Raw genomic sequence first — 56,695 nt, 5'->3', positions numbered from 1 at the left:
CAGGTCGGAGCCATTACGAAAAACGTCAAAAACAAAGCCAAACCTACAAGAATCTGATTTGGCGGCATCTGCTGGGTGGCCAGAGCACTTCTCACAAAAGACAACACCACGATTATCCTGGTAAACGAGGTAAGCAGTATTAATATCGCCGGCGCCAGCGACAAGATAGTAAGCAAAGCCAATATCTGCAAAGCTTGAGAAACCCCGTTTTCTCCCTGGGATTCACCGCCGATATTGATGCTGACCTGAGGAATCTGGAACTGTTGGGCTTGAGCCTCACCGGTCAAGCATACGACAGCCATAATTAAGAAGGCCGCAAGCACAAAGCCGACAGCCACTACCCTGGCGACTTTATTCATTGTCGTCACCTCTCCCTGAGGTGTCTTGAGCCCTATCCCGGCCGGACCGGAGTCGTTCCAGATTCCGCAACTCCTCCTGCATCAGAGAATGAAAATACCGTTCCCGTCCTTTGGAGTTCCTGCCCTTACCAATATTCAGAGCCTTTTGTGCCCGTTCCCAAAGAAGACTAGCCGGTACTGACGACTGGGTTACCTTTCTTTCCTCAGCTTTCTTTATCATATCTTCTATCAAGGCTTCATCGGTCACTTCAAAGAGGGTTGCCACCTGGTGATCCGTAACCCCCACGGCAAAAACTTTCCCCCCCACTTCACACAACATAATGCCGCGATTGGGGCCGATCATAACCTCGTCTAGCACCTGTATCCACTCGCCCTGCATTCGGCGTGTCATCTGCTTGCCCATCAAACGGATAACCAGCCAGGCACTACCGACGATGACTGCCAAGCTCAGTATCAAGCGAACCATAGCTCCAGCCATACCGGTACCGGGTTCAGCTTTCGGCTCCTCGTACTTGAGGTCTAGCTTCTGCTTCTCAATATCAGCCCCCAGCGCTCTTCCTGTCTGGGAACAAAAACTCAAGAAAACAACCAGTAACATGAAGGCGAGCATCCAGCGATGTCGCCGAGAAAACCCAAACACCTTACCACTTCCCGCTCAACCTATTGCCTTGCTTATTGCTTCTACTACCCTTTCGGGTTGAAACGGTTTTACCACAAAATCCCTGGCTCCGGCTTGAATTGCGTCGATGACCATGGCTTGTTGCCCCATGGCGCTGCACATTATGATCTTGGCTCCTGGATCTATCTTCCTTATCTCCCTGACCGCCGTAATACCGTCCATTTCCGGCATCGTTATATCCATGGTTACCAGATCGGGGTTAAGTTCCTTGTACTTCTCCAAGGCCACCAAGCCGTTTTCCGCTTCACCTACCACCGCATAACCGTTTTTGGTCAAAATATCCTTTATCATCATCCGCATAAAAGCCGCATCATCTACCACCAATACCGTCTTAGCCATCAGGTCAACCTCCCCAGACTACTGAAGTTTACTGACTCTGTCCATAGGACTGATTATCGCGGTCACCCTAACCCCGTAGTTTTCGTCGATGACTACCACCTCTCCTTTAGCAATGAGCTTTCCATTAACCAGAATATCGACCGGTTCTCCGGCCAATTTTTCGAGCTGAACTATGGACCCTGGTCCCAGGTCCAGTATTTCCTTAATGGTCTTGCGGGTCCGTCCCAGTTCAACTGAAACGTTCAAAGGCACGTCCATTATTAGGCTGATGTTTTGTGGTTCAACATAGCGCACCTCGGGGGTTAAGGGAGCGAACTGCACCGGTTGCACTGCTATCTCGCTCTTCTTTACCCCCGCTCCCCCGGCAACCGTCTGGGCGAATGGCTGTTCATACAACGCCCCGCCGTTAACCGACGGCATAGAAAGAGGAGGAGGGGGCGAAACTATAGGTATTTCCTCTGCTTTATCCCTCGCGGGGGTACCGGTTGGGGAGCCGGTTACGCCTTCGTACAAAGGCTGGCTTGCCGCCACGGCATCGCTCGTTTCGGGAACACCCCCCATCAAGGTCGAAACCATGCTCTTCGCCGCCTCTAAGGGCATAATCTGCATTATCTCGCTGTCAACCAACCCTTCTATTTCCATGCGGAAGAGTATCTGTACAATGTCTTGATATTCCTGGCCTAGCTTGGCGTCAATGTTTTCTTTCCCCAAATCCACTAGGGTAAGCCGGGGCGGGGCTATCTCAATCCGCCGGTCAAACATGGAAGACAAACTCGTGGTGGCCGAGCCCATCATCTGGTTCATAGCCTCACTAACCGCACTCAGTTCAATTTCTCCTAAGTCTTGTCCCCGACCGCTACCGTCTCCTCCCATCATTAAATCTGCGATTACAGCAGCGTCCTCTTTTTTTACCACCAGGATATTGCTTCCCGAAAGCCCGTCCGTGTACTCCACCTCGATGAGCAGGTAAGGCAAAGGATAGTCGGTCTGGAGTTGCTGCCTGGTTGTCAGCTTGACCTGAGGTGTAGTAATACTGACCTTACGGCGCAACAAGGTAGAAAGCGTAGTCGCAGCAGTCCCCATCGAGATGTTGCCGATTTCGCCAAGAACATCTCTTTCAGTGTCTGTCAGCGTGGCATCTGGTCTTTTTTCTTCATGAAAAGCAACCTCTCCACGCAAGAGAGCGTCTATTTCTTCCTGCGAGAGTATCCCATCAGGCATCATCATCCACCTCGCTTACAATTTCCGTAATCTTGAGAGCTAATCGGTTCCCTACTACCCCCGGTTTGCCACGAAACTTGGGTTTCTGCCCAATTACCACTTCAAAGTCCTCGTCTAACCGCCGTTCCAATGGGATTACATCCCCCGGAGCCAGTTCTAACAGTTCTCTCACCGTTATGACCGTGCTCCCGATCAGTATCTTGACCGGAACCATAGCGTTCTCGATGCGGTTCTTTAGCACCAACGCGCTATCTTTAGACCGCTCTTTAACGCTAGATGAGTAATAGTAGTTGACGTTCAGCTTCCCCGTAATGCTTTCCAACACCAAAAAAGGAATACAGATGTTAATGAGGCTGAGTACATCGCCGATCTTGGATTCCAAAGAGATTATAACCACCATTTCACTCGGAGACACGATCTGGGTGAATTGAGGATTAGACTCGATCCGGTCCATCACCGGCTGCAGCTCAATAATCCCGCTCCACGGTTCTTCCAGGTAACTCAACATCCTCTGGGCCAATCTCTCAATCAGTGTTATTTCTATTTCAGTTAAAGGGCGAATACGCTCTGGCGGCAAACCTGGACCTCCAAGAATCCGGTCCAGCATAGCAAAACCTAGATTAGGGTTTATCTCCATTATCGCGCTGCCCTCCAGAGGTGGAAGCGAAAAAACACACATGATAGTCGGGTTGGGCAGTGAGCGCATGAATTCATCGTACGTCAATTGCTCGACCGAAAGCACGTCGATCTGTACAGCAGCCCGCAATTGTGCCGACAAGTAGGTGCTAACCGAGCGCGAATAGTTTTCGAATATCACCTGCAGAGTGTGAAGCTGGTCTTTGGAGAACTTGTTAGGCCGCCTGAAATCGTAGAGCCGGATCTTTTTCTTCGTTTGCTCCTGCCGAAGCGAATCAGCATCAACCTCACCCCGGCTGAGAGCAGCCAGCAAAGCGTCTATCTCCTCCTGAGAAAGAATATCGCTCACCAAATCTCCCTCCGCTTAGTACGAGATACTCCCAGCCCCGGTTCCAACCTCATTGAACAATGAAACTGGTAAAGTAGACTCCTGTGACCTTTTCCCCGCCCAATTTGCGGTTCAAGCGCTCCTTAATCGTCTTGCGCAGGTTATCCCGGTTTCGCACGTCTAGATCTGCCACTGTCTGAGAGGAAAGGATCGAAAGTATTTCGTCTTTTACTACCGGCATCACCGTTTCTAACTCTTTCTCCACCTTCTTATCGGGGACCTGGAGATACACCTCGGCTTTCAAGTAGCGAGTTCCGTTTATGTCGTAAATGTTGGTGGTAAACTCTCCTGCTTGTACCAGCACTACCTCTCCAGACGATGACTTTTTCTCCTCTTCCTGGGGCAACAGCGGAGCCAAAAGACTGCGGATCATAAAGTAAGCCCCGCCCATGCACATCAGGAATACTACCAAACCTACCACGATTATCTGCAGATCAAGTCGTGACTTAGAACTCTTTTCTTTGCTGTCGCCGTTGTTCTTTTCCTCAGCCACCCGCCTCTGACCTCCCCGGTTACAATGATTTTGAATAATGACGTCTGGTAAATGTCGCTCAAAGCTTCAGGTTGGCGAATATTCTCCTTTTATATCGTATCATTTCTTCGCTAATTCTGGATATAGATTCACGCACAACCAACTTTTTACCCGTAGTCAAGGTAATTACCGTATCAGGGGTCTCCTCAAGGTATTCCACCATCTCCGGATTTAAAATGATCTTCTCTCCATTCAAACGGGTTAGCCTCAGCATGACTCTCTCCCCTTCCCCGTTGTAGCCTTGCAGGTAACTCAGAGCCGGCGGGCGCCAGCCCGCCGCCTCCGAGTCATATCCTACCGCTTGAGGTTCACCAGTTCCTGCAGCATTTCATCAGAAGTAGTTATGATTCGGGAATTGGCTTGAAAACCCCTCTGGGTAACTATCATGTCGGTGAACTCTTCTGAGAGGTCGACATTGGACATCTCTAAAGAACCCGGGAGTATGGCCCCCATAGCTTCCTCGCCGGGGGCTCCAACCTTGGGGTCGCCAGAGTTGTTGGATACCTGGAACAAATTGCCGCCCTTAGCCAAGAGGCCCGCCGGGTTCTGAAAAACGGCCAAGGCTACTCTGGCCAGGTTGTCTGTGATGCCGTTGGAGTAAACCCCTAGGATAACCCCGTTCTGGTCGATGGTTATGCTTCTTAAATCACCCTTGGTGTAACCATCCTGATACTCGGCCCAACCGGTAAAAGTCGCGTTGTACTGGGTAAGGTATGATAAATTCAAGGTAATGGGCTGTTGAGTCGGTACTCCATTGTTTACATAATGAATAGTGATACTTTGACTGCTTGGATCATCGGTTGCAGCGAACGTCATAGCCGTAACGTCCGGTTCTTGCCAGTCCGAAGAGCTTGCCCCGGTCGTGCCGTTATCGTGTTTTGCCCGTATCAGCTTTCCTTTCTCGTCGAAAAACAGGTAATAGTCTTCACTCTTGGAGTCACTGGCAGTCGGATTGGGACAGTCTGGATCGGAGCTTGCACGGACCCGCCATATGCTCCCGTTCATCTGCTCCCCGCCGATGTCCACCTGGTCTCTCTCCATGATTTTCTCAAACTTGAAGTACTGGACCCTTTTATTTCCCAGGGTGTCGTAGAATTCCTTAGAAGTAATCTTGGAATCGGCCCCGTCGGGATTGTCGACAAAGCTACTCGAGGTTTCGTCCCAAACGTATTCGGGTTCCAGGGTCGAATCGAAGTTCCCGGCAAAGCGTATCAGGGTCGTAGCCTTCGGCTCAGTACTCTGGAGAGCTGAGATATCGATAGGGACGAGGCCGCTCGTAATGTCTATCTGGCGCTTGCCAGTCAAAGGATCTATTACCCAGTTTCCGCTGTCGTCCTTCGCAGGCATATAGCCCATGACGTGCAATCCGCCTGAAGCCACGTAGTTGCCGAGCACATCGAAATCAAAAGCCCCGGCCCTGGTGTAATAGCGCTCGCCCCCGCTTTCCAGGATAAAATACCCGTTACCGTCGATGGCGAGGTCGGTATTCTTACCCGTGGTTTGGGCACTGCCGGGAGTTGCTATCACGTCGACGCTCGACAGTTGTACCCCCAGGCCAACAGCCTGCGGGTTGGTCCCCCCTCTGGCCCCGGTCGGCGCTGAACCACCACGGATAGCCTGGTAAAAAGCATCTTTGAAAATGGCCCGGCTTTTCTTGTACCCAACCGTATTGACGTTGGCAATGTTATTGCCTATGACATCCATTCGCAGCTGGTGGGTGCGAAGACCCGATACCCCAGCATACATGGAACGCATCATATGCAAACGACCTCCTTTGAAAATTGGTAGCGCCTCAGTCGTTCAGCGCCAGCAGGGCTCCCTCTTTGGAGGTCCAGCCCTAAACAATGACCGCGCTATCGATATTCGTAAAAACGTTCTCCTTCATGTTCTCGCCATCGACGGCGGTTATGACCGTATTGTTTTTGACGCTTACCACTAGGGCTAATTTGTCAAAAAGGATGAGAGACTCCCGTGCCCCTTTCTCCCGGGCTTTCTGTACCGCAGCCTCAAGTTTTTCTATCTCACCTGATGTAAGCTGAATGTTTCGTGACTTCAGTCTCTGCTGGGCATGGTTAGAAAACCGCAGCGGTGGCGACTGCAGCTTGTGATTTAATATCTCGGCAAATGAAGCCTGGTTTTCCTGGGCTGCTGTTGCCTTGCCCGGCGATTTTACCGGAAGACTTGCGGCTTCAGGAAACATTATCCTGGAAGTCACTGGGCCTCGTCCTCCTCTGTCCCGTCTTGGCTACTACCCGTACCAGCTGGTGCTGTTGTCGCTTCGTCTGAATTACTACTCCAGTGCACCGAAGTTACCTGGGCAAGACTTACCTGTTCCCCGTTTACGGTCAAATAGGGAACCCCGTCCTTTAAGACTATAGACTCGACCCTCCCGCAAGCCGTCCCTGCCGCGGTCTCGAATTCGATCTCTTGTCCAAGCAAGGCTAGGGCCTCTTGCCACGACAAGTTGCTACTCAACGTCGAAACGTAGCTGTTCAAGGCTGTAGACAGGCTCTGCAGGTTGGTGTTCATGTTGTACATCTGCTCCAGCGAACTGAAGCTGGCCATCTGGGCTATGAATTCTCTGTCTTTCATGGGTTCGAGGGGATCCTGGTACTTGAGTTCCGTAATCAAGAGCTTGAAGAAATCATCTTTGCCCAGTATTTGAGACTTCGCCGCGCTCGTTATGGCAGTGGAACTTTCACTACTGGTCACTCCAGAAACTGGCATCGCTTCACCCCCTAAACCACGTAATCCAAGACCCCAACGCTTGACCCTTCAACCCCAGGATAATGAGATATTTGTTCTTCTTGTACCTCATCCACTGTCAGACCAGCACCTACCCCCTCGTATCCCCACTTTGCGGTCGGAGCTCTTTGCTGGTGAAATCCCGACTGTCCCTGGAAATCCTGCCCTCCTTGATAATAAAGGCCGACTTCTGCCCGGTCCAGCTTCAGGCCCCCGGCTTCGAGAGCCGCCTTCAACTGCGGGAGGTTAACTTCCAATACCTGCTTGACTTGCTGGTTTTCTGCCATAAAACGCGCTGTCACTTGGTGGTTCTCCAAACTCAGTTTGATGGTGAGCTTGCCCAGAATTTCTGGTTTGAGCACCATCTCGACCTCAGACCGTTCCGGCGTTAGTAAAACGTCAAGTTTTCGCACCACCTGGTCTACCAGCTTTTCGAACGGCACCGGATTCTTTGCTCCAATCTCCTTAGAAAGCCCCTGAATATCCGTAGGCTTACCGGCAAGCATCATGCTGTCAGAAGGTAAGGTCGGGATAGTATTGTCGGTATTCGTCTTCGGTTCTTGCATCAGTTGAGGCTCTTTCAGTCCTTTAGCCCGGCAGGTCTCTGCGAGAATCAGGTCTTTGACGTTTACCGGTTGTTGCGATGCTGACTCTAGAAAACCCCGTATCTGGGGCGTTCCTTTGGTATCCGCTTGAGGGCTGACCGTAACACCATCCGGCACTGGCGGATTCGTGTCGCCAGAAAGCCGCCCTTTCCCGCCCCCCTTGTCCACTGAAACCACCTGGGGCCCTTCGACCAAAAGTATCTGAGGGGTTTCGTCGGCAACAGGAGGCAAAATCCCTGTTCCGTTGCCCGGCGTAACAGGTAAACCGTCTGCGTTGATAACCCCGGCCCCATCGAAAGCAACAACTGTCGGGTACGAACTCGGCCCCCTCACGTCTCCCTCAGGAGCCTGCAGCCCCGAGAGATCTCCTCGCTCGCTGTTCTGTGGCGCTGTGAAAAGGATTAACCCCGCCGAAGCAATCTCAGGCATAACCGCCATGCCACTGGCCAGCAAAACCAAAGCGTTTCCGACTGCTCCTTGGGCCTTGTTAGTGACGTTATCCCCCGAGAACTCAACCACAAACGGGGTCACCCCGCCTTCTGCTCCCAGGCTCGCTGTCACGCCGTCGCTTGCCAGGTCCGCGTTCTGGCCTTTGTCTGTTTCCTGCCCCAAAGCACCACCCTCGGGATCAGAGGCTTCTTTCCCCTGGTGGCTCTGACAGGCTTGTTTTAACAACGAGGCGAATGCGGTTTTGCCCTTTTCTGCAGTGGCCGGAACCGGGTTGTTAGGCCTTACCTCGCCTTCAGCAACGAGCCGGGCCTGCTTGGAGGCCAAGAAGAATGCGGATGCGCTCCCTGTCTCCAATTCCATCACCTCCTTCCTGAGCATTTTCTAGCAGAAGTATCTATCTGACAGCCAGTAGTCGCAAATAGATAAGATTGCGCCGGCTTCAGATGGCACAGAGTATATCAGGGCGTTCCAGGCGTTTCCACTGCCAGCATTTTCTTGGTGATCAGGGCAGCGCGTTCTGGAGGCATAGCAGCCAGTATCTTCCCCACTTGTTCGCTGTCCATGTGCTGCAGTATGCCTATTACCGTTTCGTCATCGAGTTGTTCGAAAACCTTGGCCGAATCCTTGGGCTTGATCGAAGAATAATAACCGGCCAATTCTTTAAAAACCTCGTCCTGCCCTTGGCTCGTGAGGTTAGCGTTTTTCAGTTCTTCTACCTGCTTGTTAACCCTCGCCAGGGTACTCTTAGCCTGCTGCAGTTCGGTTTCTTTCACACGAACCTGTTGTTCAAGCTTGGTCATCTTCCCCTGCAAAGACTTAATTCTTTCCAGCAACTGGCGTTTTTCCTGCTCTACTGGCGATGACTTACTTGTAGTCACATCACTTGTGTCAACCAAGCGATTGACCACAGGAATGTCTTTGAAAAAAGCAGGAGCTGACAGCACTCCTAAGTAAATCAGAGAGCACCACGCTCCCGCCAGTAAGGCAAGGGATATGACCAAAAGTAAAACTTTTCTTGATATGCTCACCCGTTGCTTCACCCCTACCCAACTGAAACCGGGAAACGGGTCGCGCTGTACCCTTCCCCTCATCCAAGCCCCAAACCACCGCTACTTCTCAATTCTTAATTCTTAATTCTCACTTCTTCATTCTTCATTTTTCATTCTTAATTCTTAATTCTGCATTCTTAATTCTTACTTTTTGCTTCCCTCTGTCCGCCCCCGCCAAAACCTGGTCATCGCTACTTCATCCAAAACCAACTGCTCTTGCTTGCGAAACTCCGCCAAATACTCTTTCCATCGTCTATCTTTAAGTTTTTCTAGAGCCTTTCTTTCTTTCATGATCTCGTACAACCGTTCTCGAGCCCGGTTTACTTCCTCCTGCGCCTTTTCTACCTTTGTCCTTTGCCAGCGGATCCTGTCCCTGAGTATCGGCACATACTCTTTGACCGAAATAATCTCATGAACAGTGGTTACGGCACCGTCTTTGCTCCGCAACCGGTCGTACGTCGACTCCAACTCTTGCTCCCAAGCTCGTAATAACCGGACTTGCTTCAGGTACTCCCGCTGGCGCCGGGCCAGTTCCGCCTTGGCCATACTTTCTTCTCTCGAAACCACGTTCAGCTTGGTCTGGAGACGATAACGGAACCGCTTCATTTAACGCACCTGCCTTTGCCCAGTTACAACCTGTTCCAGTTCCAATACGGTGTCGTTAAAACTGGCTTTTTCCCAAACCCCCTGCTGAAGAAACGCGTTGCAACCGTCTATCAATTCCAAGGCCTCGTCGATGCGCGGGTTGGCTCCGCGGCGATAAGCTCCAATATCGACGAGATCCTTAGCCTCTCGGTAAACCGCCAACAGGCTGCGGAAGCGTCCCGCACTTTCGAGGTGAGAACTCGAAACTATTTCGGGCATTACCCTGCTTATGCTGCCGAGAACGTCTATCGCAGGGAAGTGGTTGAGCGATGCCAGCTCTCTGCTCAAAGCAATATGGCCGTCAACTATGCCTCTCACACCGTCGGTTATGGGCTCGTTCATATCGTCACCTTCTACCAAAACCGCATAAAGCCCGGTAATAGTACCTTTGTCTGAAGCCCCCGCCCGTTCTAACAACTTGGGTAATAGCGCGAATACCGAAGGCGTAAAACCACGAGTAGCAGGAGGTTCGCCGATGGCCAAACCTATTTCCCTCTGGGCTAAGGCAAACCTGGTCAGGGAATCCATTAAGAGCAACACGTCCAACCCCTGGTCACGGAAGAATTCGGCGATCGAAGTAGCTACAAAAGCCCCTCTTAACCTGATCAGGGCAGGCTGGTCCGAAGTCGCTACTACTACCACCGACCGCTTCAACCCCTCTTCTCCCAGGTCTCTTTCCAAAAAGTCTCTGACTTCCCGGCCCCGCTCACCTATCAGAGCAATAACGCTAACGTCTGCCTCGGTGTTACGGGCTATCATACCCAACAAGGTGCTTTTCCCTACCCCACTCCCGGCCAGTATACCCATTCTTTGCCCTTTGCCAACAGTAACCAGGGCGTCTATAGCCCTTACCCCTACTGGCAGCACCTCAGTTATCCGACGTCTTTTCAGAGGATCGGGCGGATGATTCATCACGGGGTATGTGGTCTCTGTCTCCACTGGCCCTCCCCCGTCTATAGGCTCTCCCAACCCGTTCAAAACCCTCCCCACCAGGCTGCGCCCAACCCTGACCTTGAAGGTTTGCCCGGTAGCCACAATCTCGCTGCCAGGTCCAATACCATCTAACTCTCCTAGGGGCATCAGCAAGGTCTTATTACCTTTGAATCCCACTACCTCGCACCGTAAGGGCTTGTCACTCCTGCCCGGACTCCGAACAAGACACAATTCTCCCATCCTGGCCCTGGGCCCATCGGATTCGATGGTTAGCCCCACTACTTGAGATATCCTGCCCTTGAAAACCAAGGGGTTTACCTTATCCAGAACCTTTAGGTACTTGTCCAAGTCAAGCGTGGTTACTTTCCCCACTGTTCCCTGCTTCCCCCATCAAGGCTTCAGCTACCTTACTTATACGGGTTTCCAGCTGAGCATCCACTATCCCTACATCGCTTTCAATGATAAAACCACCTGGAGTAATCCGGTTATCAAGCTGAACTTCCAAATGCTCGATAGCCTGGCCAGGGCTGGTGAGGCTAAATCTGTTCTCCGTGACAGTTTCAAAATCATGGGAGTTTACCAGTATCTTTGAGTTTCCCGCGTTTCCAACCATCGCCAGGGTATTGCGTATTAGGTTAATAATTATATCGGAATTTTCTCTTACTTCCTTATCTATGATCTTGCGGGCTATGGCTAAAGCCAAGTTCACTATATCCTCTTCTGCGGAACGGATGATAGATTCCTTGGTCTTCCTTGCTTCTTCTACCATCTGATGACACTCTAACAAGGTTTTGCTTCTCAATTCTTCTATCTCTTGGAAAGCCTTTTCCTGTCCCTCGCGATAACCCTCTTCCCAAGAGTGCTTTTTGATTAATTCTGCCTCCTGCCGTGCTAGGTTCTTTATCCTGTCAGCTTCTTCCTCTGCTGAGGCTATTACCTGCTGGGCTTCGGCCCGGGCATTTTCCAGTATCTCTTTTACCATATCCTCCGCTTCTCTGATGACCTCAGCCACTTCTGTGCGAAGCTCCTCCATTTCAAGTTCCCGCTTATCAGGTTCAGCCAGGGCCTCATTATTTCTTATTTTGGCCAGCCCCCTACCGGACTCCGGTTCGAAATTGCTCAACACCCGGGGCTCCTTAATTACCAAGTACTTTGACTTGATGATCTTAGACAATGATCTCGTCACCCCCACCGCGGGCAATAACAATCTCTCCAGCATCTTCTAGTTTGCGGATGATGTTGACTATACGTTGCTGTGCCTCTTCCACGTCGCGCAAACGCACCGGTCCCATGAACTGTATATCCTCACGCAACATCTCGCCAGCGCGCTTCGACATGTTGTTAAATATCTTGATCGCGACCTCATCACTCGCCCCTTTAAGCGCTAATGCCAGATCGTGAGACTCCACTTCACGCAGCACTCTTTGAACTGAACGGTCATCCATGGTGACGATGTCCTCGAAGACAAACATCAGCCTCTTAACCTCTTCTGCTAATTCCGGATCCTGAACTTCCAAAGCCTCTAGTATGGTCTTCTCTGTAGCCCGGTCCACCCGGTTCAAAATCTCGACCAGAGACTTAACCCCGCCGGCACTGGTAACTTCATGAGGAATCACCGAAGACAACTTGCGTTCCAGCACCCTCTCCACTTCTTTAATCGCATCCGGTGAAGTCGTATCCATCAACGCTATCCTTCTCGCTACATCCGATTGTTTATCAGGCGGTAACGCGGAAAGAATAATCGAAGCTTTCTCGGGTTCCAAATACGCCAACACCAAAGCGATGGTCTGCGGGTGTTCGGCCTGGATAAAGTTCAATAACTGCGCAGGTTCTGTCTTACGGGCAAAGTCAAAAGGTCGTACTTGAAGCGATGCCGATATCCTGGACAGTATTTCTACGGCTTTCTGGGGCCCTAAGGCTTTCTCTAGAAGTTCTTTCGCGTACTCGATGCCCCCCTGGGCGATGTACTGGTTAGCCAAAGCCATTTCGTAGAACTCGCGGAAAACGTCGTCCACGCGATCCCCGGAAATCTTGCGAACGTTGGCTATCTCCAGAGTAAGTTCCTCAATTTCGCTCTCGTTCAGGTGTTTAAAAATCTTGGCTGACTTTTCCGGGCCCAGGAAAATAAGAAAATTAGCAGCCTTCTGCTTGCCGCTCAAACCCTTCCTGACCATTCCCTCACCTCTTCTCTTCCAATAGCCAGGTTCTTATTATCTGAGCCACATCTGCGGGATTTTCATCTATAAGCTTATCGATTTCCTCGCGGATCTTGAGCTTTTCTCTTTCTTCCGGAGTCAGTTCCCGTTCGACCAAAGATTCAATAGGTATTTCCTCGTCTACCAAAGCCTCAAACCCTTCTTGTTCTTGTGCTTTCCTGCGTCTAGCCAGCCAGAACAGTAAAACGGCTATCACCAACGCGGCCCCCAAACCTGCTGGTAACATATACTTTTGCCAAGTACTTGCCGGAGGAGCAGTCTCCTCAGTTGGGGTTTGAAATTTCATAAAGCTAACATACACGCTGTCATTTCTTTTCTCGTCGGCCCCGACAGCATTTTTGACGGCCTCGACTATTTCTTCTCGCTTTGACTCAAACCCTTCGTCGACCAGCACAGCTACCGTCATCCTTTTGATTGCTCCCGGAGCAACCTTGGTTTTGGTCTCCACCTTATCTCCTTCATAATTGACGGTCTGCTCGGTCTTTTCCGAGGTAGAACTAGAAGTCCCTTGCCCTTCTGTCCCTTGATAGGTCGGAACATTGGTATCGACTCCAGGAGATGCAGCAGCCCCCGTGTTACTGCTGGTGCTGGACTCTTCCACCGTATGCTTGCTCACCACGACCCTTTGTTCAGGGTCAAAATCCTGGCTGTACTGTTCGACTTCATCGAAATTAAGCTCTGCGTTAACCCTCACTACTGATTTGCCCGGCCCCAGTGTTGCATCCAGCATGCTCTGAACCGCCTGCTGTTTTTCCCTTTCCAGCTGCCTCTTAACTGCCATCTGCTGGACCGACAACTCGGCCGAGGCCATAGAATCAGCAGAGGGAATATCAGCGGAAAGTAGATTACCGTACTGGTCGACCACCACCACGTTTTCGGGTTTCAGTTTCTCTACACTGTTGGCCACGAGATGGACAATCCCTGATATTTCCCTGTTGGTCAATTCCTCGCCAATCTTCACCTTCAGCACCACCGAAGCGGTGGCCGGCGCCTCTTGATCGACATAAAGCCGCGGCTCGGGCAACACCAGGTGCACCCGAGCGGATTCTATCTTGTCTAAGCTTTCGATGGTCCTGACCAGTTCTCCCTGCAGGGCTGTCAGATACTTAACCCTTTTGTCAGTCTCGGTCTCACCAAAACTGGTACTCTGAAACAGCTCAAAACCGGCTGTTCCCTTTGGTAGCCCTTCCCCTGCCAGCTGTAACCTCACCTGGTACTTCTGCTCAGAAGGAACTAGAATGGTGCTACCTTCGTCGCTCAAGCGGTAACTTATTTTCAGCTCATCGAGCTTTTTGGTTATGGCAGCAGCATCTTCCACCGACAGGCCGGAATACAATGGTTCGTAGTTCTTGGCCGTTTGGCTGGACAAAAGCATTCCTAGCGATACCAAAGTAAGAAGCACAGCCCCACTGATGAGAACCTTCTGGTTAAGAGTCAACAGACTCCACCTGTTCTTGGCCAGCTGTAACCAGTGTTGTACTCGCTCCCAAAAACTGTTCATACCAATTCTCCGTCATCCAGCCTGTTGAGTCTACATCTGCATTCTCATGATTTCTTGGTAGGCTTCGATGAGTTTGTTCCTGACCTCAATGGTCAACTGAAGCGCCAAAGCCGCCTTTTCGTATGCTATCATCGTTTGGTGAACGTCGGCTTCCCCTCCCGTAGCCAGGTTAAGGGCTGACTGGCCGGCCTCTTCCTGCAACTGGTTCACCTCGTTCAGCGCAGCTTTCAGATAACTGCTAAAGCTTTTGCTATTGTCGGCTGCCGAAGCCGAGTCTTGCCCGCTTTTGGCCCAACTCGGCGGCTGAAGCGGTTTAAGGGTATTAAGAGTAACGGTATCTATCTTCATTTACTTTTACCCCTTTATCTACCGATTTCTAAGGCTTTCATCGCCATACTTTTCGTAGCTTCTACTGCGCTTACATTGGCCTCATAAGCCCGGGTAGCTGAAATCATGTCTACCATCTCTGAAACCACGTTGACATTGGGCATGTTTACGTATCCATCCTGATCAGCGTCCGGGTTCCCAGGATCATACACTCTTTTGAAAGGCGAGGTGTCCTCTCGTATGGCTTTTACCCGAACCCCCCCCTCACCTTCCATATAAGCACTCAATAAATCCTTGAAGTTCCCTTTGCTAGGAGTACGAGCTTCGAAAATAACCATCTGTCGGCGGTAGGGGCCCCCTTGCGGGGTCCGAGTAGTATTAACGTTAGCCAGGTTATTGGAGATAACATCCATCCTCAGACGCTGAGCTGTCATCCCGCTGGCACTGATGTCGAAGGCGTTCAAAAACCTCAACCTAACCCCTCCCTTCGGTGATAGCCATCCGCAGCAGCTTAAACTCTTCGCTCATACTGGTAGACACTGCATTGTAATAAACAACATTTTTAGAAAGTCGCGCCATTTCTCGGTCGATATCTACACTATTCCCGTCATTGCGGAAAGTGTACCCTTCGGCAACATTAATCCCCACCTGGAAACTCGAGATGTTCGGTATTTGGAGGTGCCGGGGATGGGTTGTTTTCAAGTTGTACTCGCTCCCCGCTTCTTTCATTGAATTCTTGAGCTGTTCTTCAAAGGTAACTTCCATAGCTTTGTACCCTGGGGTATCGACGTTAGCCAAATTGTTGGCTATGACCTTTTGCCGCAACATCGCACCGTCCAAAGCTTTTTCTAAAACGTTTATCCTTCGGTTACCGATGACCTTATCGAGCATCGCCATCCCTCCCATGTTTGCCCGATCTTCCTACAAAATTCTATAATTACCGTAATTATTCCTTCCGGCATCGGCAGCGCTTGTAAAAATTTCTGAAAAAAAAAAACTAATCCTGCCCGGATTAGTCACATTTCCTTTTGTTAACCGCGAAGCTCGTCCAATATATTGTCTACCAGAAGTCTTATGTAAGTACCTTTCATGCCCAGCGATCGAGACTCTATGATGCCGGCGCTCTCAAACTTGCGAAGAGCGCTGGCCACTACTGACCGGGTCAACCCTACCCGGTCGGCCACGTGACTGGCCACCAAGACCCCTTCCTTACCTTTAAGCTCAGACAAAAGGTGATAAAGTGCCTCTCTTTCTGACTGTGAAATAGCCGCTAATGCCGCTCCGAGCGAAGCCTTTCTCTGGCTAACGGTTTCTTGTCTCTCGGACTTCAGGTACATGATTTCATTGGCTATAACGAGAGCTGCCACTTTTCCCAGAACAAGCTCTTCCTCGGAAAATTCTGGTTCACGGCGGTAAAGGACCAGGGTAGCGAGCCTGCTCCGGCCGCCCTGAACTGGAATTATAGTGAATACCTTTCCTTTGCAGTCACAAGCTGTTCTTCTCATCCGAAAAACACATTTTCTCCCCAACCGCCGGTTGATCAAAGGTTGTGACAGGTTGAGAAAATCCCGGTTAAAGCTCTCGGGGAAGCGTTCGACATAATCCAACAACTTTTCAATTTCAGGGAAATCGCCGTTGTCCTCCTCAACGGACCACCCCAAGATTCGCCCTCTTCGTCCCACTATATAAACGTTACAGTCAATATTTTGCGCAATCAAAGCCGCCATCTGGCCAAAATCCACCGGTGCTTCGTCTTGCTGCTCTGTCACCTCGCTCAAACCGAGACACCTTTTCCAAAGACTAACCCCCGCCAACCTCCTACCTCCTCTCCCAAATTACTCGCTCTTATAGTATATATCGACTCAGGTCCTCGTCCTTTATAATAGGACCGAGCCGGGCCTCTACATAAGCTTTATCAATAACCACCGTTTGACCTGCCATTTCACTTGCCTCAAACAGAAGATCCTCCAGCACTTTCTCTAAGATGGTGTGTAACCTCCTTGCCCCTATGTTCTCGGTACTGGCGTTCACCTCATAAGAAACCTGCGCGATATAGTCTATTGCTTCAGGAGTAAAAGAAATATCTACCCCCTCGGTCGATAACAAGGCTACGTACTGCTTGATAAGGGAATTATCGGGTTCGGTGAGGATCCGTCGGAAGTCTTCAACGGTCAGGCTGGTCAGTTCTACCCTGATGGGAAACCTTCCTTGCAGTTCAGGTATTAAATCTGATGGCTTGGTTATATGAAAAGCACCTGCGGCAATAAAAAGAATGTGATCGGTCTTGACAGGGCCGTACTTGGTCATCACGGTTGAACCCTCGACAATGGGCAATATGTCTCTTTGCACTCCACCTCTAGACACGTCTGGTCCGTGGCCGGTTTCGCGGCCAGCAATTTTGTCGATTTCGTCCAGAAAGATTATACCGGAGTTTTCGGCACGGTAGACAGCTTCCCGTTGCACCTCATCCATGTCAATCAGCTTTTGAGACTCTTCGTTGGTAAGTATCCTCCTCGCTTCCGCTACCGTCACCTTTCTCTTTTTCTTCGACTTGGGCGCCAGGCTGCCCAGCATGTCTTGAAGGTTGATTCCCATCTCCTCGACGCCAGCTCCCGAAAAAACCTCGAAAAACGATACGGGTTTTTCCTCGACCTCGATCTCGATCAGCTCGTCTTCCAGCTCCATGCGGGCAATCTTGGTGGATAGTATTTCTCGCCGTCGCCTTATGTCCTCGTAGCCGGGTCCTATGTCCGAGTCCTGGTTGTCAGTTTCCGAGGATGTCCTGCCTAACAAGAACTCCAGCGGGTTAACCACCTGGGATCCTCTCTTTTTGGGTAAGGGCAGCATGTAATCTACTATTCGTTCTTCAGCCAGCTTGCGAGCCTTGTTTTCCACCTCGGCCATCTTTTCTTTCTTTATCATCTGCACAGATGTTTCTACTAGATCCCTTATCATAGAATCAACGTCTCGTCCTACGTAGCCTACCTCGGTAAACTTAGTAGCTTCCACCTTAATAAAGGGAGCGTTTACCAATTTGGCCAGCCTGCGGGCAATCTCGGTCTTTCCAACGCCAGTTGGCCCGATCATAATAATGTTTTTAGGGTATATCTCTTCTCCTATCTCCGCCGGCAACTTCTTCCTACGGTAGCGGTTCCTCAGGGCAATCGCTACCGCCTTTTTAGCCGCTTCTTGGCCCACGATGTAACGGTCCAATTCTTCCACAATCGCCCGGGGGGTAAGGTTTTCCATACACCCACTCCTCTCACTTCAGTTGTTCGACCGAAATGTTGCTGTTGGTAAAGACACATATCTCCGCCGCGATCCTCAGAGCTTCTTCCGCGATCTCGCGGCTGGAGAGTTGCGTATGCCTAAGTAGGGCTCGGGCTGCAGCCAAGGCATACGGTCCTCCTGACCCTATAGCCACTACCTGATCATCGGGTTCGATGACCTCGCCACTTCCGGAAATCAGAAACATCTTTTCCTTATCGGCCACTATCAAAAGAGCCTCCAACCTCCTTAACACCCGGTCTGTCCTCCACTGCTTCGCTACCTCCACCGCTGCCCGGGTGAGGTTCCCGTTACTCTCGCGTAAACAGTCCTCAAACCTTTCGAAAAGAGTGATGGCATCGGCTACGGATCCGGCAAACCCTGCCAACACCTTACCGTTGTATAATGTCCGTATTTTTTTGGCCTGGGCCTTTAGTACGAAGGTCTGCCCGTATGTAACCTGCCCATCGCCCGCTATGGTAACCTCACCGTCTTTCTTGACTGCTACAATCGTAGTTGCCCGAAACATACCCATCACCTCCGGGGAAATTTGTCGTCGTAAATGTTCTTTAACCGCTCAGCAGTAACATGAGTATAGACCTGAGTTGTGGACAATCTGGCATGGCCTAAGAGCTCCTGCACAGAGCGAAGGTCCGCCCCACCGTTTAACAAATGAGTAGCAAAGGTGTGACGCAGGGTATGCGGGCTGATCTTTAGCCGCAAGGCGATTTCTTCTACATACCGGTTCACGATGTTTCTTACCCCCCTTGCCGACAACCTTGTACCGTGCCGATTCAAAAAAATCGCGTTTTCAGTTCCCTGTTTTCTAGCCGCCAACACCCGGCGGCTGCTGTTCAAGTACCTGTTCATGGCCTCAACCGCCCTTGCTCCCACCGGTACTATCCGCTCCTTGCTCCCTTTGCCCATTACCCTGATAAACCTTTCTTCTGAGTCGAAATCAGGTAAATCCAGGCCCACCAACTCTCCTACCCGGATCCCAGTAGCGTATAGAAGTTCCAGTATGGCCTGGTCTCGCAATCCCAAAACATCACCCCCATCAGGTGCTGCCAGCAAAGCTTCCACTTCTTGCGAGTAGAGAAAACGCGGCAGTCTCTTCTCCCTTCTGGGCGTGGATACGGTGGCAACCGGGTTAACCTCGATGACCTGTGAGCTGCACAGGTACTTACCAAACGACCTTAAAGCCGCCACCTTGCGGGCCATGGTTGACCTTTTTAGCCCGCATTCTTGTAAATGAGCCAGATACTCCCTGACCGTTCGGGGATCAAGAACCTCAAACCCGATTTCTTCCGGCCCGATACCCCTTTTATCCGCGAAGTGAGCCACAAAACGCTCGAGATCCGATCTGTAGCCCGCCAGAGTCAAGGGAGATGCTCCTTTTTCAATCTCAAGGTGTTCGAGGAACCTCTTTACGTGCGACAATAACACTAAGCCCACTCAGTCCCTTTCATATCGAGCTCTGGTTCAGCCTAACTCCGCTTTATCAAGAAATTCTTCAAGACTACGAAGCGATCTTTTGCTATACGCCAAATACCTTTCCCTTCGCCCTTTAACCTTCTCCTCTAAGGGAGGCAGTAGACCGAAATTAGCGTTCATTGGCTGGAACCTGTCACCAGAGGCGGAGGTGATGTGATGGCACAAAGCGCCTATCATGGTAGTCCTCGGTAAAACCAGTAAGGGCTTGCCTGCCGCGAGACGCACCGCGTTCAGCCCTGCCAAAATCCCGGTAGCGGCGGACTCCATATAACCCTCGCACCCTGTAATCTGCCCGGCAAAGAACACGCCGTCTCTAGGTGTGAACGCAAGGGTTGGCTCGAGTAACCGGGGACTGTTGATGTAGGTGTTGCGATGCATAACCCCATAGCGCACGAACTCCGCTTTCTCCAGTCCTGGAATCAACCTGAACACCCTTTCCTGCTCTTTAAACCTCAGCCTGGTTTGAAAGCCAACCAAACTGTAAAGAGTTCCTTCTCGGTTTTCCTGTCGAAGTTGTACAACCGCGTGCACCCGTTTTTTACCATCACCGGGCTCAAGCCCTACCGGTCGCATCGGACCGAAGCATAAAGCCGCTTCCCCCCGGCGAGCAATGACCTCTATCGGCATGCATCCTTCAAAAAAGAGCCCTTTATCCACCGGATGGCCTTCATGGACATCTGCTTCGACCAGGGCACGGTAAAACCTTCGGTACTCTTCTTCCGTTAGGGGACAGTTCAGGTAATCATCCCCACCCTTTCCGTACCGCGACCCTCGGAATATCTTTGAAAAATCCAAGCTATCGGCAGTCACCACCGGTGCTACCGCATCGTAAAAATAAAGGTTGTCCTCTCCGGTAACATCCCTTATCCATGCCGCTAACCGGTCAGAGGTTAACGGTCCGGTTGCAATAATAGTAATACCCTCCTCGGGAATGCAGGTAATCTCTCTTTCTTCTACCCGAATAAGAGGATGGGAACGGATGATCCCGGTTACCTTAGCAGCAAAAAGCTCTCGTTCTACCGCTAAAGCCGACCCCGCAGGAACACGACAGTCCTCAGCACAATCCAGCAGCAAAGACCCCAACAGTCTCATCTCAGCCTTCAGCAAGCCTTGAGCAGTTGCCGGGTCCTCAGACTTTAGGGAATTACTGCAAACCAATTCAGCCAGGTAACCCGTCTGGTGAGCGGGAGTCATCCGAACAGGACGCATCTCACATAACCTGACCCTGATCCCGCTCTCGGCGATCCGATAAGCGGCCTCGCACCCAGCTAGGCCACCACCAACCACCATTACTTCCTCGGTTCTTGTCAATCCTCACATCCTCGCTTCCTTTTCTTCATAACGGCATTCCTTGCTGGTACAAGCCAGGTACTCTTGGCCCCGGCCTCTTTTCCTAACCATCGGCTCACCACACTGAGGACATTTCTTTTCCGTAGGCAAGTTCCAGGATCGAAAATCGCATTGTGGGTATCCTTCACACCCGTAAAAACGTCGACCCTTCTTGGTTCTTAGAGCTATTACTTTTCTCCCGCATTGCGGACAGGTAATCCCTGTTTCTTCGTTTACCGATTCCGTGTAACGACATTTTGGAAACCCGGAACACGCAAGAAACCGGCCATAGCGCCCGTTACGGATAACCATGGGTTTCCCGCAAACCGGACAGTCTTTTCCGGCTTCTTCTGGTTTTAGCTCTACTTTTTCAATCTCGCTACTTGCCTTCCGCAGTTTATCAGAAAACGGAACATAAAACTCTTCTACCGTCTCTTGCCAGTTCAGTTCTCCTTCCTCTATCCGGTCCAGGTTTTCCTCCATGCTGGCGGTAAACTCTACATCCATGATCTCGGGGAAATAATCCTTTAAAAGATCTACTACGATAAACCCTAGCTCTGTGGGCACAAACTGCTTGTTTTTTCGTTCTACATATCCCCGGCGCAGGATAGTATCAACAATCGGTGCGTACGTACTCGGCCGCCCGATATTCTTTTCTTCCAGCATCTTGACCAGACTGGCCTCGGTGTAACGGGGCGGAGGTTGAGTAAAGTGCTGTTCGGGCTTAAAGCCCCGGGCTACAAGCTCCTGCCCTTCTTGAACCTCAGGTATCGTTCTTTTCTCATCCTCTTCCTCGTTCTCGCTCTCTTGATACACGGCCAGATAACCCGGAAACTTGAGATTCGAAGCAGAGGCACGAAAAACGTATCCCCCGCCGGTTATTTCCACAGTCACGGTATCGTAAACAGCTGGGGCCATCTGACTAGCCAAAAACCGTTCCCAGATGAGTTTATACAACCGGTACTGATCCCTGGTCAAGAAGGTCTTGACCCTTTCCGGTTGGCGCCAAACCGAAGTAGGTCTTATGGCTTCGTGAGCGTCCTGGGCCGTTTTCTTTGATTTATACACGTTTGGTTTCTCCGGCCGGTACTCTTTCCCAAAAGTTTGTTCCACGAAGTCTAATGCCTCTCTTTGCGCTTCTTCGGCAACCCGGCTGGAATCGGTTCGAATGTAAGTCACTAAACCAACCGTGCCTCCTTCCCCAAGTGATAGCCCTTCGTACAGCTCCTGCGCCACTCTCATGGTCTTGTTAGCAGTAAAACCGAGCTTCTTGTAGGCTTCCTGCTGCAAACTGCTGGTAATAAAAGGCGGCACCGGGTTCCTTTTCTTGGTTTTCTTTTCTACTTTGCTCACGGTAAATCGGGCAGTTTCTAACTCTCTCAAAATCGCGTCGACAGCCTCGCGGCTGCCGATCTCTAGCTTTTCTCTCCCACGCGCGACCAAGCGAGCAACCAAAGCCTTATTCCCTGCAGCAAACTCTCCCTCTATGGTCCAATATTCTTCAGGAACGAAGGATTCTATCTCGCGTTCCCTTTCGCAGATGAGCCTTAAAGCCACCGATTGAACTCGTCCTGCACTCAAGCCCTTCTTGATCTTATTCCAAAGTAAAGGACTCAAGCTGTAACCGACCAGACGGTCCAGCACTCTTCGGGCCTGCTGGGCATTAACCCTATTCATATCAATCGGCCTCGGTTTCTTAACCGCCCGGGTAACCGCATCTTTGGTGATTTCATTAAACTCTATCCGGCAAGGGTTGTTATCCTTGAGATTCATGGCTTGACTCAAGTGCCAGGCAATAGCCTCTCCTTCCCGGTCAGGGTCAGTAGCCAGCAGCACCCGAGACGATTTCTCTGACTCCTCCCGGATGTGTTTGAGTATTTCTCCTTTTCCCCGAATAGTCACGTACTGAGGAGTGAACCCGTGTTCAACATCCACTCCCAGCTTACTCTTGGGCAAATCCCTAACATGCCCCACGGAAGCCAGCACTTTGTAGTTCCGTCCCAGAAACTTGCTTATGGTCTTGGCTTTGGCAGCTGACTCCACTATTACCAGCACTCTATCTCCCAAGAATAATCACCTCATCCAATAATCTGCCTTTATTTGCACTGGCCGTTGGCACCATCTTCACGATCCTCTCAGCCTTATAAAATAGTTACCGGGTAAAACCTCGATTATTCCACGAATCTGAAGTTCAAGCAGCATACCAGATAACTGCCCCGGGGTAAGCCCGCTAAGCCTGACCAACTGATCCAAGTGTACCGGTTCGGTCCCCAGTAGATCAAGTACCATATCGAACTCCGAACTCCTATCCAGGTCACCAAGTGGTAAAGCGCCTGTTTCAGTATCTTTTAACACCAGCTGGTACTCCTCCAAAATGTCCTCGACAGTTGTGACAAGTTTGGCTCCTTGCTTGATAAGGTTGTTCGTGCCCTGGCTCAACCGGCTGGTTATGGGCCCCGGCACTGCAAACACATCCCGCCCTTGATCTAAGGCCCAATCTGCTGTGATAAGGGCTCCGCTTTTGACTCGAGCCTCCACTACCAGCACGCCTTTCGATAATCCTGAAATTATCCGATTACGAATAGGAAAATTCTTGGGCTCAGGAGGTGTTCCAGGAGGAAACTCGCTGACAACTACTCCGGTCTCCGCAATGCGAGAGTACAAACCCTTGTTTTCTCGCGGGTACACCACGTCAATGCCGCTGCCCAAGACTGCTACCGTGCGTCCTCCGGCCTCAAGCGCTCCCAAATGAGCCTCAGTATCGATTCCGCGAGCCATGCCGCTGACTATCCAAAAGCCGGCTCGGGCCAGATCCGTAGCCATCGAACGTGCAATTTGCCGCCCGTAAGGAGATGGTTTCCTTGCCCCTACCACTGCGATAGCCTGCTGATCGATGGTTTCAACCTTCCCCCAGCCGTACAAAACTGCTGGAGGGTCATACAGACTCCTGAGGGCCTCGGGATAGGTCTTGTCAAAAATTGTCCTAATACTATATCCCTTGCTGTACAAAACTTCACGGTAGGCTAGGGGATCCAGGGTCTTTCGGGCAGCCAGCAGAGCATCCAGCTTTCCGGGCAAAAACCGAAAAGCCTTCAGTTCCCCCGCTTCAGCTTCCCACACCTCGCGAAACCCGCCGAAGTAGTCCTTTAATTCTTGCATCTTTCGCGCTCCCGCGAAAGTAACCGCGTGTATCGCAAGAAAGTATGCCAGCTCCTCTTCTTTCATCCCCGAGTATAACCTGCCTCATCCATGATATGCCCTATAACCGTAAACCTTTTCCGTTCGGGCGTCAATTACTGTTTTCAGATTATCCTTCTCCACCATTTCCCACATTTCCTTCCAGCTCCCTTTAGTTTTCGGCTCGATTCGGACTAAGGCTTGGTCCGACCCGCGGCCTTCAAAACCATGGCTTGGTGTTTGGGATCTACGCGGTTGCCGGCATGGGTCTTGCTGCCTAAAAAGTGAATACAAAAATGCCCGGGAAAATCATTGTCTTTTATGGCACCTGCGCCGTGAGGCATCCCGTTCATGGAAGCCGCCATCCTCCTGCCCCTGACTACAACGATTATAGCCCTCCTTTCCCAGCTCCATTTTCCTTTATAAATTGATTTCATAATATGCGAGTCGCGTGCTGTCAAAGGCTGTACGTCGGCGTGATTGGTTCCTGCCCGCCTTTGCACCCAAAAACTCTTTCTCGTTTCCACATCAGTTATCATCGCTTTGTCGTATATACGGAAAATCTTTTCTGCCTTTGCCCAGGGAACCAGCTCCCCGTATCGTTCACTGATAATGTTTTCCAGGTTAATTATACCGTTGTCGAGCAACCTGCAAAGAGAACCACTAAGGCTAAAAGCCCTTCCTTTCTCGTCCCAACCTATGCGGGCAGTGCGATGGATAAACAAGCGGTGTTTTCTCCCGTCTTGAGAAAAGTGTATCAGTACGTATTCCGGAGACAATTGGAAGGGATTGAGTGGCATACGGAAAGAGCGGTCCAAAGCCTTCGACAAGCGTACTCTTTCCTTCGCTTCCATTAGGTATGATTCGCTGTAATCCTCTTTCACCAGCCTTACCTCTTTTCTCACGTCTATATCCGGCTTATATGTGAAGAATATTGCCAAAACGCAGAATATCAAACAAGCGACGCATACGTTAGACGCGAGTATATAGAACAGACACCGGTTCACATCCCGTCCCCTTTCCCGGTTTACTTGATTCTATGAAGAATAACATCCCTACAGACTCGCAAGTCTTACCATTGATGTGTCATACTGCAATGCGACAACAAGGGTATAATTAGAAGCAGGCGAAAGATTAAGAGGAACTCCATAACCAGGCAGGTTGCCAGTCAAAAACATGCCAGAGATAACAAACAAAAAAGATAGGGGGTTAAACGCTTGAAATCGCACACCGTATATCACTGGTTTAACACGAAAAACAAGAGGGAGTTTATCAACATTACAGGCCTGGTTGCCGATGCTGTGAAGGAATGCGGCATACGGGAAGGGATGGCGTTGATTTCGGCCATGCATATCACGGCCGGTGTTTTCGTGAACGATGAAGAACCGGGAATCAAAATGGACCTGATGGAGTGGGCGGAGGGCCTGGCCCCTTTTCGATCGGACTACCGGCATCACCGCACGGGGGAAACCAACGGAGATGCCCACCTCAAAAGCATTCTTTTTCACCACCAAGTGATTGTCCCTGTTACCGATGGGAAACTTGACCTTGGCCCTTGGCAGGAGATATTTTATGCCGAGTTTGACGGTCAGCGCCGCAAGCGATTGATAATAAAAGTGTTGGGCGAATAATTGGGTTGAGCCAGGAACCTGCTTGCGGTACTATCAACTCAGTATTAACGGTAAAATAGCCCAAACCAGTCGTAGCTAAGGGGGACTGATGCAGTGCAGAGGATAAACACCTTTTATAATTACTACTTTTTTTTACCAGATGATGAAGACAAGCTTCTGTCACTGGTGAAGACTCTATCAGCACGCCCTTTTCCCGAATACTCCGGTAAGGCCTCGGGAACCGATATAGAACCCGATATCGAGACTGCCCGCTACCGATTTCTCTCGGTCGACGACCTACAAATCCTGGTACTCAAAGTAGGCCGGAGTTTTAGCTCTAACGACGAAGCACGTAATTGGCTAAAAAAGCACGAGGAAAATGCGGGGCTCGGCGATGACAACTTGTTGGGAAAAGTCTTGGTCTTACTCACGCCTGCCGGCAAAGAAGCTGACGCCTTGGAAACAAGCGGCACAAAGTGGCGGGAAATCCGGTTTGCGGCCCGTAACGTGGAACTGATTCGTTTTTTTGAGGCTGGTTTCGACTACGACATCGTGTACCGAGCCCAGATAAACCCTAATGCCTCCGAACCGGCTTACCAGCTCTTCGAAAACGACCTACCGACCGTGGAAGCCTACCTGGCCAAAATCCGGCTCCTAACAAGCGTCTACCACGACTCAGCGCGCACGGTACTAGAAGAAGCCAAGAAATCGGGGCGGAAATTGTCGGGTATCCTCCATACCCAGTTCGGCACCCAACACAGCGGTGAACCCGCGATCCAGGAACTCGAAGGAGAAATCCATGAACTTTCTGCCTCTTACGGAAAACTCGTAGCCAGCCAAAGCTTCTTGAGCGAGGGAAAAAGTAATCTTCAAGGAGTTCTGGAAAACTTGAAGCAACACCTGAAAACCAGAATGAACATTACTCCCGAAAGCCCTGTTGTGCAAAACTTAATCGACTTCTACCAAGGGCCTTGGAAACTCCTCGACCGGTCCCTCAGCGAGGTTCAGTCCTCAATTCAGAATCACCAGGCAGCCATCGAAGTGGTCAGAGGCAGGATCGAAATCCTCATGAGCCGAGAAAGCGCCTCGCTTCAAAGCAGGATCAGGGATGTTCTCGAACTCAACACCTCACTGCAAAAACAGAGCCTGACTTTCCAAGTTGCTGCCAGTTTTATCGAGTTTATCGTCCTCGCCTATTATACCCATTCCCTCTGGAAGAACCTGGCCCCAGGAGCTTACGCGGGAGTCGCTAAAGGAGTACAGTTCCTCTTGGTCTCCCTTTTTGCTGGAATAGCGGTATATGGTACTCACCTCATCGCCGAGCGAATACAGGGTGACCACCATGTTGACAAGCCCTTGAAGATAGTACTCGGTGCGCTGGTGTTGATTTTAGCCATAATAATCGGGTTGAGCATTGCCTACAGCGGTCACGCGGCAGTAACTCCCCACTAGGCTCTGTACTTGCCCGATTTTTTAGGATCGCATCAATTTCACAGCTTTCAACCTGTCCACCAGCCGCTTGTAATGCGATTCCTCTTCCCGGGCTATCTGTTCAAACATGAGTCTGGTTTCCGGATCACTGGCTTGGGCCGCCAGCTCCCTGTACCGGGCTGAAGCCTCTTTTTCCTCCTTTATCGCCGTTTCTAGGGCAGCAATTATGTCCATGACATATCCCCCTTTAACAAGTATGATTTGTACCCATTTGCGCCAGCCTCCCCGGTCAAGACCGGTAGTACATCAAATAATCATAACCCGTTCCAATACTTCCGATCCAGGCTGCGGTATTGAACAGCCTCGGCTAAATGCCGAGGAAGAATACTCGATTCCCCTTCTAAGTCGGCTATGGTCCTCGCTACCTTCAGGATACGGTCGTAGGCCCGGGCACTCAAGGCTAACCGTTCAAAAGCAGCTTTTAAAAGCTTCTCGCCTTCTTCAGACAGGCGGCAAAACCTGCGGATATCACGGGGCGGCATCAGCGCGTTGACCTGGTACGGCCTGTCTTCGAACCGGCGCTTCTGAATCTCCCTAGCCCTGACAACCCGTTCCTTTATTGTCGAAGAACTTTCTCCCCTTTCGGTCGGAACCAGGTCCTCGTACTTGACCCTCGGTACTTCCACGTGCAGGTCGGTACGGTCGAGCAGGGGCCCCGAAATTCTGGCTAGGTACTTGCTGATCTGGTGCGGGGTACAGCGGCACTCCCTGAGAGCATCACCGTAGTAGCCACAAGGGCATGGATTCATACTTCCCACTAACAAAAAGTTGGCCGGATAGGTCAGGGTGGCCTGGGCCCGAGCTACAGTCACTACCCTATCTTCCAGCGGTTGCCGCAATGCTTCAAGGACGTCCCGTGAAAACTCGGGCAGTTCATCCATAAATAAAACCCCGTTCTGAGCCAAACTGATCTCTCCGGGGCGTGGCACGCGGCCGCCACCGATGACACTGGCGGAGGAAGCGTTCTTGTGTGGGGATCGAAAAGGCCGCCTGGTTATCAAAGGTAAATCCGTGTCCAGCAGTCCGGCAGCCGAATACACGCGGGTGGTTTCCAAAATCTCAGAACGGTTCATATCGGGCAAAATTCCTGGGAGCCTCCTGGCCAGCATGGTCTTACCGCTGCCCGGGGGTCCGATGAGGATAATGTTATGATAGCCGGCCGCAGCTATCTCCAATGCCCTCTTGGCGATTTCCTGTCCCTTCACATCGGCAAAATCGAGATGCTCATCGGAGATTTCGCTGCCATGAACCTCACCCTGATTTGAAACTAGAGCGAGATTTCCCTTACCGTTGACGAATTCGATGAACTCCGCCAGCGAACCTACGCTGAAACAACGGAGCTCTTGTACTAACGCCGCTTCTTTCAAGTTCTCCTGTGGAACCACCAGGCTCGGCACAGGGGCTTGGGTTATCAGCTCTAAGGCCATGGGTAGCACCCCCGGAACTTTTCTGACGCTCCCTTCTAAAGACAGCTCCCCCACAAGATATAGATTACCTGGGACCCGCCCTTCAAGCTGCCCGCTGGCAGCGAGGATGCCAACCGCAATAGGCAGATCAAAGTGGCTTCCTTCTTTCTTAATATCAGCAGGAGCCAAATTAACGGTGATACGCTCCAACGGGAATTTCAGGCCGGCATTCTTTATGGCGGATCGCACGCGTTCCTTCGCTTCCCGAACCGACTGGCTGGCCAGCCCCACTATGTCGAACGAAGGCAGGCCTGAGTGTATATCGACTTCGACTTCAACAGTTCGAGCTTCTATTCCTTGCAGCACTAGCGAATTGACTACAGCCAGCACCTTATCACCTCTCCCTTGATAGTTTTTCTTCGCGACCTTGCAATATCCTGCTATTCCTATTACTGGACGACACTTTTCTGGAAATTTTGGGTTTTACCCCGGTTACAACCGTTACTATAATAAAATTGTGGGGTAAATTTTTTCGGGAAAGGAGTGGATGATGATGAGGAGACTGCCAAAACCTTTCGGTGAGCATCCCCTGCGTATCTGGAAGGCCGGTATTGACAAGCTTTATGACGACATGGATCGCTGGTTTGAAGAAGCTACGAAATCAGCTTTTTCACTGCTTCCGGCCGATTGGCAAATGAAGACTCCCAGAGCAGAAGTGTGCGATACTGGCGAAAACTTAGTGGTGTCCGTCGAACTGCCCGGAGTAGAGAAGTCAGACCTGGAAGTAAAAGTTTATCCCACCTACGTGTCGGTCAATGCCGAAAAGCGGCAGCAAAACGAAGTGAAAGCAGACAGCTATTACCACAGCGAGTGTTACTATGGTTCTATTTCGCGTAATATTCCTCTTCCCGTAGAAGTAGACTCTGCTCAAGCCAAAGCAGAATTCAAAAACGGCGTGCTCAGGTTGGATTTACCTAAAAAACACCAAGGAGACATTGGCCGCAAGATCGACATCGAATAAGAATAATAAGGGGGACAAATAGTCCCCCCATTTGTTTTCGGTTCAAAAAAGCCGCCCATCTTCAGGCCTGCGAGAATGGGCCGGTTTTTTTTCTCTTATTTACACAGAATCGCCTGTAGATCCTCCTCTGGGCTCGAAATCGGCTTGATATCGAAATTATCAACCAGTACTCCTAATACTCCCGGACTGATAAAAGCAGGTAACGTCGGGCCCAGGCGCATGTTCTTTACCCCCAGGTACAGCAATGTCAACAGTATTGCTACTGCCTTTTGCTCGTACCAAGAAAGCACCAGGGACAAAGGCAGTTCATTAACACCGCAACCAAAAGCGTCCGCTAAGGCTAAGGCCACTTTTATCGCCGAATAGGCATCGTTGCACTGTCCGATATCGAGCAATCTGGGTATCCCCTCTATGGTCCCCAGTTGGCGGTCAAAGAATCTGAACTTCCCGCAAGCCAGGGTCATTACTACCGTGTCGCCCGGTGTTTTCTCTACCAGTTCTGTGTAGTAATTCCGCCCCGTTCGGGCACCGTCGCAGCCCCCCACCAGTATAAAATGCCTAATCTTCCCGTCTTTGACAGCTTGAATTATCTTGTCCGCTGAACTTAGGATGGCGCTGTGGGCAAACCCGCACATAACGCTTCCCCTGTCTTCGTCAGACTCGAACCCCGGCAGGCTCAGGGCTTTTTCAATCAGCTTCCCGTATTCCCCTTCTGCCAGGTGTTGGACTCCCGGCCAACCTACAGGCCCAGTAGTAAGAATCCGGTCCCGGTACGATTCGTGAGGTTCCTGGATACAGTTGGTATTAATCAGTATCGCCCCCGGGAAAGCGGCAAACTCCTTTCTCTGGTTGGGCCATGCTGTCCCGTAGTGACCGAAGAGATGGGGAAACTTCTTCAGTTCCGGATAACCATGAGCAGGAAGCATTTCACCGTGAGTATAAACATCGATGCCCTTGCCCTGGGTTTGTTCCAAAAGGTTTTTCAGGTCCTTCAAGTCATGTCCGGACACTAAGATACACTTGCCCTTTCGATGTCCCAACGGTACTGAAGTCGGCACCGGATTACCGAAGGCTGAGGTATGGGCCTTGTCCAAAAGTTCCATGGTCTTCAGGTTGATTTCCCCACAGCGCAAAACCATGTCCAACCACTGTTCTCCGCCCCACTCCTTGTTTCCTAGAGCGGCAAAAGCTTCATGAATAAACCGGTAAACGGAGTCGTCTTCCTGGCCCAAGGTCTGGGCATGATGCGCGTAGGCCGCCACTCCTTTGACACCGTAAAGCAATATCTCCTGCAGAGACCGGACATCAGGGTCAAGGTCTGAACTGATTAAGAATCCCAATCGGTTACCTTCCTCGATCAGAGTAGAAATATCAAACCGCTCCAATACCAGAGCAGAAGGCAAGCTACCGGCTAAGTCATGCCGGTTCTTCGGTAACTCTTCCCTAACCTTATCCCTCAGCTCCTGAGCCTGTTTTATGAGCCGTTGGAGACGCTCAGGATCGAAGTTTACGTTAGTCAGGGTTGCAAATACTGCCTCACAAGTGAAATGATTAACTTCTTCGTCTACCCAGCCTGCTTCGCGGGCAAGTGAGGCGTGGGTCGCCAAGTCGCGGATGGAGTGCATCAACAGGTCTTGGAGAGCTGCCACCTCTTCCGATTTCCCGCAAACTCCTCTTCTAACGGTGCATGCCACCCCTTTGGATGTTTCCTCACACTGGTTACAAAACATCTTACTTTTTCCTCCTCTCCTCAATACCGTCAACTACGACGAGGGTTACCCACCTTCTAGGTTCACCTGAAACCGGATCACCTCCTATAGAGGATAATAAGTATGATATTTGTCTCTTTTTAGAGAACACCTATTCCCCTGTTATTTTTCTTTACCCTGGGGGCTTCAAACCTCGGCTAGTTCCGCCAGCGAATTGCAGGAAAGCTCGGAAACTAATGCCTTCTGCGCCCTGGCCAGTACCCGGTGTACTTTACAGTCGGGTTTGTTCACACACTCGTACCCCGGCACCAAGCAAACGTTTAAGGCCAAAGGCCCCTCTACCGCTACTAAAATATCGGCTAGAGTCACTTCGGTCGGGTCCTTCGCCAACTGAACTCCACCTCGCGGTCCACGCTGAGTGTGCACCAGTCCTGCCCTGGCCAGGATCTGTATAGTCTTTTTTAAAAACACTTCTGGAATCTGCTGCTTTTCGGATATTTCGCGGGCTGACAGCATTTCACCTTTGGGCAACCTAGCCAGCTCTAACATAACCCGAACCGCGTACTCCGCCTGTCTGGTGATCTGCATTGCATCATCTCCAATAGGGATATAAGTTATCCTCTTAATCTCTAATATACTTATAACCCAAGTGAACCTGGATTGGCAATAGTATGGTTGTGGAATTTGCTGGCCTGGTCTTGACGAACTACCGGCTCTTGGTTATGATGAGATTAGACTTGGAAAGTATAGAAAACTGTATAGCGGCGTCAGGTGTTCCCGTCCAGGAATAAACGGGGAAATCGGTGAGAAGCCGGTGCAGCCTCCGCTACTGTAAGTGGGACGAATCCTCATTAGAAGCCACTGGGCATGGCCTGGGAAGGTGAGGAGGAGGATGAACACGAGCCAGGAGACCCGGCCTGACGTGTATTTTGGTCTTCGGAGAGAAGGGCAAATACTCCGTCGTGTGACGCTACGGACGATGTTGTTGACTGGCTTCGAAGAAGCCTTTTTTGTTTGTTTGAGGCAGGGAGGTAAATTCATGTCTACGCCACGAATAATCATTGCCGGTACCCATAGCGGAGCTGGTAAAACCACCATTTCAATCGGATTGATGGCCGCCCTGGTGCGGCGCGGTTTGCGAGTACAGCCTTACAAAGTCGGGCCTGATTACATAGATACCGCCTACCACACCTTGGTCGCCAAGCGCGTATCCAGAAACCTGGATGACTGGATGCTCACCCCGTCAACTCTGCGTTACCTTTTCCTCAAAAATATGTCGGGAGCAGATATTGCTGTAATCGAAGGAGTCATGGGCTTGTTCGACGGTATAGGTGCGGGGATTGCTGGCAGTACGGCTGCGGTAGCCAAGACCCTTGATTGTCCCGTGATTCTGGTCGTGGACGCCTCCTGCCTGTCAGCGAGCGCCGCTGCTCAAGTCTTGGGTTACCAGCAATACGACCCGCAGGTTCAAGTTCGAGGCGTTATTCTAAACCAAGTCTCTCCAGGTCCGCATTATGACGCGGTGCGAGAAGCAGTCGAGAAACGTACTGGAGTTCCTGTTCTCGGATGTCTTCCCCCACGCGAGGAGCTGCGCTTACCCAGCCGCCATCTGGGACTTGTCCAGGCGATAGAGATGGAAGGAATGCACGCCCGCGTCGAGAAGCTTGCCCGCCTTATCGAAACAACGGTGGACATCGATCGGCTATTGACTATAGCGTCGTCAACCCCGTCTCTTTGGACACCCGCTTACCCTGCCCTCTCTCCTCCCGAAAACGTTTTCCCGGTCAACTTGGCAGTAGCTTGGGATGAGGCGTTCAACTTTTACTATCAAGACAATCTAGACCTGCTAGCCCAGCTGGGAGCGTCAGTTGTGCACTTCAGTCCTTTGCACGACAAAATCATACCGGAAGATGCCGACGGGGTTTACTTGGGGGGAGGGTTCCCGGAAGTATTTGCCGAGGGTCTATCGGAGAATCAATCCATGCTGGAAAGTTTTCGCCAGCGTTTGGCAGAAGGCCTGCCGTGTTTTGCCGAGTGTGGAGGCTTGATGTACCTCACCCAGAGCATACAAGACGGTGAAGGAAAAGAGTGGCCTATGACCGGGGTGCTGGATGGTATCAGCCGAATGACTGATAGGTTGCAACGATTTGGCTACGTCGAAATCCGTTTAACTTCGGATAGCATCTTGGGAGTGGCTGGCAGGTTGGTTAAAGGACATGAGTTCCATCACTCCGTCGTGGAAGGCATTTCGTTGCCTCATGTTTATGAGGTTACTGCAGCTTCAAGCCAGAACAGGTGGCAGTGTGGTTTCGTCTACAAAAACACCCTAGCAGGTTACCCTCACCTCCATTTCTGGAGCAATCCTTTGCTAGCGGAAAGCCTAGTCGCATCTTGCTGGAAATACAAGCACATTAAGAATACCGTTTAGTTCTCCGATACACACAAGGCTAGAACGGATAAATTCGGAGAGAAGGTTTGCGATGTGATGGATTTCCACGGAGGCAACATCTACCGGTATCCGTACCCGGTAATAGATTTCAGCGCTAATATAAACCCTCTAGGAGTTCCGCCCCGAGTCAGAAAAGCAGTAGTAGAAAAACTCGACCTCTTGGTTCACTATCCTGATCCGGAATACATTGCTCCCCGGGAAGCAGCAGCCCGGTATTGTCGGGTTTCGAAAGAAAACGTGATCTTAGGCAACGGCGCCACCGAAATCATATTTCAACTGTTTCGAGCCCTCAAGCCTGACCGGGTGCTTGCTCCCGTTCCCCTTTTTTCTGAATACGAACGAGCAGCCCGCTTAGGCGGAGCGGAGTTCGTTCCTATTGTTCTCGACTGGGAAAATGGTTTCGCTCTGTCACCGCAACTCTTGTTCGAGAACTTGAAACAGGTAGGAGCTCAGATGTTGATCCTGTGCAACCCCAACAACCCTACCGGTAAGTTGCTGGACCGTGGCACCATGAAGGCGGTGATCGGAACAGCTAAAAGCCTTTCGGTAACAGTAGTGGTTGATGAAACATTTATCGAATTCACCGAGGACTACCCTGACTCCTCGGTTCTCAGCTTCGCTTCCGAGTTCGACAACGTGGTGGTATTGCGGGCTTTGACCAAGTTCTTCGCCCTTCCCGGCTTAAGAGCAGGTTATGCCTGGGTGGGAAACGAGGAAACGTTCTCAAGGCTGCTGCTGACCAAAGAACCGTGGTCGGTTAACCTGCTGGCAGCCTGTGCTATGGAAGTCGTTTTCGACGACGCCGATTACATAACCTCCTCTCGCGCCTGGATTGCCGAAGAACGGGCTTACTTTTATAACCGCCTGGCTGAGTTTCGCGATCTCGTCGTATTCCCTCCGGCTGCTAATTTCGTTTTATGCCGGATCAACCGTCCCGACCTCGATGCAGCCCGGTTAAAAGCGCTGCTGTTAAATGATGGCTTCTTAATTAGGGATGCCAGCAATTTTCGAGGCTTGGACAACCAGTTTATTCGGATAGCTATCAAAAATCGCCAAGACAACCAGTCCCTTATAACCTGTCTTAAACGGTACCTCAGCTAGTGACTGGAAATTCAAAGTGAGGATAGGAGGTGAAGTTAAGCAATAACTACCCCGGCCAGTGGTTAACATTTCTCATCGTCAAGGAGGGAAGTCTTATGCACATTATGGAAGGTTATCTTCCGGCCAAACACGCCCTGGCGTGGACCGCCGCCTCTGCCCCGTTCGTAGTCTACGGGACCGCTAGACTAGCCCGCGTGCTTAAAGAAAAACCAGAAACCAAGATGTTATTGGGTGTTTCCGGTGCTTTCACTTTTGTGCTATCTGCCTTGAAGTTGCCTTCGGTGACCGGCAGTTGCTCACACCCCACAGGGACGGGTCTCGGCACCATCCTGTTCGGACCGTGGGTAATGCCAGTCATCGGCTGTATAGTCTTGCTGTTTCAGGCTTTGTTGCTGGCGCACGGAGGCATAACTACCCTTGGAGCCAATACCTTTTCCATGGCTATAGTGGGGCCCTTCGTGGCTTGGTGGATTATGCTAGGAGGGAAAAAGCTAGGCATGCCCCTGCCGGTAAGGGTCTTTCTTGCTGCCTCCTTGGGCGATCTGGCCACGTATGTTACAACTTCGCTGCAGTTGGCAATTGCTTTTCCCGACCCTGTAGGAGGAATTGCCGCTTCTTTTGCCAAGTTTTCAACTATATTTGCTGTCACCCAGGTTCCCCTGGCGGTCATCGAAGGCATTGTCACCGTATTCGTATTTAACCTCATTCTAACCTATAATTACCAGGACCTCTCGGAGTTGCAGGTCATCAGTCTTGTTAGGCCCAAGGAGGTAGACGACAAATGCTAAAAGCCAGCCACAAATGGGTATTAGGTGTTGTTTTGCTGCTGATTCTAATTCTTCCTTTTTTGATGGCACCGCACAAAGGCGACGCCGAACTGTTCACGGGAGCAGACAGTCAAGCCGAAGGCTTGATAGGAGAGATAACCCCTGGCTACAAACCTTGGTTCAGCCCGGTCTTTGAACCACCCAGTGGCGAGATCGAAAGCCTATTGTTCTCTTTGCAAGCAGCTCTAGGTGCGGGAGTTATCGGTTATTACGTCGGATATAATCGGAGAAAATCCGGGGATGAAGCCTGATGTTGCTCGATGATTACGCCTGGAACAACGCTTTGCGCCGCTGGCACCCGTTGGAGAGGTTAAGCATAACAGCAGGCGGTATGCTAGTAACGCTCATTTCTCACCGCCCGGCTGTGGCCTTTTCGGTTTTTCTGGTGTTCTCGGCGCTGATTGTCGGTGCGGCCCGAGTAAAACTGAAAGACTTCCTCTACATGTTATCATGGCCTGTGGCTTTTCTTGCTATTGGAATTATAGCTATAGTCATCTCCTATAACCCTGGTATCCCATGCGTGTTGTCCGTGAAGACATTCGGTTTAACGTGGGGCATCACCTGGGAAGGGGTGCAAACGGCTCACCAGTTGTCAGCAAGAGTCCTATCCATGGTCAGCGCCATGTACTTTCTCTGCTTGACCACACCGATAGTGGAACTGACCTCAGTTTTGAAAACCCTAAGAATGCCAGATATCATCAGTGACATCATGTACATCATGTACCGCGGGATATACCTATTGTCTGAAACAGTCGAACAAACCGTGTGGGCTCAAACGCTCAGGCTTGGTTATTCTGACTGGAAACATTCTTTCTCATCTTTTAGTTATTTGGTTACTTTTGCTTGGGTAGACGCTATACACAGGTCTCGGGAAAACACCACCGCTATGTTGGTCAGGGGTTTGAATTGCACCCTGCCCGACCTGGCTGTTTTCCCAAAGTTGTCACCCGCCCGCTTGTTGCTAGTGTGTTTTGTGTCAGCAACCGCCATAGTCATTGCTGTTATGGTTTGAGTGAGGGATACAGATGACGAAAGAGGTATACGTCTTCGAGGTCCAAGACCTGAGTTACTGTTATCCGGGTCAAGACAACGGGCTGAAGAATGTAAACTGCCGCATACCGGAAGGTAAAAGGACGGTTATCCTGGGGCAGAACGGGGCCGGCAAATCCACCCTGTTGTGGACACTGACGGGCGTGTTACGTCCGCATCAAGGCCGTGTCCTTTTCGAACAAAAACCCCTGGATTATTCCAAACCCGGCCTAACCTATCTGCGTTCCCGGGTAGGGTTAGTGATGCAAAACCCCGACACCCAGGTATTCTGCCCGACTGTATATCAAGATGTGGCGTACGGACCAACTAACTCGGGTCTTCCAAAGCACGAGATAGAAGATAGAGTCAAGTGGGCCCTGCAAGCGGTAGGGGCCAGCCATCTGGTGGAGCGCCCAGTTCCGTTCTTGAGCTTTGGGGAAAAGCAAAAGGTCGCTCTGGCCGGGGTTCTGGCCATGCGGCCATCGGTAATCCTCTTGGACGAACCTGCTTCTGGCCTGGACGCTGCTGGTGTAGAATCATTATTTTCGGAACTTGATAGGTTGCGTAGCCAAAGTGTAACCTTGGTAATGACCACTCATGATATAGATTTAGCCTGGAGCTGGGCTGATCACTTCATAATCATGGATCGAGGGACTACCGTTTGGGAGGGAGACTTTTCAGAACTTTCTCAAGACCCTCACCTCTTATTCGAGTTCGGGCTCAAGCCCCCGGTCGTCAGCGTCGTTTACGAACGCTTGCTCAAGATCGGGTTTATACCGCCCTCGCTACCAAAACCGCGGCATATACAGGCCCTGATAAGCATAATCGAAACCGAATTACCTTCCAAGAAGGTTCGGGAATGGATCGCGAGCCGCCCGTAGTTCGAGCCAAAAAGGAGGCTATTGAGTAATGAACCAAAAAAAAACGATACTGGTAGCAGCCTTCGGAACCACGTATGCTACGGCGAGGCAGAATGCCATTGACAGTGTCGTGACTAAGATCAAACAAGCTTTTCCGGAATTTGAAACCAGGCTGGCTTTTACTGCAGAGATGGTAATAAGAAGGCTATGGGAAAGGGACTCGATCAAGGTCGAGAATCCTTTAGAAGCCCTCGAGGCCCTAAAAACCGAAGGCGTAAAACATGTAGTTATTCAACCCTTACACATTATTCCCGGTCTGGAATGGAAGAAGCTTTTACGGGCCATTCGCCGCTACCATGATAGTTTCGAACGGGTAAGCCTGGGACGACCTCTTTTGTATTTCGCCAAGACTGAGAAATCCCCTGACGACTATGAAGAAGCCGCCCTGGCGTTGCTCCCGCAGTTGCCCCAAACCGGTGAGGGACAGGCGGTGATTCTAATGGCACACGGGAGCTGGGATCCAGCTAACGGGTGTTACTTCTGTTTTGAGTGGACTTTAAGAAAACTAGGAGCTGACCGGGTGCACCTGGCTACGGTAGAAGGGTGTCCCGACCTTTATCAGGTCATAGACCAATTGGACCAAAAGAGCGTAAAAAAGGTTACTTTGATGCCATTTATGCTGGTTGCAGGTGAACATGTATTTCGCGATATGGCCGGAGATGATGAATCCTCCTGGAAAAGTGTTTTGGAGCGGCATGGTTACGGGGTGCAGGTATGGACGCACGGCTTAGGTGAAGTCGAGGCTTTTCAAAACCTGTTTGTAAAACGGGTAGCCGAAGCCGTGTCGGGTAACTACGAAGACCTGATGGAGCTGGAGTTGTAACACAGAGCGAAGGGGGATCGGACTTGTTGGGGGTTTTTTACGGAATAGGGGTAGGGAGCGGGGACCCGGAACTCTTAACTTTAAAGGCTTGTAAGACCCTGCGTTTGCTTGATGTGCTCATAACACCGGTTACCGCCGAAGAAAAAGAAAGCCTTGCCTACAATATCGTCCGTGATTTGCTAAACCACAATGTTGAAGTCCTTTTTCGCCGCTTTCCTATGTCAGAAGATCCTGCCATCTGGCAAGAATCCGCGGCTGCGGTAGCCGAAGAAATCAGGATTCTCATCGAAAACGGCAAGAATGTCGGTTTTGTGACCTTGGGGGATCCTATGTTCTATTCTACCTACGTGTATCTCTTGCAAGAACTGAAACGCCGGGGCATAGACGCCCAAACCATACCTGGCATCAGTTCGGTAACAGCTGCCTGTTCGAAAACCGGAGTATCCCTGGCCGAGAAGAACGAACGAATAGCAATCGTGCCTGCGGTGTACGCTCATACCGATATCCAGCCTATTCTCGACGCCTTCGATACCGTGGTCTTCATGAAGGTTAAAGGCGATTGTTCATCTTTGATAGAAAGGCTTGAAAGAGCGGGCATGAAGGAAACAGCGGTTTTTGTCTCTCGCCTGGGGTTAGACAATGAACGGATCGTGTATGACTTAGATGAGATTCGGGGTTGTAATGTCAACTATTTGTCCTTAATAATAGCGCGCAAAAAGAGGTGAATACATCTTGACCTTTTTAAAATCTCCGAGCAGTATCGAACAGAAGAGCTTCGAAATCATCCGGAAAGAACTGGGGCAACGCTCTTGGACCGAGGCTGAAACCAGAATAATCACCAGGATGATTCATACTACCGCCGACTTCACCTTTGCCGACATAACCGAAATAAGTCCAGGAGCTATTGAGGCCGCGGTTACTGCGCTTAGATCAGGATGCCATATCGTAACCGACACCAATATGGCCAAGGCAGGGGTTAACCGTAACATGTTGGAACGGTTTGGAATTGGAGTCTCGTGCTTCATCGACCTGCCGGAAGTAGAAGAAACAGCCCGTAGCCTAGGTATTACCCGGGCTATGGTGGCCATGCGGGCTGCCTCAGAGGATCCCCGTAACCGGATCTTCGCTGTGGGTAACGCCCCCACTGCCTTATTCGAACTCATTTCTTTGCATGAACAGCAAATGGTCAATCCGGCGGTAGTAATTGGAGTCCCGGTGGGGTTTGTTGGAGCTACCGAAGCCAAAGAAGCCCTCCGCCATTCGTCAATCCCTTACATTATTACTAGGGGGCGCAAAGGAGGTAGTAATGTGGCCGCAGCCATCGTTAATGCGCTTTTACATTTGGCGTCAAACGGCGAGGTCGAACCTGAGGTATGAATCATTACGTTGTGGTAAACGGACGAAAGCTCAGAAAGGGTTATACTACGGGCTCTTGCGCAGCAGCGGCTGCCCAGGCCGCCACCAGGATGCTCGTGACCGGAGTACCGCTGGAATCGATCGAAATCGAGGTGCCGGCCGGCATCAAGCTCCGGCTTGCGGTGGACAACGTCACCATACAGCCTGATTGGGCTATGTGTTCCGTGCGCAAAGACGGGGGAGATGATCCTGATGTTACAACCGGTCTCGACGTTTTTGCCAAGGTGTCCTTTGCGGCCCACGCGCGGGTCGACATCTGTGCCGGCGAAGGAGTCGGCATCGTAACCAAGCCGGGGTTAGGTATCGCCGTCGGGGAACCAGCCATTAACCCGGTTCCTCGCCGTATGATACTGGATGCAGTCAGGACCGAACTGCCACCAGGTCAAGGGGTAGAGGTCACCATATTCATTCCGGGCGGAAAAGAAGTCGCCGAAAAAACCTTTAACCCCCGTTTGGGAATTGAGGGGGGACTGTCCATTTTGGGTACCACCGGTATAGTGGAACCCATGTCAGAGGAAGCCCTGAAAGAAGCCTTAATCCTTAAGGTCAAAGTCCTTGCGGCCAGTGGCTGCAAACAAGCAGTATTGGTCCCTGGAAAATACGGCGAAAAATTCGCCACTACCAAACTGGGCCTACCTCACGAGATGGTGGTTATATCCAGTAACTTTATCGGTTTCCTGCTCGATTCCTGCCTGGAACAGGGATTCGAGGACTTGCTAATAGTCGGTCATATCGGCAAGCTGATAAAGATAGCAGGAGGCATATTTCACACCCACAGCCGGGTGGCTGATGCCAGGATGGAAATATTATCTGCCTTCGCTTCTTTGCACGGTGCTGACAGGGATACAATAGCTCAGTTGCTGGACTGTCCCACCAGTGATGCAGCTTTAGATATCATACGAGAACGCGGCCTCGAAGGCGTTTACCAATACGTCGCGGAACGCGTCAGCGCGAGGTGCAGGCAAAGACTTCAGGGGCGTGTCAGGGTGGGAACGATAGTTTATGCAGGGAAAGGAAGCCTTCTAGCAATGGATACTGCTGGTAAGCAACTCTGGGAGGAGTTTTTACATGTCTAGCCTGTTCGTCATAGGTATGGGTCCAGGCAATCCTGACTATATCTTGCCCGTAGCTTTTAAAACCGCAAATGAGTGCGACGTGTTGGTGGGGGCTCGCCGGTACTTGATCCTCTTTGCTAAGGCGAAAGAATACTTGATAGAACTTACCGGAAACCTGGAACCGGTTCTGACATCGGTAAATTCGATGTACAAAGAGGGGAAGAAAGTCGGTTTTCTGGTCTCAGGAGACCCCGGTATTTTCAGCCTGCTGACCCTGTTGAAAACCCGTTTCCCGGACAACGATATAGAGGTGATTCCGGGCATAAGTTCTGTCCAGTACCTGTTTGCCAGACTGAAACGTTCCTGGCATGATTGCGAGGTTGTAAGCCTGCACGGACGCCAAGATGTTGATCTGTTGTCCAAGGTCAGGAATGCGAGGCTGTTGGCTGTCCTAACCGACAACTCAAATACCCCGTCTGCCATCGCCCGAAGTTTGCTCCGGGCGGGGCTAAAGGACAAAAGGATAACCGTCGGCTCTCGCCTGTCTTGGCCTGAAGAGCTCATAATTACAGGTTCCCCCGAGTCAATCAGCCAATCAGACTTTGACGGGATGTGCGTGGTTGTGATCGAAGATGAGTGATGGTGAAGAAAGACTTATGGTCCCAGGAATACCGGACGATATGTTTGCGAGAGGCAGTGTGCCAATGACTAAAGCCGAAATACGGACTATCGTTCTCAGCAAGTTGCGGTTGGAACAAGATTCGGTGGTGTGGGATGTAGGAGCAGGCACCGGCTCTATTACGGTTGAAGCCGCCCTAACCGCAGCCAGGGGTAGAGTCTATGCCGTGGAATGTCGTCCTGAAGCCGTCGAACTGATCCGTTCCAATCAGAGAAAGTTCGCGGTCAATAACCTGTCTATCGTTGCCGGCAGAGCTCCGGAAGCTTTACTCGCTTTGCCCTCGCCGGACCGGGTGGTAATAGGTGGGAGCGGGGGTGAACTGGCTGCCATATTGGAGGTTGTAAAGAACAGGCTCTGTCCGGCTGGGGTAGTTGTACTGACCTGCGCAACCGTGGAAACGCTTTACCACAGCTTGAATTGCCTGCGCGAAATGGGATTTCAGGGGATAGAAGGGGTAGGGGTCACTATCACCCGTTTGAAATCGCAAGGCAGGTATCACATGCTGGAAGGTTTGAACCCGGTATTTATAGTGTCGGGAGTCCAGCCCACTTAACGCGCTAGTGATAAAAAATATCCTTGTGTCGCCCTCGGCGTCACTATTGGATATAAAAGAATGTTTGCCCTTATTCTAAGTCGCCAGGCATATCGGTCCCGGCACTCAGCTCAAGCCTTGATTAGTGAATAGCGTTGTCAGGACAAGCTGGCATATCGCAATTTCGGCCAGCTGAGTGCCGGGTCTGTGTGAATCTGTGGCTAGATTTTCGGAACAGGAAGGGTCGAAAAACATGAAATTAGGTAAGGTGTATTTTGTCGGGGCGGGACCGGGAGACCCGGAGTTGATAACCGTCAAAGGAAAAAAAATTATCGAGCAGGCCGACGTAATCGTGTATGCGGGCTCACTGGTCAACCCGTTGGTACTGGCGGACCGCAAACCGGCATCGATTGTGTATAACAGCGCCCACATGACCCTGGAAGAAATAATCCTGGTCATGGAACAAGCTGTTAAAAAGGGCTCAGTGGTAGCCAGGGTTCATACCGGCGACCCCAGCATATTCGGGGCGATAAGAGAACAGATCGAATGCTTACGGGAAAGGGGAATCCCTTTTGAGGTAGTCCCAGGTGTAAGCTCGTTTTTGGGGGCGGCAGCAGTTATGAACCTGGAGTACACCGTTCCCGGCGTATCCCAGACCGTAATCCTCACCCGAAAAGAAGGCAGGACGCCGGTCCCGCCCGGACAGAGCCTAGCAGAACTCGCCACCCACCGGGCTTCTATGGTCATATTTCTCAGCACCGCCATGATCGACGAAGTAGTCCAAGAACTCACAAAAGGGTATCCCCTATCAACTCCGGCAGCAGTGGTTTATAGGGCTACCTGGCAGGATGAGCTTATTATAAGGGGTACACTGGCTGACATCGCAACTCGCGTCGCAGATTCGGGGATTGAAAAAACGGCCCTTATACTGGTAGGTGATTTTTTGGGGGACTATTATGGGCGCTCTGAGCTTTACCATCCCGGGTTTACACATGGCTTTCGCCGGAGCAAGAGTACGCCCGAAGGGAATGAAGCGTGATGGAGAGTAGACCGGCCCATGTCATCGCTCTCAGCGAACCCGCGGCTAATGTGGCCAGAAAAGTAAGGCAGGTGCTGGCAGATGAAGGCCAAACCGTGCGACTCCACCTTCCCTCCCGTTTTGCCCGAAGGGAGGAAGGCGAATCCCCGATCAACGGGGATTTTAAGACACTAATGGCAGAGAGCTTTGGCAACGCCTCTTGCATGGTATTTGTTACTGCGGCTGGCATTGCCGTCCGGGCTATTGCAGGCGAGATTAAAGACAAGAAGACTGACCCGGCAGTCCTGGTCATCGACAACCAAGGCCAGTTCGTCATCAGTCTACTGTCTGGTCACTTAGGAAAGGCCAATGAAATAGCCCGCAGACTGGCAGCGGCCCTGGGGGCAACGCCGGTTATCACCACTGCCTCCGATTCCCTTAAGATTCCTGCGCTTGACGAATTAGCCGTGTCCCGCGGTTGGCGCGTTGAAAACTGGGATGAGGTAAAGCAGGTGATGGCTGCGATGGTCAACGGGGACAAGGTTCTGGCAATGGTCGATCGCCTTCACTACCTGGAACAATTAGAATTCCCGTCCAATGTCAAGGTTGTACCTGTATCAGAAAGCACAGATACCGCTTCATTCGCCGCGGCGTTCGTCATCAGTACCCGTGCCAACCTCCCCCGATTCTCAAACCCAGTGCTCGTCATCCGTCCCCGTACTGTCATCGTCGGAGTCGGATGCAGGCGGGGTATATCGAAAGACAACATCGTGTTCGCGATACGCGAAAGTCTGAAAGCAGCCGATCGCAGTTTCTCGGCCGTCAAGTGTTTGGCGACCATCGAGCTTAAACGCTACGAGACTAACCTCGTAGAAGCTGCTGCCGATTTAGGGCTGCCCCTGGAGTTCGTGACAGCCGAGGATATTGCTCGGGTGGAGAATAGGTTCTCCGGTTCTGGTTTTGTTAAGTCCAAGGTAGGAGTAGGAGCTGTCTGCGAACCGGTGGCATACCTGTCAGGTCGCGAACCTGAGCTCGTACTCGGGAAGACGGTATACGGCGGAGTCACGGTGGCGGTCTTTGAAGAAACGCCGAATGATGCCAATAATCGGAATTCGGAAGAGGGACAGATGTCATGAAAAAACAAGGCGAGATACTGGTTGTAGGCCTGGGTTCGGGAAGCGAAGACTCTTTGACCCAAGAAGCGCGGCAGGCCATCGAGGAAAGCGACGTAATAATAGGGTACAAAACTTACACGGCCTTGATAGCCAACGTCACTGCCGGCAAGAAGGTAATAAGCTCGGGAATGCGCAAGGAAGTAGATCGCTGCCATCAAGCATTGGACCTGGCAGAGGCCGGTTATAAGGTGGCCCTGGTCAGCAGTGGAGACCCGGGGATATACGGAATGGCAGGTATAATGCTGGAAGTTGCTCAAAAGAGAAATCGGCACATACCTATCCGGGTAGTGCCCGGGGTGACCGCGGCCAGCATCGCAGCGGCGGTTTTAGGAGCGCCTTTAATGCACGATTTCGCAGTCATAAGCCTGAGTGATCTTCTCACCCCTTGGGAAAAGATCCGCCTCCGGCTCGAGCTATGTGCCCAGGCCGACTTAATCATTTGCCTGTATAACCCCCGCAGCCACGGCCGTACCCAACAGTTGACGGAAGCGTGGCAGATATTGTCGAAATACAAAAAACCGGAAACCCCTGTCGGCATAGTAAAGAATGCAGGCCGGCCCGATCAGAAAGCCGACCTGACAGATCTCGGCTCCATGCTTTCCGTAGAGACTGGTATGTCATCCGTCATCATTATCGGCAATCAATCAACGTACATCGCCGACGGAAAAATGATAACACCACGGGGGTATGTCCTGTGATCCTGGTCTTAGGGGGCACAACCGAATCCCGAGAGGCAGTCGCAGGGCTTGTCGATGCCGGATTCCAGGTCTTGGTATTGGTCGCCACCGAGTATGGCCGAAAAGCCTTGAACTTTGCTGACAAGATCGAAGTAATAGCCAAACCTTGTGGCCTGTCAGACCTGCTGGATCTGATTGAAAGCCGCGGCATTCGGGCGGTGGTGGATTGTACCCACCCCTTCGCCGCCCAGGTCTCCCACACCGCCATGCTGGCCTGTGACCGTACGGGAATAAGCTATATCAGGCTGGAAAGAGAAACATTGGAAGATGCTCACTACCCCGGAGTGATAAGGACTCCGGACTTCGAGGCTGCGGCCAGATTAGTAGCGAGCCTTGAAGGTACAGTTATGCTTACCATTGGAGTCAAGCACCTGCCCCTCTTCACAGATAAAAGATGCGGGCCAAACCCGCGGCTGGTAGCGAGGGTGCTCCCTCACCCTGATTCAATAGCCAGATGCCTTGCTTGCGGCTTGGCTCCAGAGGACATAGTGGCCCTTAAAGGCCCCTTCACCGTTGATTTTAACCGGGCTTTGTTTATCGAGTACGGTGTTACCGCGGTTGTCACTAAAGAAAGTGGAACCATCGGGGGAACGGATGCGAAGCTCGAAGCCGCTAGCCAGCTCGGCATAAAGTCTGTCCTGATTGAACGCCCCCATATAGATTACCCGGTAATGGCCCGCACGGTGCAAGACGTCATCTGCTACCTGTTCAACCGTCCCCCTGGTTGAACTATGGTCCGCCATCTCGAAAAACGGCCAAGGGGACGGCCCTTGTCGACGACAAGGCAACCGCCCCCTTGGTCCGGCAATCCCGGCACTAGTCCCGGTTAAACAGGATAAGGAAAAGGATCAGTATCAGTATCAGCCAAGGGAACTGGTATCCGTGATCGAACCCGAAATTCTCTTTGTCCATCCGCTTCCCTCCCCCCGCTTTTGGTAATAGAATATGCGGGGTGAAGAGGTTTGGTCACACCGCGCGAAACCAGGTGGTAGGTCTCAAACTGCCCGGATTCGCTTGAGGGTTTCGACATCACGCGCAATCCCCGAGTACTCTGTTTCTAGGATGAATGGAAGCTGGCGCAAGAGAGGATGGTGACAGAGAAGAGCAAATCCACTCTCTCCGATGTTACCCTGTCCGATATGGGCGTGACGGTCTTTCTTGGAGCCAAGACCGCCTGCGCTGTCGTTGGCGTGAACCAGTCGGACCTTGTCTGTTCCGACAAGTTCGTCCATCTCCCTAAGCGTGCGTTCCAGCCCTCCGGGATCAACGATGTCGTAACCTGCGCCGTACAAGTGACAGGTGTCGAGGCATACCCCGACTTGGGGAGGACGACCCAACTCCTCCAAAATCTTCGCCATCTCTTCTAGGTTTCGGCCGATTTCAGTACCCTGGCCGGACATGGTTTCGACCAAGATCCGGGTATTACCCTCGTAGTTGGCCAAAACCTTACGCAATAAGGCAACCAGCCGGGCAACAGCCTGGGCCGCTGAAGAAACCGTGTAGGCCCCGGGATGTAATACCAGGTAATCGGCTTTGATTAGATCGCAGCGGGCAAGATCTTCGGCTATAACGCGGTAAGCCAGTTCATATATCTCTTCTTTGGCTGCGGCTGGGTTGCATATGTACGGGATGTGGACCACCACAGGAAAGATGTCGGCCTTTTTCGTGTTTTCGATGAAATACTCGATTTCTTCCTCTGTCAGTTCCCTCGCCTTCATCACTCGAGGGTTGTGCAAAAAGATCTGTAATGCTTCTAAACCCATAGCCTGAGCCTCGTCGATCGTGTGTTTCAAGCCTTTGGCCACGGGTAGATGAGCCCCTACGCGTGGAAAATGCTCCATGTCAAAAAGCCCCCTCTATATGCCTTATCTCCGGTTGGCCGGTATTCAGTTCAACCGCGACAACATCGAACAATATCCGGCGGTATCGATTTCGGCTCTCTTGCGACAAATAAACCAAAGCACTGCGGCGTATTCTTTCGATCTTACGAGCGGTTATAGATTCCTCGGGATAACCAAAAGCCTTCGTGCTCTTGCTCCGAACTTCCACGAACACTATGTCATTGCCCTTCTCACACACAATGTCTAGCTCTCCGTACAGGGTTCGATAGTTACGGGTAATTATCCGGTACCCCTTTTTTGCGAGATACTCTGCCGCAATTTCTTCCGCTTGACAACCGATGCGTCGTTTCATCCTGCCTGCCTCCCCGAGTTTCAGCGAACACTCCTCCTGTCTAGGCGGTAAACAAAAGCCAGTATCTCTGCCACCACCTGGTAAAGCTCAGGAGGAATTTCCTGGTATATATCCAACATCGCCAGGTATTCCACCAGTTGCGGGTCTTCCTTTATAGGTACCCCGGACTCCCGCGCCAGTTCTATTATTTTCTCTGCCAGCAGCCCCCTGCCTTTAGCGGTAACCACCGGAGCCTCGTGAATCTCAGGGTCGTAACGTAGCGCTACGGCTTTTGATTCTAGCCGTTCCTTCTCCTCCACTTCCTAGTCCTCCTCAGCCTTCCACCGCTTTATACGACAATATCAATTCCCAGCCAACGCCGGGGCTCCTTGGCCCTTACTAAGCTCTGCTTCAAGGCCCGCTGCCCAGAATCTGCGACTTTTACCGTCCAACCCTTTATCTCAAACCCTAATCGTTCTAAACTCTCAGCAAGTTCAGGTAGTTGCGCCTGCAGGCGACTACCGGCCTTATGGTTTTGGGCCACTGCCTGCAATACAAGGCTTTTCTGGGGATAATAAGTAACGTGGAAAAGAACCAGGCCGAGAGTGCCAGTTGACAAAGACAGAACCAGGCTAAACGCATCTTTTTCAGACCTTCGTTCCTGCTTTCCCGCCCCATCTTTCATCACTTTCAGTTCACACAAGTGGTAATCTTGGCCAACCATTACCGGAAATGCCAGGTAGAAAAGCAGTTGTGTGTTATCTCGAGGCAGATTGTTTAAAACGTTGAACAAATGCTGTCCTTCCAGCTCATAGCGGGCTACTTTTAGCTTGTTCAAGACCTGTTCCACTGACCCGTTTTCCGTCTTAGGTAAAGAATTGGCAACTACCTGTTCTAGGGCGGCCGAGGCTCTAGTCGCATCCAGTTGGTTTTCCACCAATCTTTTTATCTCGCCAGGCAAAAGGCTACCTGTCTCCTCTATCTTGAGAGTGATGGCCTCCACCAAGCGGCTTATCATATCTTCCAAGAGCGGCAACGGAATTCCTGCGGTAACGGATGTAGGCTTGCCAGAGCTGACCTGGCCAGACCTTCCGTCACTCCCGCTCCGCCCGGGAGTAGTTACTTCCAGTGTTTTCTCTCCTTGAACCTTATCGCCCGAACCACCTTGTAGTATCTGAGTTAGAGGGGGAGGGCTCGCGCTATTCTCTTCCTGAATCGCATTTTGTCCTTCTACAATAGCTTTCAGCCCGTCCCGCACCTCTGCCAACAAAAGCGCGAGATTGTTCTCAGAAGTGAGAAACCGTTTCAGGGCCAGTATATGCTGAGGCGACAACTGGGTGTTTCGGCTTACCATCCAGGCGGAAATCTCTTCCGTTCCCGCGTCTTCAGGGCCTAGAAAACTTGTAATCCGCAAGAGCCTGGTCAGGTTTTCGCGAGTTACTGGCAATTCGTTTTTAACCAGTTTGGCCGCCAAGCCTATAGTCCTATCGTCAGGCCTGATCCCGAGTTCATTCAAGGCGGAAACCAGCTTCTGCTGCTCCGGATTGGCCACTATCTCAGGTACAAGCACCCTGAGATGCACGTAACCTGGCCGCACTTCATTGACATACAAGCTAAGTTTTTGTCCAGGGAACAACGGGATCTCGGTCTGCGCCTCCAAACTCTTACCCCTGACCATTAGCTGAACCAGCCCGTTTCCCTTTACCGTCTCTACCAACCCCGTAACCAAGTCTCCCTGCCGCCAAGGAATGTTTGTTTCAAACAGCTGGGAATCAGTTTTTAAGAAAAGATTAGTCAAATAGTCTCCCTTGATGTGCATCTTCTTTCATCACCATCGATTTAATCGGCTCGAAGCTTGTTCGGTGGATGGGGCACGGTCCCTTAACTTCTAAAGCCCGCAAGTGTTCACGGGTGGCGTACCCCTTGTGACGGGCAAACCCGTAGCCGGGGTATACTTCATCCAGAGCTGTCATGATCCGGTCCCTTTCCACCTTTGCCAGAATCGAAGCACAGGCCACGGATATGCTGAGACTATCCCCTTTAACAAGAGGAGTCTGCGTCACCCCAAGTTCTGGGATCGGCCAACCATCGACAATGACATGTTCGGGGGGAATGGACAGCCCTCCCAAAGCCAGTCTCATGGCCTCCCAGGTCGCGTTCAGAATGTTGATACGGTCGAGATACGGCGGAAAGAGTATCCCTACGGCCCAGGTAAGCGCTTTCTCTTTTATTTTATCGGATAACCACTCCCTTTTTTTAGACGGCACCTGCTTGGAATCATTGACTCCCGGGACTTCGAAGTCGGGTGGTAAAATGACCGCGGCGGCCACGACCGGCCCTGCGATGGGTCCCCTTCCTACCTCGTCGGTTCCCGCCACCAAACGAATTCCCTTGGCATACAAGCCGTACTCGTATTCTTTCATATGCTGTAGCCTTTTGCGTTCATCGTCCGAAACCATAACCGGCCTTGCCTCCTGAGTTGAGCCCCACTTTTGCGTGATACGGGCTAGCTATTTCCCTCGTCAGGCAGGCGGTCCAAGGTCAAGCGCCCTAGACCACCTTTTCTAAAATCTTCGAGCACAGCCCGCGCCGTCTTGTTCAGGTCCACTGTTCCCCCTCTAAGGAAGAAGCCTCTTTTCCCACCTATTTCCTCAAGCAACTCACCCGGCTCCCCGTCCCAACTCTCCAGACGGTAGCGCTCTTTAAGCATCTCGGGCTTACGGTGTTTCAATACCGATATCAGGTAACAGGCCACTGCTTCATCCTCGTACGCCTTTTCGCCAACGACAGCGAGCAGGGCCAGTTTCGTTCCTTGCTCGTCGTTTTCTACTTTGGGCCACATCACCCCTGGAGTGTCTAAAAGCTCGATACCTTCCTTTATCCTTATCCACTGCCGGCCCCGAGTGACGCCTGGCACAGCACCGGTCTTGACCACCCTTTTCCCTGCCAGACTATTTAAAAAAGAAGATTTTCCAACATTGGGCAAGCCTGCAATCATAATCCGGGCGGGCCGCACGCGTTGGCGTTTCTCGAGAAGAGTCTTGGCCAGAGGGGCATATACGCGTTCAACCGCCCTCACCACATCGGGAAGGCCCTTGCCTCGAAGAGAATCGACTGCCAATGCTCCAATTCCATTTTTTTGAAAAAAAGAGATGAACCTGCGGGTTTCTCTTTCATCTGCAAGGTCAGCTTTGTTAAGTACCTTGATTATAGGTTTTCCTCGCACAAGATGGGGTAGGTCTGGATTAGTAGTGGATAAAGGGGCACGGGCATCGACTACCTCGATTACCATGTCCACAACTTGGGCATTTTCTTGTATTTCCCTGCGGGCTTTTAGCATGTGACCAGGAAACCAGTTTACCGTCATTCTAGACCACCCTATCCTCGTACTTACCGTTAACAAAAAAGACTGGTTCTTGACCAGCCTTTAACCTTTGAGGTAATCCTTTCTTTCTTTGACCCTGGCCTTCTTGCCCATCCTTTCTCTGAGGTAGTACAGACGGGCCCTTCGTACCTTTCCGCGGCGAGACACCTCGATCTTGCTAACCCTGGGTGAATGTAAGGGAAACGTCCTTTCCACGGCTACTCCGTATGATACCCTGCGGACGGTGAAGGTCGAGCTCATGCCCCCTCCCCTCTTTCTAATCACAGTGCCTTCAAAAACCTGGATTCGCTCCCGTCCACCTTCAACTACTTTGACATGAACTTTAACTGTATCGCCTGGCCGGAAATCCGGTAGGTCTTTTCTCATCTGTTCTTCTTCGATGGCTCTGATGATGTCCTGCACCTTTCTCGCCTCCTTCCGCACGGCGTTCTTTTCTGGTAGAACCAGCAGCGGACCGCCGTTAGTCACAAATGGAATTATATCACAGGGCATGGCCAATAACAATGGCCTTGCTCACCTGTCACCCAGCAGTCGATCCAGAATAATTGCCACCGCACTTCTTACCGACAGGTGGTTGTAGGAACTGCCAGCGGCAATCGGCTCGAGAATAAAATCGGTTTCCATCATCAATTCCCTAGCCAGGCCCCAGCCGGTACCAAAAAGAACGACGTAAGTCCCGGTTTGGGCGGCCATCTCCTCTCGAAGAGCTCCGTAGCCCACCGTGTTTGGATACACCCGAGCATCTGTCGCAACAGTTTTCGGTGCCCGGCCGGTTTCCCGGGTAATGGTTTCTAAAACTTCTTCGAGCGAGGATGCCAACCTGACTATCCGAAACGCCTCCTTGCGATCGGGGTTGTACTCTCCACCGTAACCCTGCTGCCAATAATCCAGTATCTGCCCGGCCAGCTCCCTCTGAGTTGTAAGCGGGTGCACCAGGAAAAACCCGTCCACGTCATAGGTCCTGGCAACCCGAGCAATGTCGTGGATATCGAGGTTGGTAATTGAAGTGGTAATGACCTCCATTTTTTTGTTATACACCGGATAGTGCAGCAGAGCTACATACACCTTGGATTTTCTCACCCTTCATCCTGCCCTTCTCGCGAAAAAAGGATCTCTTCCAGGAGCTCTCGTTCTTCCGGATCGAACTCCCGTTGTAGCAGGAGGTCCGGCCGTTTCAACAAGGTCCTTTTTAAACTCATCTTCTTCCGCCAGCGACGAACAGCCTGGTGGTCCCCAGAAACCAACACCGGAGGCACCTCCAGCCCGGAAACGACCCGAGGCCGGGTATATTGGGGATACTCTAGAAGACCAGATCCAAACGATTCTTCGGTGTGAGCCTCATCTGAGCCTAACACTCCTGGAACCAAACGCACCACCGCGTCGGTAACCACCATAGCCGGTATCTCGCCCCCGGTTAAAACATAGTCACCGATAGAGATTTCTTCGTCAATTACCGTTTGGCAGCGCTCATCGATGCCTTCGTAATGCCCACACAGCAAAATGAGATGAGCCCAAGCCGCCATCTTTTTGACTAACGCCTGATTTAAGACCTTCCCCTGTGGTGTCAGGTATACAACCTTACATTCTGGCGACCTTAGGGCCTGTATGGCTCGAATCACAATATCCGCTTTGAGTACCATCCCTGCCCCGCCTCCGTAAGGGTAGTCATCCGCCTGGCGGTGCCGGTCCAGAGCAAAATCCCTGAGGTTGACCAGGTTTATCTTTACCAGCTTCTTCTCCTGAGCCCGCTTTATGATACTGCTGCCGAAAGGCGATTCGAACATCTCGGGAAAAAGCGTAAGTATATCAATCCGCACTGTCCTCATCCCCTTCGTCAATCAACCCGGGGATAAGCCTGACTTCGACCCGTCCTTCCTCTAAACGTATGTCCCGAACCACCTGCTTTATCGCCGGGATTAGGACCTCCCCAAAAGGTCCTCCTTGAACTACGTATACGTCATTGGCCCCGGTTTGAATCACGTCGGTGATGGTTCCTAAGAACCCTCTGGTATCGTCGTACACTTCCAGCCCTTTGAGCTGGAATATGTAGTAGCAGTCCTCGGGTAACGGAAACACTTCTGATGGCGGTACCTTGAGGTAAGCTCTAACCAGACAGCGGGCTCGTTCTCTCGTATCGATCCCGCGGAACTTGAAGACCATAAAGTCACGTAGAGGAGATACAGACTCTATGGTTAACACTTCCACGTTATCCCCTTGTTGTACCAGGACTTCCTTCATCCCGTTAAACCGCTCGGGGAAATCGGTCAGCGGTCTTACTTTCAGCTTACCCTCGGTTCCAAATGTACCGCACACCTCGCCGACGGTAATCAGGTCCTTCGTCATTTTCTAGCCCCACCATCTCCTACTTAAGTAGGGTCTACCTTATGATCTCTACCACTACCCGTTTGCCTTCTTTGGCAGCAGCGGCTTTAGCTAATACCCGAATCGACTTGGCTATCTTGCCCTGCTTCCCTATCACTTTACCCATGTCGTCGGGAGCAACCCGCAGTTCGATAATTACCGACTTTTCGCCTTCTATCTGCTTAACCTCCACCATCTCTGGGTTGTCGACCAGCGACTTGGCAATAAGTTCCACCAGATCTCGCACTGAAACCACCCCCTGCATTTATCTGGCCTTTCGGGTCTCGTTAAACTTAGCTAAAACACCCACCTGTTTCAGAAGCGATCTAGCGGTGTCAGAAGGCTTCGCTCCATTTGCCAACCACTTAAGCGCCTTCTCCTCATCGATACTTATCGTAGCCGGCTTAGTCGTAGGGTCATAATAACCTATTTCCTCGATAAAGCGACCATCGCGGGGAGACCTGGCGTCCGCCACCACTACCCGATAAAACGGATCCTTCTTAGCCCCCATCCTTTTTAACCTGATCTTAGTAGCCACTAACTTCACCTCCTCGTGCTGATTCACTCTTTTAAAACGGCAAGCGTAAACCTTTTCCCTTTTTCTTGCCGCCTTTATCGCTGAACTGCCTCATAAGTTTTTGAGACTCTTCAAAGTGCTTCAACAGACGGTTAACGTCTTGAACCCTTGTACCGCTACCCTTGGCTATTCTCTTCTTACGACTGCTGTTCAGCATAGTCGGGTTCAAGCGTTCTTCCGGGGTCATCGATTTTATGATGGCCTCGATCCTGCTAATCTCTTTATCATCAATATCGGCAGTTTTAAAGCCCTTTAATTGCTTCAAGTTTCCAAAACCAGGTATCATCGCCAATAGGTCTTCTAACGGTCCCATAGACCGGACTTGCTGGATCTGATCCAAAAAGTCTTCCAAAGTAAACTCCTGCTGTCTGATTTTTTTCCCGAGTTCCCTGGCTTTTTTTTCGTCTATGCTGGCTTGGGCTTTTTCCACCAAGCTCTGAACATCACCCATGCCGAGAATACGCGAAGCCATGCGGTTAGGATAGAAAGGTTCCAGATCCTCTAGTTTTTCGCCTACCCCGGCAAACTTGATAGGACAGCCGGCTACTGCTTTAACCGAAAGCGCCGCTCCGCCTCGAGTATCACCATCCAGCTTGGTCAGAACCACCCCTGTCAATCCCAGCTGTTCATTAAAAGAGCTAGCCACGTTTACAGCATCCTGGCCGGTCATGGCATCTACTACCAGAAGTATCTCGTGCGGGTTCAAAGAGGATTTTAAATCTTTGAGCTCGTTCATGAGTTCCTCATTGATGTGCAATCTTCCCGCAGTGTCGAGGATTACGACGTCGCGGCCGTTGGAACGAGCGTATTCGAGAGCAGCTCTCGCTATGTTGACCGGGTTTTCTTGTCCCATCGAAAAAACCGGGCAGTTGCATTTTTCCCCCAGTACCTGAAGCTGTTTGATGGCAGCTGGCCGGTAAATATCAGCTGCAACTAAAAGCGGCCTCCGCCCCTGGGCCAAAAGGCTGCGTGCAAGCTTGGCACAGGTCGTCGTTTTTCCGGTTCCCTGCAGTCCCACCATCATTACTACGGTCGGTGGCTTGGCGGCCAAATTGAGCTTAGTCTGGTCTCCTCCCATCAATTGCGTCAATTCTTCGTACACTATCTTAACCACTTGCTGCCCGGGAGTCAGACTCTTCAAAACCTCCTGCCCCACCGCCCTCTCTTTCACCCTGGCCACGAAGTCCTTAACCACCTTGTAGTTTACGTCGGCTTCCAGCAATGCCAACCGAACCTCGCGCATAGCCAGGTTTACATCCTCTTCAGTCAGCTTGCCTTTACCCCTGAGTTTCCTGAAGGTTTCCTGTAACCGAGTTGATAAACCTTCAAAAATCATTATCCCTCTCCTCCGCTACCTGCCGTTCCCTAAAACCTCTTCCAATAAAGTCAAAGCACGTTTCTTGCTCTGGTCGTCCCCGGCGACCTCCATTTCTTTCAATAACCTGTAAACCTCGGTCAATTGCTGCCGCTCACCCATGAATTTACCGACCAAACCCAAGCGTTGTTCATAGTGCTCCAGAGCCTTTTCTGCCCGTTTCAGTATATCATAGATTGCCTGTCTGGATACGCCGAACTCGGCCGCAATTTCCCCCAGCGACCAGTCATTTTCGTAATGTAACTCCACGATCCGCCGCTGTTTGTCGGTCAAAAGCGGTCCGTAAAAATCGAACAACCAGGCCATTCTTTCTATTTTCTCTAACACCGCGCTCCTCCAGTGTAAAGTATATTTACTTTACAGTCTGTAATTGTAAGGCTTGATAATGTATTTGTCAAGAACGGCAAACCAAAATCTGTTATCATTCTGTGACGATGGCAGCTTGGCAGTAAGGCTTGGCCCCTATCGAAAACCTGCCTGAACTTCTTAAGGATAAGGGGATTCAACGGTGGGTTGGTAGACAGTGTGGATAGCTTTGACGCCTTGACGTTGTAAAGGCTTCGGCAGGAAAAATGGTAGCGATTGGCGAATAGAACAAAAAAGGCAGTTACAGCAGTACGCGCCTTTATGGTTTGAACCTCTAAAAACCGGCTGTTTGGTAAAATTTTCGGTTCATATCTGGAGGATAGTTTGACATGGAAAACGGCCAACTCACCTGGATCACCAATTTCATTTGGGGCATCGCCGACGACGTGTTGCGCGACCTCTACGTGCGCGGCAAGTACCGCGATGTCATTCTGCCCATGACCGTCATCCGCCGGCTGGATGCGGTATTGGAGCCCGCCAAGCAGGCCGTGCTCGACATGAAAGCTTCGCTCGACAAAGCGGGGATCGTACACCAAGACGCTGCTCTGCGACAGGCCGCTGGTCAAGCCTTCTACAACACCTCCCCCTTCACGCTACGCGACCTCAAGGCGCGTGCCAGCCGCCAGCAACTGGAGGCGGATTTTCGCGCCTACCTCGATGGCTTCTCGCCCAACGTGCAGGAGATCATCGACAACTTCGAGTTCCGCAACCAAATTCCCCGCCTGGCCAAAGCCGACGCCCTGGGCACTCTCATCGAGAAGTTCCTCGACCCGTCTATCAACCTGAGTCCTTACCCTGTGCTCAACAGCGACGGCACCGTCCGGCTGCCCGGCCTCGACAATCACGCCATGGGCACCATCTTCGAGGAGTTGGTGCGCCGCTTCAACGAGGAAAACAACGAAGAAGCCGGCGAGCATTGGACCCCGCGCGATGCCGTGAGGCTGATGGCCCGCCTGATCTTCGAGCCTATCGCCGACCAGATTGAATCCGGTACCTACCTCCTCTACGACGGCGCCTGCGGCACCGGCGGGATGCTCACGGTGGCCGAGGAAACCCTGTTGCAACTGGCGAAAGAACGCGGCAAACAGGTCTCGGTGCATCTTTTCGGCCAGGAGATCAACGCCGAGACCTACGCCATCTGCAAAGCCGACCTTTTGCTCAAGGGCGAGGGCGATGCCGCCGACAACATCGTTGGCGGACCGGAGCATTCGACCCTATCCAACGACGCCTTCCCCGGCCGCACCTTCGACTTCATGCTCTCCAATCCGCCCTACGGGAAGAGTTGGAAGAGCGACCTGGAACGCGTGGGCGGCAAGGCTGGCATCAAGGACCCGCGCTTTGTCGTGCAGCACCGGGGCGAGGAGCTTTCGCTGATCACCCGCACCAGCGACGGCCAGATGCTGTTCCTGGTGAACATGCTCTCCAAGATGAAGCACGACACCCCGCTCGGCAGTCGCATCGCCGAGGTGCACAACGGCTCGTCGCTGTTTACGGGGGACGCCGGCCAGGGCGAGAGCAACATTCGCCGCTGGATCATCGAGAACGACTGGCTCGAGGCGATCGTCGCCC

Annotated in this window: 65 protein-coding genes, 1 pseudogene and 1 riboswitch (1 of these 67 cut by a window edge); of the genes and pseudogenes, 20 read left to right on the top strand and 46 right to left on the bottom strand. The window is 51.4% G+C overall.

The genetic code is table 11. The features are described 5' to 3' along the window. The 28 genes from fliP to HPY90_RS03820 all read right to left on the bottom strand — a co-directional run. Positions 1–359, bottom strand: partial view of a flagellar type III secretion system pore protein FliP gene (gene fliP, locus HPY90_RS03955; protein ID WP_287191394.1) — the 5' end (the start) only. It extends 421 nt beyond the left edge of the window; only the first 359 of its 780 coding nucleotides appear in the window; its start codon is at positions 357–359; the stop codon falls past the left edge of the window. After that, positions 352–957, bottom strand: a complete 606-nt coding sequence (locus HPY90_RS03950) for a FliO/MopB family protein (RefSeq protein ID WP_287191392.1) — start codon at positions 955–957, stop codon at positions 352–354. Before HPY90_RS03950 ends, fliP begins: the two co-directional genes overlap by 8 nt. A gap of 57 nt (positions 958–1,014) precedes the next feature. Beyond that, on the bottom strand, positions 1,015–1,377 hold the full coding sequence (locus HPY90_RS03945) for a response regulator (RefSeq protein WP_287191390.1): 363 nt from the start codon (positions 1,375–1,377) through the stop codon (positions 1,015–1,017). An 18-nt stretch (positions 1,378–1,395) separates the two neighbouring features. After that, the gene (gene fliY / locus HPY90_RS03940) at positions 1,396–2,604 is read right to left on the bottom strand and encodes a flagellar motor switch phosphatase FliY (RefSeq protein ID WP_287191387.1); all 1,209 of its coding nucleotides are present in this window, start codon (positions 2,602–2,604) and stop codon (positions 1,396–1,398) included. Then, positions 2,591–3,583, bottom strand: coding sequence for a flagellar motor switch protein FliM (fliM, locus tag HPY90_RS03935; RefSeq protein WP_287191384.1), 993 nt, complete (start codon positions 3,581–3,583; stop codon positions 2,591–2,593). The genes fliY and fliM overlap by 14 nt, the downstream gene beginning before the upstream one ends. Positions 3,584–3,632: 49 nt before the next feature. Continuing rightward, positions 3,633–4,115 (bottom strand): flagellar basal body-associated FliL family protein, encoded by a 483-nt coding sequence (locus tag HPY90_RS03930; protein WP_287191380.1) that lies wholly within the window; start codon positions 4,113–4,115, stop codon positions 3,633–3,635. Between the two features lie 58 nt (positions 4,116–4,173). After that, entirely contained in the window at positions 4,174–4,368 is a 195-nt protein-coding gene (locus tag HPY90_RS03925) for a flagellar FlbD family protein (protein WP_287191377.1), read from the bottom strand. A gap of 80 nt (positions 4,369–4,448) precedes the next feature. Beyond that, positions 4,449–5,912 (bottom strand): flagellar hook protein FlgE, encoded by a 1,464-nt coding sequence (locus HPY90_RS03920; protein ID WP_287191374.1) that lies wholly within the window; start codon positions 5,910–5,912, stop codon positions 4,449–4,451. A 79-nt stretch (positions 5,913–5,991) separates the two neighbouring features. Beyond that, positions 5,992–6,369 (bottom strand): TIGR02530 family flagellar biosynthesis protein, encoded by a 378-nt coding sequence (locus tag HPY90_RS03915; RefSeq protein ID WP_013175142.1) that lies wholly within the window; start codon positions 6,367–6,369, stop codon positions 5,992–5,994. Then, positions 6,366–6,881 (bottom strand): flagellar hook capping FlgD N-terminal domain-containing protein, encoded by a 516-nt coding sequence (locus HPY90_RS03910; protein WP_287191370.1) that lies wholly within the window; start codon positions 6,879–6,881, stop codon positions 6,366–6,368. Before HPY90_RS03910 ends, HPY90_RS03915 begins: the two co-directional genes overlap by 4 nt. 11 nt (positions 6,882–6,892) lie before the next feature. Then, the gene (locus tag HPY90_RS03905) at positions 6,893–8,308 is read right to left on the bottom strand and encodes a flagellar hook-length control protein FliK (protein WP_287191367.1); all 1,416 of its coding nucleotides are present in this window, start codon (positions 8,306–8,308) and stop codon (positions 6,893–6,895) included. A 104-nt stretch (positions 8,309–8,412) separates the two neighbouring features. After that, the gene (locus HPY90_RS03900) at positions 8,413–8,982 is read right to left on the bottom strand and encodes a MotE family protein (RefSeq protein WP_287191364.1); all 570 of its coding nucleotides are present in this window, start codon (positions 8,980–8,982) and stop codon (positions 8,413–8,415) included. Between the two features lie 165 nt (positions 8,983–9,147). Continuing rightward, the gene (gene fliJ / locus HPY90_RS03895) at positions 9,148–9,609 is read right to left on the bottom strand and encodes a flagellar export protein FliJ (RefSeq protein ID WP_287191362.1); all 462 of its coding nucleotides are present in this window, start codon (positions 9,607–9,609) and stop codon (positions 9,148–9,150) included. After that, entirely contained in the window at positions 9,610–10,953 is a 1,344-nt protein-coding gene (fliI, locus tag HPY90_RS03890; protein WP_287191361.1) for a flagellar protein export ATPase FliI, read from the bottom strand. It lies immediately after the preceding gene. Further along, a complete protein-coding gene (locus HPY90_RS03885) occupies positions 10,931–11,755 on the bottom strand; it encodes a FliH/SctL family protein (RefSeq protein WP_287191359.1) in 825 nt (274 codons plus the stop codon). The genes fliI and HPY90_RS03885 overlap by 23 nt, the downstream gene beginning before the upstream one ends. After that, entirely contained in the window at positions 11,748–12,755 is a 1,008-nt protein-coding gene (gene fliG / locus HPY90_RS03880) for a flagellar motor switch protein FliG (RefSeq protein WP_287191358.1), read from the bottom strand. Before fliG ends, HPY90_RS03885 begins: the two co-directional genes overlap by 8 nt. 4 nt (positions 12,756–12,759) lie before the next feature. Then, positions 12,760–14,298: a flagellar basal-body MS-ring/collar protein FliF gene (gene fliF / locus HPY90_RS03875; protein WP_287191356.1), complete on the bottom strand. Its 1,539-nt coding sequence runs from the start codon at positions 14,296–14,298 to the stop codon at positions 12,760–12,762. A 30-nt stretch (positions 14,299–14,328) separates the two neighbouring features. Then, the gene (fliE, locus tag HPY90_RS03870; RefSeq protein ID WP_013175133.1) at positions 14,329–14,646 is read right to left on the bottom strand and encodes a flagellar hook-basal body complex protein FliE; all 318 of its coding nucleotides are present in this window, start codon (positions 14,644–14,646) and stop codon (positions 14,329–14,331) included. A 14-nt stretch (positions 14,647–14,660) separates the two neighbouring features. Continuing rightward, a complete protein-coding gene (gene flgC / locus HPY90_RS03865; RefSeq protein ID WP_013175132.1) occupies positions 14,661–15,098 on the bottom strand; it encodes a flagellar basal body rod protein FlgC in 438 nt (145 codons plus the stop codon). Position 15,099: 1 nt separating this feature from the next. Further along, entirely contained in the window at positions 15,100–15,516 is a 417-nt protein-coding gene (gene flgB, locus HPY90_RS03860) for a flagellar basal body rod protein FlgB (RefSeq protein WP_287191353.1), read from the bottom strand. 140 nt (positions 15,517–15,656) lie between these two features. Further along, entirely contained in the window at positions 15,657–16,439 is a 783-nt protein-coding gene (gene codY / locus HPY90_RS03855; protein ID WP_013175130.1) for a GTP-sensing pleiotropic transcriptional regulator CodY, read from the bottom strand. 31 nt (positions 16,440–16,470) lie between these two features. Next, complete coding sequence (hslU, locus tag HPY90_RS03850; RefSeq protein ID WP_013175129.1) at positions 16,471–17,874, bottom strand: ATP-dependent protease ATPase subunit HslU; 1,404 nt, start codon at positions 17,872–17,874, stop codon at positions 16,471–16,473. Positions 17,875–17,887: 13 nt separating this feature from the next. After that, on the bottom strand, positions 17,888–18,421 hold the full coding sequence (gene hslV / locus HPY90_RS03845; protein WP_287191341.1) for an ATP-dependent protease subunit HslV: 534 nt from the start codon (positions 18,419–18,421) through the stop codon (positions 17,888–17,890). Between the two features lie 5 nt (positions 18,422–18,426). Then, complete coding sequence (gene xerC / locus HPY90_RS03840; RefSeq protein WP_287191338.1) at positions 18,427–19,347, bottom strand: tyrosine recombinase XerC; 921 nt, start codon at positions 19,345–19,347, stop codon at positions 18,427–18,429. A 27-nt stretch (positions 19,348–19,374) separates the two neighbouring features. Continuing rightward, positions 19,375–20,676: a methylenetetrahydrofolate--tRNA-(uracil(54)-C(5))-methyltransferase (FADH(2)-oxidizing) TrmFO gene (gene trmFO, locus HPY90_RS03835; RefSeq protein ID WP_287191445.1), complete on the bottom strand. Its 1,302-nt coding sequence runs from the start codon at positions 20,674–20,676 to the stop codon at positions 19,375–19,377. A gap of 24 nt (positions 20,677–20,700) precedes the next feature. After that, complete coding sequence (gene topA, locus HPY90_RS03830; protein ID WP_287191336.1) at positions 20,701–22,782, bottom strand: type I DNA topoisomerase; 2,082 nt, start codon at positions 22,780–22,782, stop codon at positions 20,701–20,703. Positions 22,783–22,839: 57 nt separating this feature from the next. After that, the gene (dprA, locus tag HPY90_RS03825; RefSeq protein ID WP_287191334.1) at positions 22,840–23,940 is read right to left on the bottom strand and encodes a DNA-processing protein DprA; all 1,101 of its coding nucleotides are present in this window, start codon (positions 23,938–23,940) and stop codon (positions 22,840–22,842) included. A gap of 146 nt (positions 23,941–24,086) precedes the next feature. Continuing rightward, positions 24,087–24,899, bottom strand: coding sequence for a hypothetical protein (locus HPY90_RS03820; protein WP_287191331.1), 813 nt, complete (start codon positions 24,897–24,899; stop codon positions 24,087–24,089). A 210-nt stretch (positions 24,900–25,109) separates the two neighbouring features. On the opposite strand from HPY90_RS03820, the gene HPY90_RS03815 reads away from it, so the two are divergent. Both HPY90_RS03815 and HPY90_RS03810 read left to right on the top strand, forming a co-directional pair. Beyond that, positions 25,110–25,523 carry a secondary thiamine-phosphate synthase enzyme YjbQ gene (locus HPY90_RS03815; RefSeq protein WP_013175122.1) on the top strand — a complete coding sequence of 138 codons (414 nt, stop codon included), beginning with the start codon at positions 25,110–25,112 and terminating at the stop codon, positions 25,521–25,523. 93 nt (positions 25,524–25,616) lie between these two features. Continuing rightward, positions 25,617–26,954 carry a hypothetical protein gene (locus tag HPY90_RS03810; protein ID WP_287191329.1) on the top strand — a complete coding sequence of 446 codons (1,338 nt, stop codon included), beginning with the start codon at positions 25,617–25,619 and terminating at the stop codon, positions 26,952–26,954. A gap of 21 nt (positions 26,955–26,975) precedes the next feature. Here the strand turns inward: HPY90_RS03810 and HPY90_RS03805 are convergent. Continuing rightward, positions 26,976–27,212 (bottom strand): annotated as a pseudogene (locus HPY90_RS03805) (ferritin family protein); the annotation flags it as partial. A gap of 35 nt (positions 27,213–27,247) precedes the next feature. Further along, the gene (locus HPY90_RS03800; RefSeq protein WP_287191327.1) at positions 27,248–28,789 is read right to left on the bottom strand and encodes a YifB family Mg chelatase-like AAA ATPase; all 1,542 of its coding nucleotides are present in this window, start codon (positions 28,787–28,789) and stop codon (positions 27,248–27,250) included. A 163-nt stretch (positions 28,790–28,952) separates the two neighbouring features. On the opposite strand from HPY90_RS03800, the gene HPY90_RS03795 reads away from it, so the two are divergent. Next, positions 28,953–29,420 (top strand): Hsp20/alpha crystallin family protein, encoded by a 468-nt coding sequence (locus HPY90_RS03795; protein WP_287191325.1) that lies wholly within the window; start codon positions 28,953–28,955, stop codon positions 29,418–29,420. Positions 29,421–29,515: 95 nt separating this feature from the next. Here HPY90_RS03795 and hcp read toward each other — a convergent pair whose 3' ends face one another. Together hcp and HPY90_RS03785 are read right to left on the bottom strand one after the other, a co-directional pair. Then, positions 29,516–31,150 carry a hydroxylamine reductase gene (gene hcp, locus HPY90_RS03790; RefSeq protein WP_287191322.1) on the bottom strand — a complete coding sequence of 545 codons (1,635 nt, stop codon included), beginning with the start codon at positions 31,148–31,150 and terminating at the stop codon, positions 29,516–29,518. 165 nt (positions 31,151–31,315) lie between these two features. After that, positions 31,316–31,717, bottom strand: coding sequence for an RrF2 family transcriptional regulator (locus HPY90_RS03785; RefSeq protein ID WP_287191319.1), 402 nt, complete (start codon positions 31,715–31,717; stop codon positions 31,316–31,318). Positions 31,718–31,881: 164 nt separating this feature from the next. Next, a riboswitch (cobalamin riboswitch) is annotated at positions 31,882–32,064 on the top strand. On the opposite strand from HPY90_RS03785, the gene HPY90_RS03780 reads away from it, so the two are divergent. The 16 genes from HPY90_RS03780 to cobK all read left to right on the top strand — a co-directional run bounded on the left by HPY90_RS03780 (position 32,022) and on the right by cobK (position 45,618). After that, complete coding sequence (locus HPY90_RS03780) at positions 32,022–33,557, top strand: cobyrinic acid a,c-diamide synthase CobB (protein ID WP_287191316.1); 1,536 nt, start codon at positions 32,022–32,024, stop codon at positions 33,555–33,557. It overlaps the preceding riboswitch by 43 nt. A gap of 57 nt (positions 33,558–33,614) precedes the next feature. Further along, positions 33,615–34,679 carry a pyridoxal phosphate-dependent aminotransferase gene (locus tag HPY90_RS03775; protein ID WP_287191443.1) on the top strand — a complete coding sequence of 355 codons (1,065 nt, stop codon included), beginning with the start codon at positions 33,615–33,617 and terminating at the stop codon, positions 34,677–34,679. A 95-nt stretch (positions 34,680–34,774) separates the two neighbouring features. Next, positions 34,775–35,467 (top strand): energy-coupling factor ABC transporter permease, encoded by a 693-nt coding sequence (locus tag HPY90_RS03770; protein WP_287191440.1) that lies wholly within the window; start codon positions 34,775–34,777, stop codon positions 35,465–35,467. Beyond that, positions 35,461–35,757 carry an energy-coupling factor ABC transporter substrate-binding protein gene (locus tag HPY90_RS03765; RefSeq protein WP_287191313.1) on the top strand — a complete coding sequence of 99 codons (297 nt, stop codon included), beginning with the start codon at positions 35,461–35,463 and terminating at the stop codon, positions 35,755–35,757. The genes HPY90_RS03770 and HPY90_RS03765 overlap by 7 nt, the downstream gene beginning before the upstream one ends. Continuing rightward, a complete protein-coding gene (gene cbiQ, locus HPY90_RS03760; RefSeq protein WP_287191310.1) occupies positions 35,757–36,518 on the top strand; it encodes a cobalt ECF transporter T component CbiQ in 762 nt (253 codons plus the stop codon). Before HPY90_RS03765 ends, cbiQ begins: the two co-directional genes overlap by 1 nt. Before the next feature lie 13 nt (positions 36,519–36,531). Continuing rightward, positions 36,532–37,416: an energy-coupling factor ABC transporter ATP-binding protein gene (locus HPY90_RS03755; RefSeq protein ID WP_287191308.1), complete on the top strand. Its 885-nt coding sequence runs from the start codon at positions 36,532–36,534 to the stop codon at positions 37,414–37,416. A 28-nt stretch (positions 37,417–37,444) separates the two neighbouring features. Beyond that, complete coding sequence (locus tag HPY90_RS03750; protein WP_287191304.1) at positions 37,445–38,278, top strand: sirohydrochlorin cobaltochelatase; 834 nt, start codon at positions 37,445–37,447, stop codon at positions 38,276–38,278. Between the two features lie 23 nt (positions 38,279–38,301). After that, positions 38,302–39,003 (top strand): precorrin-2 C(20)-methyltransferase, encoded by a 702-nt coding sequence (cobI, locus tag HPY90_RS03745; RefSeq protein ID WP_287191302.1) that lies wholly within the window; start codon positions 38,302–38,304, stop codon positions 39,001–39,003. A 7-nt stretch (positions 39,004–39,010) separates the two neighbouring features. After that, positions 39,011–39,655 carry a precorrin-8X methylmutase gene (locus HPY90_RS03740; protein ID WP_287191299.1) on the top strand — a complete coding sequence of 215 codons (645 nt, stop codon included), beginning with the start codon at positions 39,011–39,013 and terminating at the stop codon, positions 39,653–39,655. After that, the gene (gene cbiD, locus HPY90_RS03735; protein ID WP_287191296.1) at positions 39,652–40,770 is read left to right on the top strand and encodes a cobalt-precorrin-5B (C(1))-methyltransferase CbiD; all 1,119 of its coding nucleotides are present in this window, start codon (positions 39,652–39,654) and stop codon (positions 40,768–40,770) included. The genes HPY90_RS03740 and cbiD overlap by 4 nt, the downstream gene beginning before the upstream one ends. Further along, a complete protein-coding gene (gene cbiE / locus HPY90_RS03730) occupies positions 40,763–41,389 on the top strand; it encodes a precorrin-6y C5,15-methyltransferase (decarboxylating) subunit CbiE (RefSeq protein ID WP_287191293.1) in 627 nt (208 codons plus the stop codon). The genes cbiD and cbiE overlap by 8 nt, the downstream gene beginning before the upstream one ends. Positions 41,390–41,453: 64 nt before the next feature. After that, positions 41,454–41,981: a precorrin-6Y C5,15-methyltransferase (decarboxylating) subunit CbiT gene (gene cbiT, locus HPY90_RS03725; RefSeq protein WP_287191290.1), complete on the top strand. Its 528-nt coding sequence runs from the start codon at positions 41,454–41,456 to the stop codon at positions 41,979–41,981. A 232-nt stretch (positions 41,982–42,213) separates the two neighbouring features. Next, positions 42,214–42,999 (top strand): precorrin-4 C(11)-methyltransferase, encoded by a 786-nt coding sequence (cobM, locus tag HPY90_RS03720; protein WP_287191287.1) that lies wholly within the window; start codon positions 42,214–42,216, stop codon positions 42,997–42,999. Next, positions 42,999–44,114, top strand: a complete 1,116-nt coding sequence (locus tag HPY90_RS03715) for a cobalt-precorrin 5A hydrolase (RefSeq protein ID WP_287191438.1) — start codon at positions 42,999–43,001, stop codon at positions 44,112–44,114. The genes cobM and HPY90_RS03715 overlap by 1 nt, the downstream gene beginning before the upstream one ends. Continuing rightward, on the top strand, positions 44,111–44,851 hold the full coding sequence (gene cobJ / locus HPY90_RS03710) for a precorrin-3B C(17)-methyltransferase (protein WP_287191284.1): 741 nt from the start codon (positions 44,111–44,113) through the stop codon (positions 44,849–44,851). The genes HPY90_RS03715 and cobJ overlap by 4 nt, the downstream gene beginning before the upstream one ends. Beyond that, positions 44,848–45,618, top strand: a complete 771-nt coding sequence (cobK, locus tag HPY90_RS03705) for a precorrin-6A reductase (protein ID WP_287191281.1) — start codon at positions 44,848–44,850, stop codon at positions 45,616–45,618. The genes cobJ and cobK overlap by 4 nt, the downstream gene beginning before the upstream one ends. 267 nt (positions 45,619–45,885) lie before the next feature. Here cobK and HPY90_RS03700 read toward each other — a convergent pair whose 3' ends face one another. From HPY90_RS03700 to ylxM, 14 genes are all read right to left on the bottom strand, one after another. Then, positions 45,886–46,731, bottom strand: coding sequence for a deoxyribonuclease IV (locus HPY90_RS03700; protein WP_287191279.1), 846 nt, complete (start codon positions 46,729–46,731; stop codon positions 45,886–45,888). Between the two features lies 1 nt (position 46,732). Then, positions 46,733–47,083: a YraN family protein gene (locus tag HPY90_RS03695; protein WP_287191276.1), complete on the bottom strand. Its 351-nt coding sequence runs from the start codon at positions 47,081–47,083 to the stop codon at positions 46,733–46,735. A 20-nt stretch (positions 47,084–47,103) separates the two neighbouring features. Next, positions 47,104–47,382 (bottom strand): EscU/YscU/HrcU family type III secretion system export apparatus switch protein, encoded by a 279-nt coding sequence (locus tag HPY90_RS03690; RefSeq protein WP_287191274.1) that lies wholly within the window; start codon positions 47,380–47,382, stop codon positions 47,104–47,106. 29 nt (positions 47,383–47,411) lie between these two features. Next, positions 47,412–48,881 carry a TP0910 N-terminal domain-containing protein gene (locus tag HPY90_RS03685; protein ID WP_287191273.1) on the bottom strand — a complete coding sequence of 490 codons (1,470 nt, stop codon included), beginning with the start codon at positions 48,879–48,881 and terminating at the stop codon, positions 47,412–47,414. Next, positions 48,853–49,521 carry a ribonuclease HII gene (gene rnhB / locus HPY90_RS03680; RefSeq protein ID WP_287191270.1) on the bottom strand — a complete coding sequence of 223 codons (669 nt, stop codon included), beginning with the start codon at positions 49,519–49,521 and terminating at the stop codon, positions 48,853–48,855. Before rnhB ends, HPY90_RS03685 begins: the two co-directional genes overlap by 29 nt. A gap of 47 nt (positions 49,522–49,568) precedes the next feature. Next, a complete protein-coding gene (gene ylqF / locus HPY90_RS03675; protein WP_287191268.1) occupies positions 49,569–50,429 on the bottom strand; it encodes a ribosome biogenesis GTPase YlqF in 861 nt (286 codons plus the stop codon). A 60-nt stretch (positions 50,430–50,489) separates the two neighbouring features. Continuing rightward, positions 50,490–50,849, bottom strand: coding sequence for a 50S ribosomal protein L19 (gene rplS / locus HPY90_RS03670; RefSeq protein ID WP_207635748.1), 360 nt, complete (start codon positions 50,847–50,849; stop codon positions 50,490–50,492). Positions 50,850–50,960: 111 nt separating this feature from the next. Beyond that, positions 50,961–51,527, bottom strand: coding sequence for an RNA methyltransferase (locus HPY90_RS03665; RefSeq protein ID WP_287191265.1), 567 nt, complete (start codon positions 51,525–51,527; stop codon positions 50,961–50,963). Beyond that, positions 51,524–52,264, bottom strand: coding sequence for a tRNA (guanosine(37)-N1)-methyltransferase TrmD (trmD, locus tag HPY90_RS03660; protein WP_287191262.1), 741 nt, complete (start codon positions 52,262–52,264; stop codon positions 51,524–51,526). Before trmD ends, HPY90_RS03665 begins: the two co-directional genes overlap by 4 nt. Beyond that, positions 52,254–52,790 (bottom strand): ribosome maturation factor RimM, encoded by a 537-nt coding sequence (gene rimM / locus HPY90_RS03655; RefSeq protein ID WP_287191259.1) that lies wholly within the window; start codon positions 52,788–52,790, stop codon positions 52,254–52,256. Before rimM ends, trmD begins: the two co-directional genes overlap by 11 nt. Positions 52,791–52,824: 34 nt before the next feature. Beyond that, positions 52,825–53,055, bottom strand: a complete 231-nt coding sequence (locus tag HPY90_RS03650) for a KH domain-containing protein (RefSeq protein WP_013175090.1) — start codon at positions 53,053–53,055, stop codon at positions 52,825–52,827. Between the two features lie 18 nt (positions 53,056–53,073). Further along, on the bottom strand, positions 53,074–53,346 hold the full coding sequence (rpsP, locus tag HPY90_RS03645; protein WP_013175089.1) for a 30S ribosomal protein S16: 273 nt from the start codon (positions 53,344–53,346) through the stop codon (positions 53,074–53,076). Between the two features lie 31 nt (positions 53,347–53,377). After that, on the bottom strand, positions 53,378–54,721 hold the full coding sequence (ffh, locus tag HPY90_RS03640) for a signal recognition particle protein (protein WP_287191253.1): 1,344 nt from the start codon (positions 54,719–54,721) through the stop codon (positions 53,378–53,380). A 15-nt stretch (positions 54,722–54,736) separates the two neighbouring features. Continuing rightward, positions 54,737–55,087, bottom strand: coding sequence for a YlxM family DNA-binding protein (gene ylxM / locus HPY90_RS03635; protein WP_287191251.1), 351 nt, complete (start codon positions 55,085–55,087; stop codon positions 54,737–54,739). A gap of 368 nt (positions 55,088–55,455) precedes the next feature. On the opposite strand from ylxM, the gene HPY90_RS03630 reads away from it, so the two are divergent. Then, the coding region (locus tag HPY90_RS03630) for a type I restriction-modification system subunit M (protein WP_287191248.1) at positions 55,456–56,695 on the top strand (1,240 nt) is incomplete at its 3' end.

It is taken from the genome of Syntrophothermus sp., assembly GCF_013314835.1.
GTDB lineage: Bacteria > Bacillota > Syntrophomonadia > Syntrophomonadales > Syntrophothermaceae > Syntrophothermus > Syntrophothermus lipocalidus.
Note: the sequence above shows the minus strand (reverse complement) of the source record. Positions and strands in the feature narration are given on the sequence as shown.

Excerpts from the sequence above, each read along its gene's own strand:
- HPY90_RS03945 (WP_287191390.1), bottom strand. The coding sequence starts at position 1,377 with ATGGCTAAGACGGTATTGGTGGTAGATGATGCGGCTTTTATGCGGATG.
- rnhB (WP_287191270.1), bottom strand. The coding sequence starts at position 49,521 with ATGGTTTCGGACGATGAACGCAAAAGGCTACAGCATATGAAAGAATAC.
- HPY90_RS03795 (WP_287191325.1), top strand. The coding sequence starts at position 28,953 with ATGAGGAGACTGCCAAAACCTTTCGGTGAGCATCCCCTGCGTATCTGG.
- fliJ (WP_287191362.1), bottom strand. The coding sequence starts at position 9,609 with ATGAAGCGGTTCCGTTATCGTCTCCAGACCAAGCTGAACGTGGTTTCG.
- cobM (WP_287191287.1), top strand. The coding sequence starts at position 42,214 with ATGAAATTAGGTAAGGTGTATTTTGTCGGGGCGGGACCGGGAGACCCG.
- HPY90_RS03770 (WP_287191440.1), top strand. The coding sequence starts at position 34,775 with ATGCACATTATGGAAGGTTATCTTCCGGCCAAACACGCCCTGGCGTGG.
- HPY90_RS03700 (WP_287191279.1), bottom strand. The coding sequence starts at position 46,731 with ATGGAGCATTTTCCACGCGTAGGGGCTCATCTACCCGTGGCCAAAGGC.
- HPY90_RS03695 (WP_287191276.1), bottom strand. The coding sequence starts at position 47,083 with ATGAAACGACGCATCGGTTGTCAAGCGGAAGAAATTGCGGCAGAGTAT.
- HPY90_RS03925 (WP_287191377.1), bottom strand. The coding sequence starts at position 4,368 with ATGCTGAGGCTAACCCGTTTGAATGGAGAGAAGATCATTTTAAATCCG.
- HPY90_RS03685 (WP_287191273.1), bottom strand. The coding sequence starts at position 48,881 with ATGCACATCAAGGGAGACTATTTGACTAATCTTTTCTTAAAAACTGAT.
- hcp (WP_287191322.1), bottom strand. The coding sequence starts at position 31,150 with ATGTTTTGTAACCAGTGTGAGGAAACATCCAAAGGGGTGGCATGCACC.
- cbiQ (WP_287191310.1), top strand. The coding sequence starts at position 35,757 with ATGTTGCTCGATGATTACGCCTGGAACAACGCTTTGCGCCGCTGGCAC.
- fliF (WP_287191356.1), bottom strand. The coding sequence starts at position 14,298 with ATGAACAGTTTTTGGGAGCGAGTACAACACTGGTTACAGCTGGCCAAG.
- HPY90_RS03775 (WP_287191443.1), top strand. The coding sequence starts at position 33,615 with ATGGATTTCCACGGAGGCAACATCTACCGGTATCCGTACCCGGTAATA.
- hslU (WP_013175129.1), bottom strand. The coding sequence starts at position 17,874 with ATGGAAAACCTTACCCCCCGGGCGATTGTGGAAGAATTGGACCGTTAC.
- HPY90_RS03920 (WP_287191374.1), bottom strand. The coding sequence starts at position 5,912 with ATGATGCGTTCCATGTATGCTGGGGTATCGGGTCTTCGCACCCACCAG.
- cbiT (WP_287191290.1), top strand. The coding sequence starts at position 41,454 with ATGACTAAAGCCGAAATACGGACTATCGTTCTCAGCAAGTTGCGGTTG.
- HPY90_RS03715 (WP_287191438.1), top strand. The coding sequence starts at position 42,999 with ATGGAGAGTAGACCGGCCCATGTCATCGCTCTCAGCGAACCCGCGGCT.
- HPY90_RS03750 (WP_287191304.1), top strand. The coding sequence starts at position 37,445 with ATGAACCAAAAAAAAACGATACTGGTAGCAGCCTTCGGAACCACGTAT.
- trmFO (WP_287191445.1), bottom strand. The coding sequence starts at position 20,676 with ATGGTGGTTGGTGGTGGCCTAGCTGGGTGCGAGGCCGCTTATCGGATC.
- flgB (WP_287191353.1), bottom strand. The coding sequence starts at position 15,516 with ATGCTCGATAAGGTCATCGGTAACCGAAGGATAAACGTTTTAGAAAAA.
- HPY90_RS03755 (WP_287191308.1), top strand. The coding sequence starts at position 36,532 with ATGACGAAAGAGGTATACGTCTTCGAGGTCCAAGACCTGAGTTACTGT.
- fliY (WP_287191387.1), bottom strand. The coding sequence starts at position 2,604 with ATGATGATGCCTGATGGGATACTCTCGCAGGAAGAAATAGACGCTCTC.
- HPY90_RS03780 (WP_287191316.1), top strand. The coding sequence starts at position 32,022 with ATGAACACGAGCCAGGAGACCCGGCCTGACGTGTATTTTGGTCTTCGG.
- HPY90_RS03910 (WP_287191370.1), bottom strand. The coding sequence starts at position 6,881 with ATGCCAGTTTCTGGAGTGACCAGTAGTGAAAGTTCCACTGCCATAACG.
- hslV (WP_287191341.1), bottom strand. The coding sequence starts at position 18,421 with ATGTTTCGGGCAACTACGATTGTAGCAGTCAAGAAAGACGGTGAGGTT.
- dprA (WP_287191334.1), bottom strand. The coding sequence starts at position 23,940 with ATGAAAGAAGAGGAGCTGGCATACTTTCTTGCGATACACGCGGTTACT.
- HPY90_RS03785 (WP_287191319.1), bottom strand. The coding sequence starts at position 31,717 with ATGCAGATCACCAGACAGGCGGAGTACGCGGTTCGGGTTATGTTAGAG.
- ylqF (WP_287191268.1), bottom strand. The coding sequence starts at position 50,429 with ATGACGGTAAACTGGTTTCCTGGTCACATGCTAAAAGCCCGCAGGGAA.
- HPY90_RS03765 (WP_287191313.1), top strand. The coding sequence starts at position 35,461 with ATGCTAAAAGCCAGCCACAAATGGGTATTAGGTGTTGTTTTGCTGCTG.
- fliE (WP_013175133.1), bottom strand. The coding sequence starts at position 14,646 with ATGAAGATAGATACCGTTACTCTTAATACCCTTAAACCGCTTCAGCCG.
- cbiD (WP_287191296.1), top strand. The coding sequence starts at position 39,652 with ATGAATCATTACGTTGTGGTAAACGGACGAAAGCTCAGAAAGGGTTAT.
- HPY90_RS03950 (WP_287191392.1), bottom strand. The coding sequence starts at position 957 with ATGTTACTGGTTGTTTTCTTGAGTTTTTGTTCCCAGACAGGAAGAGCG.
- cbiE (WP_287191293.1), top strand. The coding sequence starts at position 40,763 with ATGTCTAGCCTGTTCGTCATAGGTATGGGTCCAGGCAATCCTGACTAT.
- cobJ (WP_287191284.1), top strand. The coding sequence starts at position 44,111 with ATGAAAAAACAAGGCGAGATACTGGTTGTAGGCCTGGGTTCGGGAAGC.
- rimM (WP_287191259.1), bottom strand. The coding sequence starts at position 52,790 with ATGACGAAGGACCTGATTACCGTCGGCGAGGTGTGCGGTACATTTGGA.
- ffh (WP_287191253.1), bottom strand. The coding sequence starts at position 54,721 with ATGATTTTTGAAGGTTTATCAACTCGGTTACAGGAAACCTTCAGGAAA.
- fliG (WP_287191358.1), bottom strand. The coding sequence starts at position 12,755 with ATGGTCAGGAAGGGTTTGAGCGGCAAGCAGAAGGCTGCTAATTTTCTT.